General features: G+C 66.6%; 57 protein-coding genes and 1 tRNA gene (1 of these 58 running past the window's edge). 29 read left to right on the top strand and 29 right to left on the bottom strand.

Features of this window, described 5'->3' with window-relative positions; all coding sequences use genetic code 11:
• The first annotated feature begins 45 nt into the window (after positions 1-45).
• From SMN802W_RS18665 to SMN802W_RS0100570, 5 genes are read left to right on the top strand one after another with little or no spacing between them, the layout of a single operon-like run.
• On the top strand, positions 46-993 hold the full coding sequence (locus SMN802W_RS18665) for a hypothetical protein (protein ID WP_026325591.1): 948 nt from the start codon (positions 46-48) through the stop codon (positions 991-993).
• Positions 994-1013: 20 nt separating this feature from the next.
• Entirely contained in the window at positions 1014-2192 is a 1179-nt protein-coding gene (gene coaBC, locus SMN802W_RS0100555; protein ID WP_026325592.1) for a bifunctional phosphopantothenoylcysteine decarboxylase/phosphopantothenate--cysteine ligase CoaBC, read from the top strand.
• Positions 2182-2631 (top strand): dUTP diphosphatase, encoded by a 450-nt coding sequence (dut, locus tag SMN802W_RS0100560; RefSeq protein ID WP_019514931.1) that lies wholly within the window; start codon positions 2182-2184, stop codon positions 2629-2631. Before coaBC ends, dut begins: the two co-directional genes overlap by 11 nt.
• Positions 2631-2990, top strand: a complete 360-nt coding sequence (locus tag SMN802W_RS0100565; protein WP_019514932.1) for a hypothetical protein — start codon at positions 2631-2633, stop codon at positions 2988-2990. The genes dut and SMN802W_RS0100565 overlap by 1 nt, the downstream gene beginning before the upstream one ends.
• On the top strand, positions 2981-3760 hold the full coding sequence (locus tag SMN802W_RS0100570) for a HesA/MoeB/ThiF family protein (RefSeq protein ID WP_019514933.1): 780 nt from the start codon (positions 2981-2983) through the stop codon (positions 3758-3760). Before SMN802W_RS0100565 ends, SMN802W_RS0100570 begins: the two co-directional genes overlap by 10 nt.
• A 4-nt stretch (positions 3761-3764) precedes the next feature.
• On the opposite strand, the gene galU is transcribed toward SMN802W_RS0100570, so the two are convergent.
• Positions 3765-4634: a UTP--glucose-1-phosphate uridylyltransferase GalU gene (galU, locus tag SMN802W_RS0100575; protein ID WP_019514934.1), complete on the bottom strand. Its 870-nt coding sequence runs from the start codon at positions 4632-4634 to the stop codon at positions 3765-3767.
• A gap of 196 nt (positions 4635-4830) precedes the next feature.
• Between galU and SMN802W_RS0100580 the strand changes: the two genes are divergently transcribed.
• Positions 4831-5544, top strand: a complete 714-nt coding sequence (locus tag SMN802W_RS0100580) for a metallophosphoesterase (RefSeq protein WP_019514935.1) — start codon at positions 4831-4833, stop codon at positions 5542-5544.
• Positions 5545-5650: 106 nt separating this feature from the next.
• Positions 5651-5890, top strand: coding sequence for a hypothetical protein (locus tag SMN802W_RS0100585; RefSeq protein ID WP_026325595.1), 240 nt, complete (start codon positions 5651-5653; stop codon positions 5888-5890).
• Between the two features lie 238 nt (positions 5891-6128).
• On the opposite strand, the gene SMN802W_RS0100590 is transcribed toward SMN802W_RS0100585, so the two are convergent.
• The 3 genes from SMN802W_RS0100590 to SMN802W_RS0100600 all read right to left on the bottom strand — a co-directional run bounded on the left by SMN802W_RS0100590 (position 6129) and on the right by SMN802W_RS0100600 (position 7915).
• A complete protein-coding gene (locus tag SMN802W_RS0100590) occupies positions 6129-6668 on the bottom strand; it encodes an FKBP-type peptidyl-prolyl cis-trans isomerase (protein ID WP_019514937.1) in 540 nt (179 codons plus the stop codon).
• Positions 6669-6771: 103 nt separating this feature from the next.
• Complete coding sequence (rpsU, locus tag SMN802W_RS0100595; RefSeq protein WP_007404630.1) at positions 6772-6978, bottom strand: 30S ribosomal protein S21; 207 nt, start codon at positions 6976-6978, stop codon at positions 6772-6774.
• A 112-nt stretch (positions 6979-7090) separates the two neighbouring features.
• Positions 7091-7915, bottom strand: a complete 825-nt coding sequence (locus SMN802W_RS0100600; RefSeq protein WP_019514938.1) for a carbon-nitrogen hydrolase family protein — start codon at positions 7913-7915, stop codon at positions 7091-7093.
• 105 nt (positions 7916-8020) lie between these two features.
• Here SMN802W_RS0100600 and cysS point away from each other — a divergent pair, with 105 nt between their 5' ends.
• From cysS to SMN802W_RS0100670, 12 genes are all read left to right on the top strand, one after another.
• Positions 8021-9448 (top strand): cysteine--tRNA ligase, encoded by a 1428-nt coding sequence (gene cysS / locus SMN802W_RS0100605; RefSeq protein ID WP_019514939.1) that lies wholly within the window; start codon positions 8021-8023, stop codon positions 9446-9448.
• Positions 9445-10383 (top strand): D-2-hydroxyacid dehydrogenase, encoded by a 939-nt coding sequence (locus tag SMN802W_RS0100610; protein WP_019514940.1) that lies wholly within the window; start codon positions 9445-9447, stop codon positions 10381-10383. Before cysS ends, SMN802W_RS0100610 begins: the two co-directional genes overlap by 4 nt.
• Before the next feature lie 683 nt (positions 10384-11066).
• A complete protein-coding gene (locus SMN802W_RS0100625; RefSeq protein ID WP_026325596.1) occupies positions 11067-12437 on the top strand; it encodes a class II 3-deoxy-7-phosphoheptulonate synthase in 1371 nt (456 codons plus the stop codon).
• Between the two features lie 103 nt (positions 12438-12540).
• A tRNA-Glu gene (locus tag SMN802W_RS0100630) sits at positions 12541-12615 on the top strand.
• A gap of 94 nt (positions 12616-12709) precedes the next feature.
• Positions 12710-13414: a response regulator transcription factor gene (locus SMN802W_RS0100635; RefSeq protein WP_019514944.1), complete on the top strand. Its 705-nt coding sequence runs from the start codon at positions 12710-12712 to the stop codon at positions 13412-13414.
• On the top strand, positions 13383-14954 hold the full coding sequence (locus tag SMN802W_RS0100640) for an ATP-binding protein (RefSeq protein WP_026325597.1): 1572 nt from the start codon (positions 13383-13385) through the stop codon (positions 14952-14954). The genes SMN802W_RS0100635 and SMN802W_RS0100640 overlap by 32 nt, the downstream gene beginning before the upstream one ends.
• Positions 14951-15391: an HPr kinase/phosphorylase gene (locus SMN802W_RS0100645; RefSeq protein WP_026325598.1), complete on the top strand. Its 441-nt coding sequence runs from the start codon at positions 14951-14953 to the stop codon at positions 15389-15391. Before SMN802W_RS0100640 ends, SMN802W_RS0100645 begins: the two co-directional genes overlap by 4 nt.
• Positions 15392-15393: 2 nt before the next feature.
• Positions 15394-16293, top strand: a complete 900-nt coding sequence (gene rapZ / locus SMN802W_RS0100650; RefSeq protein WP_037522766.1) for an RNase adapter RapZ — start codon at positions 15394-15396, stop codon at positions 16291-16293.
• 17 nt (positions 16294-16310) lie between these two features.
• Entirely contained in the window at positions 16311-16718 is a 408-nt protein-coding gene (locus SMN802W_RS0100655; protein WP_026325599.1) for a PTS sugar transporter subunit IIA, read from the top strand.
• Positions 16715-16984 carry an HPr family phosphocarrier protein gene (locus SMN802W_RS0100660; RefSeq protein ID WP_019514949.1) on the top strand — a complete coding sequence of 90 codons (270 nt, stop codon included), beginning with the start codon at positions 16715-16717 and terminating at the stop codon, positions 16982-16984. The genes SMN802W_RS0100655 and SMN802W_RS0100660 overlap by 4 nt, the downstream gene beginning before the upstream one ends.
• A gap of 20 nt (positions 16985-17004) precedes the next feature.
• On the top strand, positions 17005-17802 hold the full coding sequence (locus tag SMN802W_RS0100665) for a TrmH family RNA methyltransferase (RefSeq protein ID WP_026325600.1): 798 nt from the start codon (positions 17005-17007) through the stop codon (positions 17800-17802).
• Between the two features lie 51 nt (positions 17803-17853).
• Entirely contained in the window at positions 17854-18777 is a 924-nt protein-coding gene (locus tag SMN802W_RS0100670) for an arginase family protein (RefSeq protein ID WP_019514951.1), read from the top strand.
• A 3-nt stretch (positions 18778-18780) separates the two neighbouring features.
• On the opposite strand, the gene rmuC is transcribed toward SMN802W_RS0100670, so the two are convergent.
• The 3 genes from rmuC to recR form a co-directional block, all read right to left on the bottom strand.
• Complete coding sequence (gene rmuC / locus SMN802W_RS0100675) at positions 18781-20199, bottom strand: DNA recombination protein RmuC (protein WP_019514952.1); 1419 nt, start codon at positions 20197-20199, stop codon at positions 18781-18783.
• A gap of 181 nt (positions 20200-20380) precedes the next feature.
• Positions 20381-20938, bottom strand: coding sequence for a peptide deformylase (def, locus tag SMN802W_RS0100680; RefSeq protein WP_019514953.1), 558 nt, complete (start codon positions 20936-20938; stop codon positions 20381-20383).
• A gap of 46 nt (positions 20939-20984) precedes the next feature.
• Positions 20985-21581 carry a recombination mediator RecR gene (gene recR, locus SMN802W_RS0100685; RefSeq protein ID WP_019514954.1) on the bottom strand — a complete coding sequence of 199 codons (597 nt, stop codon included), beginning with the start codon at positions 21579-21581 and terminating at the stop codon, positions 20985-20987.
• A gap of 81 nt (positions 21582-21662) precedes the next feature.
• Here recR and fmt point away from each other — a divergent pair, with 81 nt between their 5' ends.
• Positions 21663-22577 carry a methionyl-tRNA formyltransferase gene (gene fmt, locus SMN802W_RS0100690; protein ID WP_019514955.1) on the top strand — a complete coding sequence of 305 codons (915 nt, stop codon included), beginning with the start codon at positions 21663-21665 and terminating at the stop codon, positions 22575-22577.
• Complete coding sequence (truA, locus tag SMN802W_RS0100695) at positions 22574-23311, top strand: tRNA pseudouridine(38-40) synthase TruA (protein WP_019514956.1); 738 nt, start codon at positions 22574-22576, stop codon at positions 23309-23311. Before fmt ends, truA begins: the two co-directional genes overlap by 4 nt.
• On the opposite strand, the gene SMN802W_RS0100700 is transcribed toward truA, so the two are convergent.
• From SMN802W_RS0100700 to dapA, 11 genes are all read right to left on the bottom strand, one after another.
• The gene (locus tag SMN802W_RS0100700; RefSeq protein WP_019514957.1) at positions 23305-24477 is read right to left on the bottom strand and encodes a class I SAM-dependent RNA methyltransferase; all 1173 of its coding nucleotides are present in this window, start codon (positions 24475-24477) and stop codon (positions 23305-23307) included. The genes truA and SMN802W_RS0100700 overlap by 7 nt on opposite strands.
• Before the next feature lie 31 nt (positions 24478-24508).
• Positions 24509-25891, bottom strand: a complete 1383-nt coding sequence (locus tag SMN802W_RS0100705; RefSeq protein ID WP_019514958.1) for a bifunctional ADP-dependent NAD(P)H-hydrate dehydratase/NAD(P)H-hydrate epimerase — start codon at positions 25889-25891, stop codon at positions 24509-24511.
• A complete protein-coding gene (locus SMN802W_RS0100710; protein WP_019514959.1) occupies positions 25888-26292 on the bottom strand; it encodes a hypothetical protein in 405 nt (134 codons plus the stop codon). The genes SMN802W_RS0100705 and SMN802W_RS0100710 overlap by 4 nt, the downstream gene beginning before the upstream one ends.
• On the bottom strand, positions 26279-28000 hold the full coding sequence (ilvD, locus tag SMN802W_RS0100715; protein ID WP_026325601.1) for a dihydroxy-acid dehydratase: 1722 nt from the start codon (positions 27998-28000) through the stop codon (positions 26279-26281). Before ilvD ends, SMN802W_RS0100710 begins: the two co-directional genes overlap by 14 nt.
• 86 nt (positions 28001-28086) lie before the next feature.
• Positions 28087-28434: a response regulator gene (locus SMN802W_RS0100720; RefSeq protein ID WP_019514961.1), complete on the bottom strand. Its 348-nt coding sequence runs from the start codon at positions 28432-28434 to the stop codon at positions 28087-28089.
• 63 nt (positions 28435-28497) lie between these two features.
• Positions 28498-30867 carry a hybrid sensor histidine kinase/response regulator gene (locus SMN802W_RS0100725; protein WP_019514962.1) on the bottom strand — a complete coding sequence of 790 codons (2370 nt, stop codon included), beginning with the start codon at positions 30865-30867 and terminating at the stop codon, positions 28498-28500.
• 13 nt (positions 30868-30880) lie between these two features.
• Complete coding sequence (locus SMN802W_RS0100730; protein WP_019514963.1) at positions 30881-32932, bottom strand: M13 family metallopeptidase; 2052 nt, start codon at positions 32930-32932, stop codon at positions 30881-30883.
• A gap of 73 nt (positions 32933-33005) precedes the next feature.
• Entirely contained in the window at positions 33006-33554 is a 549-nt protein-coding gene (locus SMN802W_RS0100735; RefSeq protein ID WP_019514964.1) for a DUF2062 domain-containing protein, read from the bottom strand.
• Positions 33554-34036, bottom strand: coding sequence for an SsrA-binding protein SmpB (smpB, locus tag SMN802W_RS0100740; protein WP_019514965.1), 483 nt, complete (start codon positions 34034-34036; stop codon positions 33554-33556). Before smpB ends, SMN802W_RS0100735 begins: the two co-directional genes overlap by 1 nt.
• A 101-nt stretch (positions 34037-34137) precedes the next feature.
• Positions 34138-34440 carry a hypothetical protein gene (locus SMN802W_RS16100; RefSeq protein WP_156818666.1) on the bottom strand — a complete coding sequence of 101 codons (303 nt, stop codon included), beginning with the start codon at positions 34438-34440 and terminating at the stop codon, positions 34138-34140.
• Positions 34441-34495: 55 nt separating this feature from the next.
• A complete protein-coding gene (dapA, locus tag SMN802W_RS0100750; RefSeq protein WP_019514967.1) occupies positions 34496-35377 on the bottom strand; it encodes a 4-hydroxy-tetrahydrodipicolinate synthase in 882 nt (293 codons plus the stop codon).
• 88 nt (positions 35378-35465) lie between these two features.
• Here dapA and SMN802W_RS0100755 point away from each other — a divergent pair, with 88 nt between their 5' ends.
• The 5 genes from SMN802W_RS0100755 to SMN802W_RS0100775 all read left to right on the top strand — a co-directional run bounded on the left by SMN802W_RS0100755 (position 35466) and on the right by SMN802W_RS0100775 (position 40746).
• Complete coding sequence (locus tag SMN802W_RS0100755; RefSeq protein WP_019514968.1) at positions 35466-37451, top strand: transglycosylase SLT domain-containing protein; 1986 nt, start codon at positions 35466-35468, stop codon at positions 37449-37451.
• A 32-nt stretch (positions 37452-37483) separates the two neighbouring features.
• Positions 37484-37966, top strand: coding sequence for a transcription elongation factor GreB (gene greB / locus SMN802W_RS0100760; protein ID WP_019514969.1), 483 nt, complete (start codon positions 37484-37486; stop codon positions 37964-37966).
• A gap of 49 nt (positions 37967-38015) precedes the next feature.
• Complete coding sequence (locus SMN802W_RS0100765; RefSeq protein WP_026325603.1) at positions 38016-38243, top strand: hypothetical protein; 228 nt, start codon at positions 38016-38018, stop codon at positions 38241-38243.
• A 74-nt stretch (positions 38244-38317) separates the two neighbouring features.
• A complete protein-coding gene (locus tag SMN802W_RS0100770) occupies positions 38318-39112 on the top strand; it encodes an NYN domain-containing protein (protein ID WP_019514971.1) in 795 nt (264 codons plus the stop codon).
• Positions 39112-40746, top strand: a complete 1635-nt coding sequence (locus tag SMN802W_RS0100775) for a M28 family peptidase (protein ID WP_019514972.1) — start codon at positions 39112-39114, stop codon at positions 40744-40746. Before SMN802W_RS0100770 ends, SMN802W_RS0100775 begins: the two co-directional genes overlap by 1 nt.
• Before the next feature lie 6 nt (positions 40747-40752).
• Here SMN802W_RS0100775 and SMN802W_RS0100780 read toward each other — a convergent pair whose 3' ends face one another.
• The 11 genes from SMN802W_RS0100780 to SMN802W_RS0100830 all read right to left on the bottom strand — a co-directional run bounded on the left by SMN802W_RS0100780 (position 40753) and on the right by SMN802W_RS0100830 (position 53416).
• On the bottom strand, positions 40753-41139 hold the full coding sequence (locus tag SMN802W_RS0100780) for an Hpt domain-containing protein (protein ID WP_019514973.1): 387 nt from the start codon (positions 41137-41139) through the stop codon (positions 40753-40755).
• Entirely contained in the window at positions 41136-41771 is a 636-nt protein-coding gene (locus SMN802W_RS0100785; RefSeq protein WP_019514974.1) for a LuxR C-terminal-related transcriptional regulator, read from the bottom strand. The genes SMN802W_RS0100780 and SMN802W_RS0100785 overlap by 4 nt, the downstream gene beginning before the upstream one ends.
• Before the next feature lie 111 nt (positions 41772-41882).
• Positions 41883-42167 carry a hypothetical protein gene (locus tag SMN802W_RS0100790; protein WP_019514975.1) on the bottom strand — a complete coding sequence of 95 codons (285 nt, stop codon included), beginning with the start codon at positions 42165-42167 and terminating at the stop codon, positions 41883-41885.
• Between the two features lie 103 nt (positions 42168-42270).
• Positions 42271-45720, bottom strand: a complete 3450-nt coding sequence (locus tag SMN802W_RS17445) for a PAS domain S-box protein (protein WP_019514976.1) — start codon at positions 45718-45720, stop codon at positions 42271-42273.
• Positions 45721-45773: 53 nt separating this feature from the next.
• Complete coding sequence (locus SMN802W_RS0100800) at positions 45774-46409, bottom strand: glutathione S-transferase family protein (protein ID WP_019514977.1); 636 nt, start codon at positions 46407-46409, stop codon at positions 45774-45776.
• The gene (locus tag SMN802W_RS0100805) at positions 46406-47251 is read right to left on the bottom strand and encodes a class I SAM-dependent methyltransferase (protein WP_026325605.1); all 846 of its coding nucleotides are present in this window, start codon (positions 47249-47251) and stop codon (positions 46406-46408) included. Before SMN802W_RS0100805 ends, SMN802W_RS0100800 begins: the two co-directional genes overlap by 4 nt.
• Positions 47252-47380: 129 nt before the next feature.
• On the bottom strand, positions 47381-48454 hold the full coding sequence (gene recA / locus SMN802W_RS0100810; protein ID WP_019514979.1) for a recombinase RecA: 1074 nt from the start codon (positions 48452-48454) through the stop codon (positions 47381-47383).
• 102 nt (positions 48455-48556) lie between these two features.
• A complete protein-coding gene (locus tag SMN802W_RS0100815; RefSeq protein ID WP_019514980.1) occupies positions 48557-49261 on the bottom strand; it encodes an enoyl-CoA hydratase/isomerase family protein in 705 nt (234 codons plus the stop codon).
• Positions 49258-50097, bottom strand: a complete 840-nt coding sequence (locus SMN802W_RS0100820) for a 4-(cytidine 5'-diphospho)-2-C-methyl-D-erythritol kinase (RefSeq protein ID WP_019514981.1) — start codon at positions 50095-50097, stop codon at positions 49258-49260. Before SMN802W_RS0100820 ends, SMN802W_RS0100815 begins: the two co-directional genes overlap by 4 nt.
• A 12-nt stretch (positions 50098-50109) precedes the next feature.
• Positions 50110-51720: a tetratricopeptide repeat protein gene (locus SMN802W_RS16110; RefSeq protein ID WP_238560079.1), complete on the bottom strand. Its 1611-nt coding sequence runs from the start codon at positions 51718-51720 to the stop codon at positions 50110-50112.
• Between the two features lie 52 nt (positions 51721-51772).
• On the bottom strand, positions 51773-53416 hold the full coding sequence (locus SMN802W_RS0100830) for an electron transfer flavoprotein-ubiquinone oxidoreductase (RefSeq protein ID WP_019514983.1): 1644 nt from the start codon (positions 53414-53416) through the stop codon (positions 51773-51775).
• 149 nt (positions 53417-53565) lie between these two features.
• On the opposite strand from SMN802W_RS0100830, the gene SMN802W_RS0100835 reads away from it, so the two are divergent.
• The 3 genes in view from SMN802W_RS0100835 to moaB are tightly spaced (at most 8 nt apart) and all read left to right on the top strand, a layout consistent with a single transcriptional unit that may run on beyond the window.
• A complete protein-coding gene (locus tag SMN802W_RS0100835; protein WP_019514984.1) occupies positions 53566-54333 on the top strand; it encodes a uracil-DNA glycosylase family protein in 768 nt (255 codons plus the stop codon).
• Between the two features lie 8 nt (positions 54334-54341).
• Positions 54342-56126, top strand: coding sequence for a transglycosylase SLT domain-containing protein (locus SMN802W_RS0100840; protein WP_019514985.1), 1785 nt, complete (start codon positions 54342-54344; stop codon positions 56124-56126).
• 4 nt (positions 56127-56130) lie between these two features.
• Positions 56131-56518, top strand: the 5' portion of a protein-coding gene (moaB, locus tag SMN802W_RS0100845) for a molybdenum cofactor biosynthesis protein B (RefSeq protein WP_019514986.1). 140 nt of this gene lie beyond the right edge of the window; the window shows 388 of its 528 coding nt (coding positions 1-388); its start codon is at positions 56131-56133; its stop codon lies off the right edge, out of view.

Consider the following 56518-nt stretch of genomic DNA (forward strand, 5'->3'; position numbering starts at 1 on the left):
CGGCTGGCCGGCATACGTCGTACGACGGCACGAGTGATGTTGGGCGTGCTTACCCTGCTCGTGATCGGCGCAGCATTGCTGACCGGTCCGGCGCTCGTTCTCGGCGATCAGGACCATGTCTCGACCGTTGCGGCGATGCGCGACGGCAGCAACTATTACGCCCTGATCAGCGGAATCGTGCCGTCGGGTGCGTTCGCCGGCCGGCTTGTTCCGCTGCCGACGCTGGCGGTCGTGCAGAGCGCCGCAGGGATGCTCGGCACGACGATCCTGCTGTGCGCCATTCTCGCATCGATCCTGCTGATCGGCTTCGAACGGCTTGGCGAGCTATTCGTCGACGTGCGCGGACGGGCAATCGGCATGCTGCTGCTGCTTGCCGGTGTGGCAGCAGCGGCGTTTCTCGCCATCATCGAACCACAGGCGGGCTGGAGCGCGCTGCTCGCCGGTTGGTCGCTACTGCTGCGCCGTCGCAGTCGCTGGATCGAGGCAGCGGCGCTCGGCGCGGCGGCAATGACGATCGACCCGGCTGCTCTGGTCGTCGTCATCGTCATGGTATCCATAGCACTGCGCGACCATGAGGCGCGGGAGGCGGTGGCATGGCTGCTCGCTGCGGCGCTCGGCATCGTCACGTTCCTCATCCATCGCTCGGCGTTGTCGCGGCTGGGGATCGGCGAGGTCGGCATCGGTCCGGCTGTTCCCCCGATCGACGTCGTGGCCGCCGCGCTGCTACCCGGCCTGCCGGCGTGGCTCGGCGCAGCGACCTGGATGCTCGCGCTCATCGGCTGGTGCGTGACGCGGAGCGCGCTTGCCGAGCGCGTGGCCGCGATCACCGTCGCTGGCACCCTGCTCGCCTTCGTGCCGGGCATGCCGTCGGCGGCGACGCTGACGATCGCCGTGCTTCCCCTCGGCCTCGTCTTCGCGGTAGACGGTGTCGCATCGCTGATCCGTCAGGCGACCAGCCGGCGGCGGATCACGATCACGCGCGTGGCGCGTTGAACACCGGAAGGACGACAGGTGTGAGCCGGATATTGCTGATCGTCGGCGGCGGCATCGCGGCCTACAAGGCGTGCGAGGTCGTCCGTACCTTGCGCAAGCGCGGTCACTCCGTCCGCTGCGTCATGACGGACGCAGCCGCGCATTTCGTCACGCCGATGACGCTGGCGGCCCTGTCGGAGGACAAGGTCTACACGACGCTGTGGGACCTGAAGGATGAGGCCGAGATGGGCCACATCCAGCTCAGCCGCGAGGCCGACCTTGTCGTGGTCGCGCCTGCCTCCGCCGACCTGATCGCGCGAATGGCGGCTGGGCTTGCCAACGATCTGGCGACAACACTGCTGCTCGCGACCGACAAGCCCGTGCTCGTCGCACCAGCGATGAACGTCCGCATGTGGCATCACGCAGCGACGCAGCGCAACGTCGCGCAGCTTCGCACCGATGGCATCAGCGTCATGGCACCCGATGAAGGCGCGATGGCGTGCGGCGAGTGGGGCGCGGGCCGCCTGCCCGAGCCCGACGCGATCGTCGCCGCGATCGAGGCGACGCTCGCGCCGGCGTCCGATCGGCCTCTCGCCGGCAAGCGCGTGATCGTGACCGCGGGGCCGACGCATGAACCGATCGATCCCGTGCGCTACATCGCGAACCGGTCCTCGGGCAAACAGGGCTTCGCCATCGCGGAGGCGCTGGCGACGTTCGGCGCCGAGGTGCGGCTGATCGCTGGGCCGGTCATGCTTCCAACGCCCGCCGGGGTGACCCGCATCGATGTCGCGACCGCGCGCGAGATGGCGCAGGCGGTCGACGCCGCCCTCCCCGCCGACGCGGCGGTGATGGTCGCCGCGGTCGCCGACTGGCGCGTGGATGCTGCTTCCGGCCACAAGATCAAGAAAGGCACTGCGCAGCCAGCGCTCACCTTGGTCGAGAACCCGGACATCCTTGCAACACTCGGTCACGACGAGCGACGCCCGCGGCTGCTGATCGGCTTCGCTGCCGAGACGGAGAACGTGATCGATCATGCCACCGCCAAGCGGGTGCGCAAGAATGCCGACTGGATCGTCGCTAACGACGTGTCGGGCGATGTCATGGGTGGCGACGCCAACACCGTGCACCTCGTCACTGCCGATGGCGTCGAAAGCTGGACCCGATTGCCGAAGCACGAGGTTGCGCTCCGGCTTGCACGAAGGATTGCCGATGCCCTTTGATCCGATACGCATCGCGGTGCAGCGCCTGCCAAATGGCGTGGGCCTGCCCCTTCCTGCCTATACGACGGCCGGAGCCGCGGGAATGGACGTTGTGGCAGCCGAGGACGTTCTGCTCGATCCCGGCCACCGTGCCGCGGTCGCGACCGGCTTTGCGCTTGCGATCCCAAACGGTTATGAGGTGCAGGTGCGCCCACGGTCCGGCCTTGCTTTCAAACACGGCATCACGTGCCTGAACACGCCGGGCACGATCGACAGCGACTATCGCGGCGAAGTGAAGGTGATCCTCGCCAATCTCGGCCAGGAACCCTTTGCGGTCCACCGTGGCGAACGCATCGCTCAGCTCGTCCCAGCGGCCGTACAACGCGCCGAGCTAGCGCTGGTCGACTCGCTTGACGAGACGGTGCGCGGCGCCGGCGGGTTCGGTTCGACCGGCTGCTGATGTTGCTGGCGCTCGCCTTGCAGGTCGTGGCTACGATCGCTAGCCCGCCGACCGACTGGCGGACGCTGCCGCCGCTGCGCGCACCAACGAGCGAGGCTGCCGAACTCGTGTCCGATTACGTCCGCGATGAAGTGCGTGCCGGCCGCTGCGCCGCGCCGCAGCCGGGCGCATTGTCGATCGACTTGGCGGTCTACGTCGCCGATAACGGACGCGTGCGCCGGATCGTGCCGCGCGCGATCAACTGCCCGACCGTTGAGCAATATGCCTCCGGCGTTGCGCTGCGCAGCCTGCGTGGGCAGGTGGAGCCACCCGAGGTGGTCGGCTGGCACCGGATGACGATTTCCTTCGCGTGGCGGTAACGCTCTCTTCCGACGAGATTGCCCGTTATGCCCGTCACATCATCCTTCCGGAGATTGGCGGGTTTGGCCAATTGCGGCTGAGGCAATCGCATGTCGCGGTCATCGGAGCCGGCGGGATCGGGTCGCCGGCGCTGCAATATCTCGCCGGCGCCGGGTTCGGGCACATCACCGTTATCGACGACGACCACGTCGACGCCTCGAACCTTCACCGGCAGACGCTCTTTTCCGGCGACGAAGTAGGCGCTGCAAAGGCGGAGTGCGCAGTTGCCGCGCTTCACCGCATCAACCCGCACGTAGCAGCCCGCGCCGTGGTCGAGCGGATCGACATGGACAACGCTGCGCGGCTGCTGGAGGGCGCCGATGTGGTCATCGACGGCAGCGACAACTTCCTGACCAGGCTCGCGGTGGCCGACGCCTGCCTCGCGCAGCGCATTCCGCTGGTTTCGTCGGCAGTCAGCCGCTTCGAGGGACAGGTTGCGGTTTTTCGCGGCTGGGAGAGCGACAAGCCATGCTACCGATGCTTCGTCGGCAACGATCCGGCGCGAGACGGGCTTACCTGTGCCGAGGAAGGCGTGCTTGGCCCGGTGACCGGGGTGCTCGGCAGCATGGCTGCGCTGGAGGCGATCCGGGCGGTCGCGCCGTTCGGAGACGACACGGCAGGCACGCTGCTGCTGGTCGACCTGCTCGCGCTGCGGTTCCGGACCTTGCGTCTGCCAAAGGATCCGGGATGCCCCTCATGCAGCGGCGGCGCGAGCAGTCGCGCCGCCTGACGCGTCAACCGAGCAAGTCCTTCGCGAACGCACGCACCGCCGGCCCGATATCGTCGCGTGCCAGCGCCAGCGCGAGGTTGGCTTGGATGAAGCCCTCCTTACCGCCGCAATCGTGCCGTTCGCCATCGAAGGTGAAGCCGTGAAACGGCTGACGGCCGATCAGCTGCGCCATCGCATCGGTCAGCTGGATCTCGCCGCCCGCGCCGGTCTCCTTGGCGTCGAGGATGCGCATCACCTCGGGCTGTAGGATGTAGCGCCCCGGGATCATCAGGTTCGACGGTGAGGCGCCTTTCGCAGGCTTCTCGACCAGCCCGGTCACTTCGGTCAGCCGGCCATCGACCTTACCCGGCGAGATGATGCCGTACTTGCCCGTCTCTTCATCGGCGACCTCGAGCGCGCCGATGACGTTGCCGCCAACCCGGTTGTACGCCTCGACCATCTGCGCGGTGAAATTGGGGCTTCCGACCATCAGCTCGTCGGGCAACAGCACCGCGAACGGCTCGTCGCCGACGATCTCACGCGCACACCACACCGCATGGCCAAGACCCAGCGGTTCCTGCTGGCGGACGTAGACGGGCGAGCCGGGCTGCTGGCGAATGTGTTCGATCAGCGACAGGCTCTTGCCACGCTCGCGCATCGTCGTCTCGAGCTCGTAGGAGATGTCGAAATGATCCTCCAGCGCCGACTTGCCGCGACCGGTGACGAAGATGATCTGCTCGATCCCCGCCTCCAGCGCTTCCTCGACCGCGTACTGGATCAGCGGCTTGTCGACGACGGTCAGCATCTCCTTCGGCATCGCCTTGGTCGCCGGCAGGAAGCGCGTGCCCAGCCCCGCCACGGGGAATACCGCCTTGCGCACCTTCTTGATGGTCATCCGTGTCCCCATCGAAAATCTGATCGGCGGGCTCTAACGACCGCGACCATGTGGGGCAAATCGCATATCTTCCAACAAGTAGGGAACAATGCGCGGGCTTGATGATGGTCGAGTGACCGACTAACTGCCGCCATCAATCATCATGCTTCGCAAACTCCTTCGCAGTGGCCGCAAGTCGGCCGCTAAGCCCTGTCCCATGATCCCGTCCGGTGAGCGCGTCTATGCGATCGGCGATGTGCACGGTTGCGTGGGGCAATTGCAGCAGCTTTTGTCGTTGATCGAGGCCGACAACGCCCAGCGGGGAGCTGCCACCACGACGATCATCCTGCTTGGCGATTTGGTCGATCGCGGACCGGCATCGGCTCAGGTCATCGAGCATCTGATGGCGCTTCATTCCCGCGTGCTCAACGTGCGCTTCCTCACCGGAAACCATGAAGAAGTGTTCCTTCACGCGATCGATGGCGACGAGCAGGCGCTACGCATGTTCTGCCGTATCGGCGGTCGTGAGACGATCATGAGCTATGGCCTGAGCGGACCCGATTACGAACGGCTCGACTACACCGAGCTTGCGGAGCGGTTGCCGAACATCGTGCCCGCGACGCACGTCGCCTTTTTGCGGTCGTTCGAAGACCTGATCACCATCGGCGATTATGCCTTCGTTCACGCCGGGATCAGGCCCACCGTTGCGCTGGCAGAGCAGAAGACCTCGGACCTGCGCTGGATCCGCGGCTCGTTCCTCGATCATGGCGGCGCGTACGAAAAGATGATCGTGCATGGTCACACGATCGTGCCCGATGTCGAGCGGAAGGCCGGCCGCATCGGCATCGACACCGGTGCATATGCTGGCGGACCGCTGACCGCGCTGGCGCTTGAAGGCGAGGAGAGCTGGGTGCTCCAGGCTCACGCCTAGTCGGTTCATACCATGCGCCGGCTAGAAATGTCACATCTCCTGTCGCAGGGGTTGATTTCGACGGATGAGCGCTATATCGGCCAGCTTGAAGCAAAGGGAGTTTCACATGCGTTTTGCTAAGTACATGCTCGCCGCCGCTGCAGCGTCGGTTTCGGTTGCTCCGGCGATGGCCGCTCCGGTGAACCCGGCGAGCAGCCTGTCGGTGTCGCGCGCTGCTTCGCCGTCGGCGAAGAAGAACGAGCTCGCCGGTGGCGGCGTGATCATCGCGATCATCGCGGCTGCTGCCGTGATTGCGGGCATCGTGGTCGTGTCGACCGACGGCGACGACCGTCCCGACAGCAACTAAGTTCAGCGAAAGCTGACAAAAGGTAGCGGCCTTCGGGCCGCTATTTTTTTGCCTGCCGTTTTCCCGCCCCTGCCCGCTTCCGTAAAGCAGGACCTCCGCTTGTGGCGCCGTGCTACTAGCCGAAACAACGCACCCCACCGCACCGCACCGCATCTGCAATGGCGATCGAACATACAGAAAGGGCGAGCTCGACCGTGTCGAACCCGCCCTATTCAATTCAAGCCGATGTCAGGCTCGATCAGCGACCTTGTGGAGGCGCACCCGGCACCACACCGCTCGGCATTCCGCCCTGCTGCTGCATCATCATCTGCTGCATGGCGCGGATCTGTTCCTCGGACATGAAGTCGACGAGTTCGACGTCGAACTGCAGCGTCGAGTTCGCGGGAATGGGCCCCTTGTCCTCGGCACCGTAGGCAAGCTCGGGCTTGATCCAGAAGCGGTACTTCGCGCCCTTGCTCATCAGCTTCAGCCCCTCGGTGAAACCGGGAATCATGCGCGCGACCGGCAGCGCGGTCGGCTGGTCGGCCTTGTCGAAGACAGTGCCGTTCATCAACCGACCTTCGTATCGCACCAGCGCCACATCGGCGTCGGTCGGATGCGGGCCGGTGCCCTGCTTGATGACCTTGTAGCGCAAGCCGGTGGCGGTTGTCTCGATGCCGGTCGATCCCGCCTGCGCCAGTGCAACACCCGCGATCAGCGCGAAGGCGAGACCAAGCCACAGCCACAACACATAAGCGCGCTTGACCGGTGCGATCGGAACGGCGGTGACGGTCGACATGGATCAGAACACCTGCATTTGGCGCGGCCGCACCCGACCGCCATCACCCGTAGAAGTCACAAAAGCCGCACCCACACGCTCGCGCGAGGTGCGACCCCGACGCTTACCGTGCGCCGTCGCGCTCGGCGCGCTTGCGCTCCAGCTTGCGTGCACGACGGACGGCTGCGGCGCGCTCTCGCGCGCGCTTCTCCGACGGCTTCTCGTAGTGACGGCGCAGCTTCATCTCGCGGTACACGCCCTCGCGCTGCAGCTTCTTCTTGAGCGCGCGAAGGGCCTGATCGACGTTGTTGTCGCGAACGATGATCTGCATAAAACCAATGAACTCCGGGAAAACAGCTACAGCGGCGGCAGGCAGGCCTGCGCCGAACGCGCCGCGTCTACCAGCTAGGTGGCGGCTTCGCAAGGCGCGAAGAACACGCAGGTTATTCGACGTGCCGCACCGGCCCGATCGAACGACGATGCGTGAGCGACGGCACGCGCGCCTGCACCTGCGCGATCGCGTCGAGGTCAAGATCGATATAACCGATGCCGGCTCGCTCACCCATGTCGAGCAACACCTCACCCCAGGGATCGACGACGAGCGAGTGGCCGTATGTCTGGCGCCCGTCCGCATGCTCACCGGTCTGCGCCGCGGCGATCACGAAGGCGCCGGCCTCGATCGCCCGCGCGCGCAGCAGCACGTGCCAATGCGCCGCCCCGGTCGGGCGGGTAAACGCGGCAGGCACTGAGAGAACATGCGCACCGGCATCGCTCAGTGCACGGTAAAGATCGGGAAAGCGCAGATCGTAGCAGATCGTAAGCCCAAGCAGACCAAGCGGACTGTCCACCGTGACCGCCTCGTTGCCAGCGGCGTACGTCGCCGATTCCCGCCACGTCTCGCCGGTCGGCAGATCGACGTCGAACAGATGCATCTTGTCATAGCGCGCGCAAACGCTGCCACGTGCATCGATAAGGAAGCCGCGGTTGGCGAGCAGTCCGTCAGCGCGTCGCAGCGCGAGTGAGCCCAGATGTACCCAGATGCCGGCCGATCGCGCCGCTTCACAAACGGTGGCGAGGACCGGGTCGTCCGCCTCGGAATATATATTGCCCGCCGCTCTCGCGCGATCGCGATCGAGCAAGCCCGACATTTCGGGCGTGAACAGCATGACCGCACCTTCCCTGCTCGCTTCCTCGATCGCGGCGACCAGTGCAGCGGCATTCGCGACAGGATCGATCCCGGTGGTGAGTTGTGCGAGCGCGATCTTCATGGCCCTCGTCTGCCACGGATCGTGCACGGTGGCTCGCACTTTCGCTAGCGGCGCGGGTATCGTCAGCGGGTTGGCGTGCCGGTGTGCGTGCGCTTAAAGGGCGGCATGATCGGCACGCCCCTCACCCTCTATAATAGCCTCACGCGCGCGACCGCGCCCTTCGTGCCGATCGATCCCGGCAACGTCCGCGTCTATTCCTGCGGGCCGACCGTCTATCATTACGCCCATGTCGGCAATTTGCGCGCCTACGTGTTCACCGACACGCTGTCGCGCGTGCTGACGTGGAAGGGCTGGCCGCTGACGCACGTCATCAACATCACCGATGTGGGACACCTGACCTCCGACGCCGATGTAGGCGACGACAAGATGGAGGCCGCCGCACGCGCGAGCGGACGCGACATTTGGGAGATTTCGCGCCATTACGCCGACGCGTTCAAACGCAACCTGGCCGACCTCAACATCCGCACACCGACCCGCTTTCCGCTGGCGACCGACCACGTGGCGGAGATGATTGAATGGGGTCAGGCGATCGAGGCGAAGCACTGCTACCTCCTGGATGACGGACTGTATTTCGATGTGACAACGGTGCCGGACTATGGCGCGCTCGCAGGCGCGGCGGACGACGCGGCGGCGGGACGGATTGAGGCGGTGGCAGGCAAGCGCCACCCGCAAGACTTCGCGATCTGGCGCACGACGCCGCCCGGCGAGACACGCCAGATGGAGTGGGACTCGCCCTGGGGGCGCGGCGCTCCGGGCTGGCACCTCGAATGCTCGGTCATGAGCCGCAAATATCTCGGCGCGTCGTTCGACATCCACACTGGCGGGATCGATCACCGCGAGATCCATCACCCGAATGAGATCGCGCAGAACCAAGCCTATTGCGGCTGCGCCGACACGGGTGCGACCTTCTGGATGCACAACAACTTCCTGGTCGATCGCACGGGAAAGATGAGCAAATCCTCCGGCGAGACGCTGACGCTCGATGTGCTCGTCGCGCGCGGATTCCACCCGCTTTCCTACCGCCTGATGTGCCTGCAGGCGCATTACCGGTCGGAGCTTGAGTTCTCCTGGGAGAACCTCGCCGCCGCGCAGGTCCGTTTGAAGCGGCTGGTCCACACGGTTGGCGCGCTGCGTGATCGGTCCATGCCGGGCGGCGCGCCCGTCGCGACCTACGTCGAACAACTCGACGCCGCGGTGTCGGACGACCTGAATACCGCGCGCGCGTTGCCGGTACTCGATGCGATGCTGGCGGACAAAAAGCGGTCGCCGTCCGATCGCCTGGCCACGCTGGTCGAGTTCGACGCCGTGCTCGGGCTCGACCTGCTCGACCTGACGCGGGCGTCGCTCCGGGTTTGCCCGGCCACCGCCTCGATCACCGCCGATGAGGTCGAGGCGCGCTTGGTCGAACGTCGCGAGGCACGCGCCGCCAGGGACTTCCCGCGCTCCGACGCGATCCGTGACGAACTTGCGACCGCGGGTGTCGAGGTGATGGATGGCGATCCGCTCGGGTGGGACTGGAAGGTGACGCTATGAAGGCCGTTCTCCCCGCGATCGCGCGTCCGCTGCTGGAACAGCATCTTCCGGCCGATATCGAGACCGCCTGGTTCACCTCGCCCGACGAGGCGAAAGCGATGATCGCCGATGCGGACATCGCCTGGGTCGACATGCAGCCGACCGAGCATGTCGCCGATGCGATCCGCGCCTCCGGTCCGGCACTCAAATGGGTGTCGACGATCTACGCCGGCCTCGACGCCTTCCCGCTTGATCTGTTGCGATCGCGCGGTGTGACGCTGACCAACGGCGCCGGGATCAACGCGGTCGCGGTCGCCGAATATGCCGTGCTCGGCGTGCTCGCGGCCGCGAAGCGCTTCGACGAAGTGGTTCGCGCGCAGGACCGCTGTGAATGGCCGAAGGACGCGCCGGGCAAGATCGAGCTGGCCGATACGACGGCACTGATCATCGGCATGGGTGCGATCGGCCGCCTGATCGCCGCGCGATTGCAGGCGTTCGGGGTCGCGGTCACGGGCGTCACGCGCTCGGGTCGCGACAATAGCCTCACGCCCGACGCGTGGCGTGCGCGCCTCGGCGAGTTCGACTGGGTCATCCTCGCCGCGCCCTCGACCGACGACACAAGGTCCATGATCGGCGCGGGCGAATTGGACGCGATGAAGCGGACCGCTTGGCTCATCAACATCGCGCGCGGCGACATGATCGACGACGATGCGCTGCTGGTCGCCCTGAACGAACGTCGCATCGGCGGCGCATTCCTTGATCCGACCAACCCCGAACCGTTACCGGCCGATCACCCGCTGTGGCACGCGCCCAATTGCATGATCACCATGCACCTGTCGGGCCGCAGCCAGACCAAGATGTTTCAGCGTGCTGCGGCCTTGTTCCTCGATAACCTCGCCGCGTACCGCGCCGGTGGGGCGATGAAGAACGTGGCCGATCTGGACGCGGGTTATTGAGCTGCGCGCTCGGCGGGGCGCAAACCGGAAACGATATGTCACCTTTCACGATTGCCGCCAGGCATTTTCCTTCCTACGGTCACCCCGCTTTGAACCGGGAGTTTGGAGTTGGAAGCTAGATTGATGTTCGCTTACGGACTGATCGCAACGATCGCGATCGTCGTAAGCATTACGGGGTTCATTTGGTCGCGGAAGCACAAGGCGCGAAAGCGTCGCTTGCGTGGCATCAAATCGTATACGCCGGTGAGTGCACGCACGACCACGCGCTAACAAGCGTGGACCGATCTTCGCACGTGACGGCCACGCTCATGTGCCGAAGCGATCGTCGCAAAGCGACTGCTTGCGCCTGACCAACTTCTAGCACGGCCAACGCTCGCCATCGTTGCGCCAGCGCGAATGCTGCTCAGCAAGCATTCAGCAAGTCACGGCCATCGATGCATCGCCGGGAAAATAGGCGATCGATCATGCGGCGTGGCGCGCAATGGACGTTGTTGTGGATCTTCTGCCTGTGCGGCTGGGCGCTCGCGCTTGCTTACATCATCTATGACGTTCGCGGCGGCGCCTTGGACCTGTTCTGAGCCAGCGATCGAACACCAGCGTGGTCAACTGCAAGGTTTCCTTCGTTGCGCCGAACGCGTAACGAACGCACGGATTATTGCTCTTGTATCATGATGGAATTGACCATGGCCGCGAACTGGGCCCCTGATAGCTGGACCCGTCACGAGGCGCGACAGCTCCCCGTCTATCCGGATGCCGCACGGTTGCGCGACGCGACGGATCGCCTGTCGAACTTCCCGCCGCTCGTCTTTGCTGGCGAGGCGCGCAACCTGACGGCCGACCTCGCGCGGGTCGCGGACGGCAAGGCGTTCCTGCTTCAAGGCGGTGATTGCGCGGAAAGCTTTGCGGAGTTCCACCCCAACAACATCCGCGACACCTTCCGCGTCATCCTGCAGATGGCCGTGGTCATGACCTTTGCCAGCAAGCTGCCGGTCGTGAAGCTCGGCCGCATGGCGGGCCAGTTCGCCAAGCCACGCTCCGCCCCGAACGAGGTCATCGACGGCGTCGAACTGCCGAGCTACCGCGGCGACAACGTCAACGACATCGCCTTCACGTCCGCGTCGCGCGTGCCCGACCCTGAGCGGATGGTGCGCGCCTATGCGCAGTCGGCGGCGACGCTCAACCTCCTGCGCGCCTTTGCGCAGGGCGGCTATGCGAACCTGCACCAGGTGCATCGCTGGACGCACGATTTCATGGGCCGCAGTCCATGGGCGAAGAAATATGCCGAGACGGCCGATCGCATCGGCGAGGCGCTCGACTTCATGGAAGCCTGCGGGATCAGCCCCGATACGGTGCCGCAACTGTCGCAAACGACCTTCTACACTAGCCACGAAGCGTTGCTGCTGCCGTTCGAGCAGGCGATGACGCGACAGGATTCGCTGACCGGCGACTGGTACGACACCTCGGCGCATTTCCTGTGGATAGGCGATCGGACCCGTTTCGAGGGTTCGGCGCACGTCGAATTCCTGCGTGGGATCGGCAATCCGATCGGGATCAAGTGCGGGCCGAGCCTTGAGCCCGACGCGCTTCTACGCATGCTGGACACGCTCAACCCCGCGCGTGCGCCCGGCCGCATGACGCTGATCACGCGCTACGGGCATGACAAGATCGAGGCGCATCTGCCGCGCCTCGTCCGCGCCGTGACGCGCGAGGGACATCCGGTCATCTGGTCGTGCGATCCGATGCACGGAAACGTCGTCAAGGCAGCCAACGGCTACAAGACGCGCCCGTTCGACCGCATCCTGGCCGAGGTTCGCGGCTTCTTCGCGGTGCACCGCGCAGAGGGGACGCATGCAGGGGGCATCCATGCCGAGATGACCGGGCAGAACGTCACCGAATGCACCGGCGGCGCGATCGACGTCACCGAACAGAGCCTCGCCGATCGCTACCACACCCACTGCGATCCGCGCCTGAACGCCGGACAAAGCCTCGAACTGGCGTTTCTTCTCGCTGAAATGCTCAACACCGAAATGGCGGAGCGGCGCAAGGCTGCCTGAGCTTGGCAGCGGAGGTGAGATACCCATCTCCGCTGCCGCAGGGCGAAAAGGATGCTTGACGGAGCGTATGGTCGTTCGTATCAGCGCGCCTCGCACCGCATACGGCCCCTTCGTCTAGCGGTTAGGACGTCGCCCTCTCACGGCGAAAACACGAGTTCGATTCTCGTAGGGGTCACCAGCGATCACATCGCCAGTGCGGCATCTCTACGTCGACATGACTGCCTTGTCGTTGTGGATTGAGCCCTTCGGTCGTTTGGACTAGCGAACGCATCATGAGTGCAACGATCGCCTTGGTCGATGACGATCGCAACATCCTGACCTCGGTTTCGATCGCGCTACAGGCCGAAGGCTTTTTGACGCGCCTCTATCCTGATGGCGAGGCGGCGCTGAAGGCATTGATCGACAATCCGCCCGACCTCGCCATTCTCGACATCAAGATGCCCCGCATGGACGGGCTCGAATTGCTGCGCCGGCTGCGTGAGAAGCAGAAGACGCCGGTCATCTTTCTCACCAGCAAGGACGACGAGCTTGATGAGGCGCTGGGGCTTGCACTCGGCGCGGACGATTACATCGCCAAGCCGTTCAGCCAACGGCTGCTGATTGCCCGCATCCGGGCGATCCTGCGACGTACCGAATTGTCCCGTGCGCATGATCCCGATCAGGCGGACGCAAGCGGGCCGATCGAGCGTGGACGGCTGATCATGGATCCGGCGCGGCACCGCGTGTCGTGGAACGGGACACCGGTCACGTTGACCGTGACCGAGTTCCTGATCCTTGAAACGCTGGCGCAGCGCCCCGGCATCGTGAAGACGCGCAACCAGTTGATGGATGCGGCCTATCAGGACGACATCTACGTCGACGATCGCACGATCGATTCGCATATCAAGCGCGTTCGCCGAAAATTCCGCGAAGTCGATAGCGATTTCGACTCGATTGAGACCTTGTATGGTGCCGGCTACCGCTTCTCGGAAGAGTGATCCCCGCAATCCCGCGACGCGGTGGTCCGATCAGGTATCGTTGACGCCGCGCATCCTCGCGGTGAACGTTTTTGCGCTGCTGCTGCTTGGCGGCGGGTTCTTCTACCTCGACTCGTTTCGGACGCGCATTCTTGACGGCCGTGTCATGCAGGTGCGCCGCGAAGCCGGACTGATGGCGGAAGCACTGGCTGCGGCACCCAAGAAGGCGCGTCCGGCCTTGCTGGCGCGCCTCGCCCATGACACGGACGCGCGGCTTCAATTGCTCGACACCGCCGACGAGGTGCTGCTCGACAGCGAGCAGCTCGGCGGCCCGACCTTTACGCTAATTGATCCGCGAACCGACGGGCTCAGTCAGCGGGCTGCTCGCTGGCTGGATGCCGGCATCGACTTCATCGTCCGCGCGCCCTCCTCACCAACCTACGATCCGGCCCGCTACCGCGTCCCGCCCGACCCCGATATGGCGCGTCGCACCCTGGCGCTGTCCGCAACGGTTTGGCGCGCGCCCGATCGCACGCCGGTGATCACCGCCGCCGCGGCGCTGCCCGATCGGTCGGTGCTCCTGTCGACCATCAACGCGCGCGATATCACCGAACGCGTTCGTGTCGAACGCTATCGCCTCAGCCTTGTTGTCTTGTTCGCGCTCCTCATCTCGGTCGCGTTATCGCTGTTCCTCGCGCGCACCATCGTCGACCCGCTGCGGCGGCTGGCGCGGGCCGCAGTACGCGTTCGCCTGGGTCGCGCACGCGAGGTCGTTGTCCCGAGATTGCCCGATCGGCGTGACGAGATCGGGATGCTCGCCCGCGCCTTGTCGGACATGAGCCTGGCGCTGCGTGCGCGGATCGACGCGACCGAGGCGTTCGCCGCGGATGTGACGCATGAAATGAAAAACCCGCTCGCGTCGTTGCGCAGCGCCGTCGACGTGCTGGCCCGCGTCGACGATCATGACGCGCAGGCGCGATTGCTCGCGATCGTCGCCGACGACGTGCAACGGCTCGACCGGTTGATCAGCGACATCTCGGAGGCCTCGCGCCTCGACGCGCAATTGAGCCGGGCAAAATTCGAGCGGATCGATCTCGTGTCGATGATCGAAGGCCTGCTCGCGCAACGGGCACAGCGCGGGTCGACCCGCGGTATCCGCCTCCACCTCGATCTTATGCCCGATGCGCATGCGCCCGTGATGGCCGAAGGCGGACGGCTCGAACGGGTGTTCGACAACCTCCTCGACAATGCCCTGTCCTTCTCGCCCGATCGCGGCATTGTATCGACGGCGATCCGCCGGGTCGGCGGGGAAATCGAGGTGCGAGTCGAGGATGAGGGCCCAGGGGTCCCCGAGGAAGCGCGTGAAGCGATCTTCCGCCGCTTCCACTCGGTCCGTCCGAGCGAGGAGGCGTTTGGCAAGCACTCGGGCTTGGGGCTCGCGATCGCACGCACGATCGTTGAAGGACATCAGGGAAGCATCGCGGTGGAGAGCCGCGAAGATCGGCTGAGCGGCGCGCGCTTCGTGGTGCGACTGCCCGTCGCGGATGAGGAAGCGGCGTGAGCGAACGTGGATCGACCGCGTGCGTTCACGCAACGGTCGTAATGATCGATGGTCGAGGTGTCATGCTGGTCGGCCCGTCCGGCGCGGGGAAGTCAGACCTCGCGCTACGCCTGATCGATCGTGGCGCGGTGCTGGTCAGCGATGATTATACCGATCTATCGAGTGCGTCCGGCACCCTGACCGCCTCTCCGCCAGCGAACATTGCCGGGCGGATAGAGATTCGCGGGCTTGGCATCGTCGAACAGGCGTTTGCCGCCTCCACCACGATCGAAATGGTGGTAAGCCTCGACCATGAGGTCGATCGCATGCCAGAGCCGCAATGGCGCACTATCGCAGGGGTACGAGTGCGCGAGATCGTGATCGACCCGCATAGGCATTCCGCACCGATCAAGGTCGAACACGCGCTTCGCCGCATCCGCGAGGGTCACGACCTGTGACGATGCAGGTCCTGCTGGTCGTCGGCATGTCCGGCGCGGGCAAGTCGACGGTCCTCAAGACGCTGGAGGACATCGGCTGGGAGACGGTCGACAATCTGCCGCTGACGTTGCTGATGCGCTTTCTACACGGCACGCAGCCGGAGGCTGGCGGAGAAAACCGGCCGCTCGCGCTCGGCTTCGGAACGCGCACCCGCGACTTCGATCCTGATGCGTTCATCACGCAGGTGGCGGCGCTGCGCGAGCGCGCCGATCTCGATATTGGACTGCTGTTCCTTGATTGTTCGAGTGACGAGCTCGCCCGGCGCTATGCAGAGACACGACGGCGGCATCCGATGGCGGAGGATCGACCGGTCCGCGACGGCATCATCGCGGAGCGCGGGCTGCTCGCACCGCTGCGCCGCTGGGCAAACCGGCTGATCGACACCAGCGATCTGAAGGCGAACGCATTGGCGCAACAGGTGCGTTCGCTCTTCGGCCGCCGGGCGGAAGCGGCGACGACATTGACGATCGAGTCGTTCGGCTTCTCGCGCGGAGTGCCGCATGCGGCCGATCTGATGTTCGACATGCGCTTCCTGCGCAATCCGCATTGGGAGCCGAGCCTTCGTCCCCGAACGGGACGCGACCCGGCAGTCGCGGCCTATATCGCCGACGATCCGGCCTATGAGGAGGCGGTCAGCCGGATCGAGGACCTGCTGCTGCTGCTGCTCCCGCGCTACCGGGCGGAGGGAAAGCCCTATGTTACCGTCGCGTTCGGGTGTACCGGGGGCAAACATCGATCGGTGCATGTGACGGAGCGAGTGGCAGCGCGGTTGCGCGACGCCGGCTTTTCGCCCACCATCCTGCACCGCGATCTGGCGGTGGCACCGCAGGACACGCTTGAGGGGCGACCGCAGGGTCAATGAACGGTAAGTCAATGCAGATCATCGGGCTGGTGCTCGTGACCCATGGCCGCCTGGCCGATGAATTCGTTACCGCGATGGAGCACGTGGTCGGCCCGCAACGGCAGATCCAAACCGTCGCGATCGGCCCCGACGACGACATGGAAGCGCGGCGCGCCGACATCGCGCAGGCGATCGCCGAGGTCGACGGCGGACGCGGCGTCATCGTCCTGACCGATCTGTTCGGCGGCACGCCGTCCAATCTCGCGATATCGTTGATGGAGCGTGGCCGGATCGAAGTGATCGCGGGCATCAACCTGCCGATGCTGATCCGGCTCGAGTCGGCACGTAAGGCGATGTCGGTCGTCGCCGCCGTTGCCGCCGCGCGCGAAGCCGGTCGCAAGTACATCTCGGTCGCCTCCGAAGTGCTCGGCGAGGCAGCGGCATGAGCGCCTCGCGCACGGTCGAGATCACCAATCGGCGGGGACTCCACGCGCGGGCCAGCGCGAAGTTCGTGACGCTCGCTGCCGGGCAGCCGACCAGCGTCGAGGTGACGCGTGGCGGATCGACCGTGACCGGGACGTCGATCATGGGATTGATGATGCTTGGCGCAGCAAAGGGCGACACGATCACGATCAGCGCCGACGGCGCGGATGCCGAAACCGTGGTGGCGACGATGTGTGCGCTCGTGGAGGACAAGTTCGGCGAGGAGTGATCCCGCCGAATGCCCTGACGATGCCCCGTACGATCACCGCCTACTCCAACCCCCTAATCAAGCAGGTCCGCGACCTGCGCGACAAGCGTCATCGCCGCGAACAGGGCCTGTTCCTGGCGGAGGGGTTGCGCATCCTTACCGAGGCGCGTGAGACCGGCCGTGTTCCACGCTACCTGTTCTTTGCCGCTGCGTCTGCCGGTCACCCGCTTGTTCGCGCATTGATCGCTGCGGTCGAGGCCGCGAACGGCGAGGCGATCGAGACGACGCCAGACATCCTGTCCAAATTGTCGGGCAAAGACAATCCGCAGGCGGTCGTTGGCGTCTTTGCCGCCTTCGAGACAGCATTGGACGATCTCGATCGCGCCGCCGCGCCGATCTGGCTGGTGGCGGAACGGCTGCGCGATCCGGGCAACCTCGGCACGATCCTGCGCACCGGCGATGCGGTGGGTGCAGGCGGGTTGATCCTGATCGGCGAATGCGTCGACCCGTTCTCAGTCGAGGCGGTGCGCGCCAGCATGGGCGCGCTGTTCACGGTGCCGATCGTACGTACCGAGTGGACGCCGTTCATCAAGTGGCTACGTGACGGCGCCGGACAGCTGGTCGGCCTCAGTCTCCAGACCGAGCACGATTACCGCAGCGCAAACTATGCCGCACCCACGTTCTTGCTAACCGGCAACGAGGCGCAAGGATTGCCGGACGAGTTCGAAGCCGCGTGCGACCTGCTGGTCAAGCTGCCGATGCTGGGCAAGGCCGACAGCCTGAACGCGGCGGTCGCCACCGCGGTAATGGCGTATGAGGTGCTCGCGCGTCATCGCTGAACCGCACCGCAGCGACGGCAACGAAGCGGCCGCCTGGCAGTTTGCATCCGCGTGACCACCAGCTTTCCCACATTCCTTCGCCTTCCCGCCGCCACACTCGACGACCTGCCCGACACCCCTCTCGTGGTGCTGGGAGCGGCGGAGGCGACGCCGTACGATCCGGCACGACGCAGCCACTCGGCCGATGCTCCCAGCGTGATCCGAGCGGCGTCGCAGCAATTCGCGGGTCAGGTGTTCCAGCACGATTTCGATCTCGGCGCGACGTTGCTGGCGAAGGATGAACGCCGCTCGACGATCGGTGTCGATGTCGGTGACGTTATAACCAAGGTGCAGGACGCCGCAGGCAATCGTCACCGCATCGCCGCGGCGGTTGAGCAGGTACTTGCCGCCGGCGCACTGCCGATCGTGCTTGGCGGCGACGATTCGGTGCCGATCCCGGTTATCGCCGCCTATGACAGCTTCGGGCCGGTAACCGTCGTGCAGATCGATGCGCATGTCGACTGGGGCGACACGATCCAGGGCGAGGATAACGGCTATGGCTCGCCGATGCGACGGGTGTCAGAGATGCCGTGGGTGACCGGCATGGTGCAGGTCGGTATCCGCGGCCTTGGCAGCGGTGAGGCGTGGCAGCACGACGACGCACGCGAGTTCGGCGACCAGATCGTCACCGCGCGCGAGTGGCACCGTCGCGGCGTTGACGGGGTGCTGGCGGAGCGGCCGGCAGGCGAGCGCTACGTCATCTCGATCGACTGCGACGGGATCGATCCGGCCGTGTTTCCGGCCGTGGCGATGCCGACGCCGGGCGGGCTCACTTACGAAGACTGCCTCGACCTGCTCCACGGACTCGCCGCGCGCGGCACGATCGTGGGCCTGATCCTCGCCGAATACGTCCCCGACCGCGACGATCCGCACCGCTTGTGTGCGCAGATCGCGGCGCGGCTGGTGACGGTCGCGCTGGGTCTGATGCGGCGCTGACGCTTACTGGGCCGCGGAGTCGTAGCTGAGCTTGGTAAGCGGGCGCACCGCCTGCTCGCCGACGGGCAGCGTCTCGATCGACTTGGTGCCGGTGTCGATGTTGAGCGCCTCGAACCGCCGCGCGCTGGTCAGCACTTGGCTCTCCAGACTGCCGACGAACGAATTATACGCACCCATCGCGGTGTCGAGGTTCTTGCCCAGCTTGGCGACGTGCCCGCCCATCACCGCCAGGCGGCTGTAGAGCTCCTTGCCAAGTGTCGCGATCTCCTGCGCCTGCGCAGCCAGCTTTTCCTGTCGCCACACCGCCGACACGGTGCGCGCGATCGCGATCAGGTTGGTCGGTGTCGCCAGCAACACCTTGCGGTCGAAGGCATCGTCCCAAAGCTTCGGATCATGCTCGAGCGCTGCTCCCAGGAAATGCTCGCCGGGCACGAACATGATGACATAGTCGGGCGCGTCGTCGAACTGGCTCCAATAGGCCTTGTTGCCGAGCGACGTGATGTGGTTGCGCATCGACAAAGCGTGCGCGGCCAGGCCGAGCTGACGCTCGTTCTCGTCGACCGCGCCGAACGCGTCCTGGTACGCGTTCAGTGACACCTTGGCGTCGATGATCAGCGATTTGCCGCCGGGAATGCGGACGATCGCATCGGGGCGCAGCCGCGCGCCATCGTCGAGTACGACGCTCACTTCCATTTGGAAGTCGGTGTGTTCGGCCAGGCCACACGACTCGAGCACGTTGCGCAATTGCTGCTCACCCCAGCGCCCGCGCGCCTTGGGCGCATTACGCAACGCGTTGACGAGTTTCGCCGCCTCACCCGAGACGCGCTCCTGCCCCACGCGCATCGCCTCGATCTGGCCATGCAAGTGACCGAAGGCATCACGACGCTCGGCCTCGATCCGCTGAACTCCTTCCTCGTAGCGCAGCAGACGATCGTTGACGGGTTGCAGCAGCGCCCTGATCCCCTGACCCGTAGCTTCCTCGCTCTGGCGCAGCCGCGCCTCGGCGCGTTCGAGAAACTGCTTCTGCGCGTCCCCCAGCGCCGATTGTGCGACTTCCTTGAAGCGCAGGCTCATCTCGTCGGCGGCGAGTTTCAGATCGGCAATCCGCTGCTCCGCGGCGCGCCCTTCCGCCTCCAGCCGCGACACGTGGAGCCGCGCGGCCTCGCGCTCGTCGCGGGCAAGCGACAGGTCGTGGCGCAATTGCTCGGCGGCGCGTGCGCGCTCCTCGGCGCCTGCCAGATCGGCGATCGCGCGGCGGAACTGCTCGGCCTGCGCGTCGCGCTCGGCGCGGGCGGCATCGCGCTCGGTACGGACCTGATCGCGCTCCGCCATCGCGCCGCTCGTCCCCTGCCGCGACAGGAACCAGCCGAGCGCCACGCCGACGACCAGAGCAACGAGGGCGATCAGCAGTATCTCGGCCATGCGGCACTCCGGTGGAAAGTCACAAAGGTCACAGCACTACGCAGGTGCGCACACGGGCGTATGCGCGCGAACGCGCGCGAACGCGCGCGAACGCGCCGCGCGAGGGGGAACATAGATCGAACGTTTGTCGTAGGAAAGCGCGAATGTACCGGCGGGTTCTGCCACCGACTCGCGGTGGCGCTCAGCCGTTGCGGCGCATCTTTTCCAGCTTCTTCATCAACATGCCGCGCTTCAATCGCGAGATATGGTCGGTGAACAGCACGCCGTTCAGGTGATCGATCTCATGCTGCATGCACGTCGCCATCAACCCCTCGAACTCCTGCTCGCGCGGCTGTCCGTCGGTGTCGAGCCAGCGAACTTGGCAACGCGCGGGGCGGGTCACCTCGGCATATTGCTCTGGGATCGAGAGGCAACCCTCGTTGTAGGTCGAGGTTTCCTGGCTGACCGACACCAGCTCGGGATTGATGAAGGCATGCGGGTTGCGCGTGCCGCCGGCGTCGGCCTCTGCAGCATCCTGAGCCGCCTCGCCCTCACCCTCGGGTCGCTCCTGTAGATCGATCACGACGATCCGCTGCAGGATACCGACTTGGCTTGCGGCCAGACCGATGCCACGCGCGTCGTACATCGTGTCGAACATGTCGGCGACGATGCCGCGAACCTCGTCGGTTACTTGGCCAACGGGCTCGCAGACTTTGCGCAACACGGGATCAGGAACTTCGACGATCGGGAGAATGGCCATGGCAAGCGCAGCTAGGTCCCGCCGCGGAATGCGTCAAGCAAGCGGGTCAGGCGACCGGGCGTCGCGCGCGGAGCGCCTGCGCCAGCGTACCCTCATCGAGGTAGTCGAGCTCACCGCCAACCGGCAATCCATGCGCAAGCTGGGTAAGACGGACAGGGTAGCGCTCCAAGCGGTCGGCGACGTAATGTGCGGTCGTCTGCCCCTCCAGCGTCGCGTTCATCGCCAGGACAACCTCGTCAATCTCCCCCTTGGCAACGCGAGCGACCAGCGGCTCGATCGCCAGATCCTCCGGTCGCACGCCTTCAAGCGCCGACAGCCGGCCGCCAAGCACGTGGAACCGACCCGGGAACAATCGCGATCGTTCCAGCGCCCAGAGATCGCTCACATCCTCCACCACGCACAGCGAGCGCGGGTCGCGGCGCGGGTCGGCGCAGATCGCGCACGGATCGCTGGTGTCGACGTTGCCGCAGGTCGAGCAGGTCGATAGCCGCTCTTCCACCGCCGCCAGCGCGGAGCGGAGTGGCACCAGCGCGCCCTCACGCTTCTTGACTAGATGCAGCACCGCGCGCCTCGCAGAGCGTGGACCGAAGCCGGGCAGACGGGCAAGCGCCTGCGTCAGCGCCTCGATCTCGGGGGATGCCATGCGCGTTATATGGCGACAAGGGCACACGAGCGCCAGCGTGCGGGGTGACGCGGGCGGCGCATTGTGGAAAAGGCCGCGGCTATGCGGATCGTCTTCATGGGAACCCCCGACTTTGCGGTGCCGACGCTCGACGCGCTGGTCGATGCGGGTCACGAGATCGTCGCGGCGTACAGCCAGCCGCCGCGCCCCGGTGGCCGGCGCGGGCGTGAGCTGGTCGCCTCGCCGGTGCAACGCCGCGCGGAAGCACTAGGCATCGAGGTGCGCACGCCCGTGTCGCTGAAGAGCATGCACGAACAGGCGTCGTTCGCATCGCTCAACGCCGATGCGGCCGTAGTCGCGGCCTATGGGCTGATCCTGCCGCAGGCGGTGCTGGATGCGCCGCGTCTCGGCTGCCTCAACGTCCATGGCTCGCTGCTGCCGCGCTGGCGCGGCGCGGCGCCGGTACAGCGCGCGATCATGGCCGGCGATGCGGAGACAGGCGTCGGCATCATGCAGATGGAGGCGGGGCTGGACACCGGACCGGTGCGGCTGGAGGGGCGCACGGCGGTGGCCAGCAAGACCGCGGGCGAACTCACCGCCGAGCTGGCGCAGCTCGGCGCCCGGTTGATGATCGAGGTGCTCGCCGACATGGACGCGCACCCGCCGGTGGCGCAGCGCTATGAGGGCGTCACCTACGCCGCGAAAATCAGCAAGGCCGAGGCGAAGATCGACTGGACGCGGAGCGCGCGCGAGATCGAGCGGATCGTGCGTGGGCTCAACCCTGCGCCCGGCGCGTGGTTTGAGGTCGCGGGCGAGCGGGTAAAGGTGCTGGCTGCTGAAGTGTTGCCCTTCACCTTTCCCGGCGGCGAGGGCGTGACGGTCGACGCCGCGCTGGCGATCGGTTGTGGCGATGGCGCGCTGCGCCCCACCCTCGTTCAGCGCGCGGGCCGCGGTGTTACCAGCGCGGAGGAAATGCTGCGTGGCTTTCCGATCCGGTCGGGCACGACGCTCGGGTGAGACGCTTCGCGCTGACGATCGAGTTTGACGGGCGGCCTTTCATGGGATGGCAGCGCCAGCCGCACGGGGCCAGCGTGCAGGGGGTGATCGAGGAGGCGCTCCACACCATCACCGGTGAGGCCGCGACCGTCCACGCCGCCGGGCGGACCGACGCAGGCGTACACGGGCTCGCGATGCGCGCGCACGTCGACATAACGAAAGCGATCACGCCGTTCCGGCTGATGGAGGCGCTCAACGCGCGGCTCCGCCCACATCCGATCGCGGTGCTGGCGTGCGAGGAGGTTGCGGACGACTGGCACGCGCGCTTCTCGTGCGTGGGGCGTTCCTACGAATATCGCATCGTCAACCGCCGTGCGCCGCTGACGTTCGAGCGCGGCCTCGCATGGCAGGTGCCGCAGCCGCTCGATGCGGAGGCGATGCAAGTGGGCGCGCAGGTCCTGGTCGGTCGTCATGACTTCACCACCTTCCGCTCGGTCCACTGCCAGTCGGCCAGCCCGGTGAAGACGCTGGCAAGACTCGAGGTGCGCCGAACCGGCGACTTGGTGATGGTGGAGGCGGCGGCGCGGTCATTCCTCCACCATCAGGTGCGATCGATGGTCGGCTGCCTGGTGCTGGTCGGGCTCGGCCGCTGGAGCGTCGAGCGGCTGCGCGAGGCACTGCTGGCGACGGATCGAGCGCAGCTCGGCCTCAACGCACCGCCCGACGGGCTGTTCTTCGTCGCCGCCGATTATTGACGCGAGAAGCGCGCCGCCAACTCGGTGTGGGTTGACCAGCGGAACTGGCCCACCGGCACGATCCAGTCGAGCCGATAGCCGCCTTCGCACATGATCTTCGCGTCGCGCGCGAAGCTGCTGGGATTGCAGGAGACATAAGCGATCACCGGCACGTGCGCGGCCGCCAGCGCGTCGATCTGCTCGCGCGCGCCGGCCCGCGGCGGATCGAGCACGACCGCATCGAAGCGATCGAGCTCGGCGGTGGTCAGCGGGCGACGGTACAGGTCGCGGTGCTCGGTGAAGAGGAACCGTTGCGCACGGTCCGCAGCTGCCTTCAACGACAGGATCGCGTCGCGGCCACCCTCGGCGGCGTAGACGCGGCCGGGTAGCGACAAGGCGAACGTGCCGAGCCCGGCGAACAGGTCGGCAGTGATGCGCGGGCTGCCGATCGCCCCCAGCACGGCCGATACCAGGGTCGCTTCGCCCTCGCGCGTCGCCTGAAGGAAAGCGGCCGGTGGCAGTGGCACGGGCGTGCCGCCAAGCGTGATCGTGACCGCATCGGGCTCCCAATGCGTTTCGGGGCCGAGCCCGTCATCGAACGCGATCCGCGCTATTTGATGCGCCTGCGCGAAGTCGGCGATCGCATCGGCGTGCGCGAGCCCAGACGGCGTCACCCCGGTGACGAGCAGGTCGACGCCTTGATCGGCGAGCGTCAGGTGAAGGTCAAGCCGGCGCTTGGGCTTGAACACCGGCAGCAGGCGCTTGAGCGGACGCAGCAGCGCGAACAACTCGGGCGCGAGCACGTGGCATTCGTGCAGGTCGACGAGCTGATGGCTCTTCTCGGCCGTGAACCCCAACCTGCCGGCAGGTTCATAGTGTAGCGTCGCACGGCGGCGGGTACGCGGCGGCGAGAGGTGCGGCGGCCGGATCTCAGCGGACAATCCTTGCGCCTGAAGCGCGCCGGCGATGCGATCGACGAGGAAGGCGGACCAGCTAGCGTCGTCAAGGTGCTGAAGCTGGCAGCCGCCGCAGTGTGGGAAGTGCCGACACGGCGGCACCTGGTGATGCTCGCCCGGTATGATGGTGCCGTCGGGCGCGATCTGGTCGCCGGGCGCGGCGAATGCGACGTGGCGACCGTCCTCGGCGACGCCTTCGCCGCGCGCTGCGACGCGTGTGATGATGGTCATCGCGTGCCCTTAGGACGGATCGTGGCAGGCGTCACGCGCAGGCGGCGCGCGCCTCTGACAGGGCGTGCGCCAAATCGTCGGCGATGAACGATGCGCCGCATCGGCGTGCGGCATCGCCGTGACGCCAGACACCCGCCGCTGCTGCGTCAAGCGCGTCGACAGTGGTAGCGAGGCAGGCTGCGATCGCACCCGCGAGCACGTCACCGCTGCCTGCGATCGACAGCCAGTTGCTCGCAGCCGGGGCAAGTCGCACGCGATTATCGGGTGCGGCAATGACGGTATCGGCACCCTTGAACACGACCACCGCGCCGGACCTGTGCGCAGCGGCATGCGTGCGATCGATCTTGCTGCCCTCGCCCGGCCCGAACAGGGCGTCGAACTCGCCCGCGTGCGGGGTGAGGATCATCGTTCCCCCGCGTGCGTGCAGCTGCTCTGGCGTGACGAGATGAAGAGCATCGCCGTCGACCACCAGCGGATGATCCGTTTTCAACGCGCGGCTGACCAGCGCGCGCATATCGTCGTCGCGGCCGAGACCAGGTCCCACCACCAGCGCGCCCATTCGCGGATCGGCCATAGCCTCGTCGCTCAGCCGGCGACGAACGAGCGCGTGCGGAGCCGCGGGGATCGACGCACCGAGCAATGCGACATAGCCTGCGCCAGCATGCATCGCCGCCGCCGCGGCAAGCTCGGACGCGCCGGCCATGCGGCCGCGAACGACGCCAACCATGCCGCGGTTGAACTTGTGCGATTGTGGCCCCGGTCGGGGCAATGTCGGTGGCAAAAGCACCCGTACGGCATCGGACGCCTGAACGCCGATGTCGAGCCACCGCACCGTACCGCAATGCGACGCCGCAGGCTGAAGCAGATGCGCGGGCTTGAGCGCGCCGAGTGCGAGCGTGACGTCATAGACAATGGTGCAACCAAGCAGTGCGCCGCTGTCGCTGTCGATGCCGCTCGGCAGATCAATCGCGATCGTAAGCGCCGCCGCCGCGGCGAGTCGGTGCACGTCCCCAGCGACGGTTGCGTCCAGTGCGCGGTTGAGCCCAAGGCCAAACAGCGCGTCGACCAACACGGGCGCAGACTGCGCCTGATCGAGTGACGCGACCGATCCCGACCAGTTCGCACGCGCCCGTTGCGCCACCTCACCGCGCGGAGTTCCAAGTGCGGCCACACGTACCTTGTAACCGGCATCAGCCAGCGTCGCCGCGATCACATAGCCGTCGCCGCCATTGTTGCCCGGACCGCACAGCACCAGCACCTCCGCACCTGCGGAAAGCCGGCGTATCGCCGCCGCACACGCACGACCGGCGCGCTGCATCATCGACCATGCGTCTTCGCCGGCGGCGAACGCCCGCGCTTCCGCCGCGCGCATCTCCGCGGCAGTCAGCACCGCGGCACCGGCGATCGGCTTCACTGCCGCTTCAGATCGGTGGGCTTCACCGTCACGGGCAAGCGGTAGACGTCATCGCCGAGCCGGACCTCGATCTCGTTGGTGCCGACGAGAGTCACCTGCGCCGGCTCAGCGCCATCGGCGGCGACGACGCCATGCCCGTCCTTGGTCACGAGCAAGCGCCGGAAGCCACCATCGGGGTGACGCACCGTCAGCAGTAGGCCGCGATCGCTCTCCTGCCGCTCGACGCTGCACACACGCGACAGCGTGGCCGCCGCACCGACCGCGCAGTTGATGAGGCCATTGTCAGCCGCTTCCTGATCCTGCGTCGCCTCCACATTCGCCAACACCTGCGTGTTCGCGGTCTGCTCGGGCGAGCAGGCTGCCGCACAGACGGCGAGCAGGAGCGCGCTAGATATCCGCATAGACATGCGTCTCCGCCGCGGCGCCGGGATGGGTAACAGCGCCCTTGTAGGCGGGGCCGACGTTTTGAGCATAGCGCCACAATGCGCCCGAGCCATAGTCGTTGCGTCGCGCCTGCCATCCTGCACGCCTCGCGGCGAGCACGTCGTCGGCGACATGAAGGTCGATCGTTCCGGCCTCCGCATCGATGCGGATCGTGTCGCCATTCTCAACCAGCGCGATCGGACCACCCTCGGCCGCCTCCGGCCCGACATGACCAATGCAGAAGCCGCGCGTGCCGCCAGAGAAACGACCATCGGTGATGAGCGCCACCTTCTCGCCAAGACCAAGGCCGTAGAGCGCAGCCGTCGTCGACAGCATCTCACGCATGCCGGGGCCGCCCTTCGGTCCCTCGTAGCGGATGATGACGACCTCACCTTCGTTGATCGAGCGCGCCTCGACTGCGGCAAAGGCATCCTCCTCGCAGTCGAAGCAACGCGCCGGCCCCTCGAACTGCAACCGGTGCATGCCCGCGACCTTCACAATCGCACCATCGGGCGCCAGGCTGCCGCGCAGACCAACGACGCCGCCGCTCGGCGTAATCGGGGTGCGCGCGTCGTAGATCACCTTCTGGTCGGGGTTCCACGTCACCTGATCGATGTTCTCGGCGAGCGTCCGGCCGGTGACGGTCAGGCAGTCGCCGTGGAGCAAGCCCTCCGCCAGCAGAGTCTTCATCAGCATGTAGACGCCGCCTGCCTCGTACATGTCTTTCGCCACATACTTGCCGCCGGGCTTCAGGTCGGCGACGTAAGGCGTGGTCTTGAAGATCTCGGCGACGTCAAACAGGTCGAACGCGATACCCGCCTCGTGCGCCATCGCGGGCAGATGCAATGCGCCGTTGGTCGAGCCGCCGGTCGCGGCGACGATGCGCGCGGCGTTGACAAAGGCCTCTCGCGTGCAGATGTCGCGCGGGCGGATGTTGGCGGCGAGCAGCTCCATCACCTGGGCGCCGGCCGCGACCGCAATCTGCTCACGCGAGGTATAAGGTGCGGGCACCATGTTGCTGTTCGGCAACGACAAACCGATCGCCTCGCCGACGCAGGCCATCGTGTTGGCAGTGTACTGCCCGCCGCACGCCCCATGTCCCGGACAGGCGACCTTCTCCAGCGCGTGCACCTCGCCGATCGGACAGGTTCCCGCGGCGTAGCGGCCGACGACCTCGAACACGTCGACGACGGTGACGTCGCGGTCCTCGAACCGGCCGGGCAGGATCGACCCACCATAGACGAAGATCGACGGCACGTTGAGCCGGAGCATCGCCATCATCATTCCAGGCAGCGACTTGTCGCATCCGGCGAAGCCGACCAGCGCGTCGTAGCAATGCCCGCGTACCGATAGCTCGACCGAATCGGCGATCACCTCGCGGCTGACGAGGCTGGATTTCATGCCCTGGTGCCCCATCGCGATCCCGTCGGTGACGGTGATGGTGTTGAAACGCCGCGGCATGCCGCCGCCCTGCTCCACCCCGCGGCGTGCGGCATCGGCTTGCGCGTCGAGCGTGGTGTTGCACGGCGCGCTGTCATTCCCTGCGGAAGCGAGCGCCACAAACGGGAGTGCGATCTCCTCCTCGCTCAATCCCATGGCGTAATAATAGCTGCGGTGCGGCGCGCGTTCGGGACCGACCGAGACGTGGCGGCTCGGCAGGCGGTTCTTGTCGAAACGAGTGGTCATGCCGCGCGCTATGCTGCGCGTGCGCAAGCTATGGCAAGCCTTGAAGCTTTAGAATGACAGAAAAGTTCGCTTCAGGACCAACCAACTTAGCCTAGCTTCGCCAGCGCCTGCTCCACGCCTTCCATCGTATACGGCTTAGGCAGCATCGGACGATCACGATATTCAGGCGCGATGTCCTCACCGCCGCCGCCGCTTGCGAAGACGAAGGGGATGTTCTTCGCCGTCAGCGCATCGGCGATCGCGAAGCTCTTCTCACCGCCGCGCAGGTTGACGTCGAGGATCGCGGCATCGAGCGCGCCCTCCTCCACCATCGGCAGCGCCGCCGCGACGCTGTCGGCGGTCCCGGCATGCTGGCGGTCGAGTGCGTCGAGGAAGTCCTCTAGCATCATCGCGATCAATGGTTCGTCTTCGACCAGGAGCACGCGCATCGTCATCGCATGAAGCCATAACGTACGTTCGGGTGAGTGCAACCGTTGCGCCTATAGCCTTGATCCGGATCAACCACTCGCGAGCGCGTCGCGCGCCGCCTCGGCAAGCTGCTGCACCGAGAAGGGTTTGGGCAGGAAGGCGACATGGTCCAGGTCGATCGAGCGGCGCAGCTGCTCCTCGGCATAGCCCGACATGAACAGGATCGGGATGTCGGGATAGCGCTGCCGCACCGCCCGCGCGAGCGTCGGGCCGTCCATGACCGGCATCATGACATCCGACACGATCAGGCTCGGCCGCTCGGCGCTTTCCAGCAGTTCCAGCGCCGCCTCTCCGTGTTCGGCGGCGAGCACGTGATAGCCTTGTCGCGCCAGCGCACGCTCGGCGATCGCGCGGACCATATCCTCGTCTTCCACCAGCAGGATCGTGCCGGTGCCCCAGGTGTCAGCGGGCTTCGTGCGCGTGATCGCACGCGGTGCTGCGCTTTCCTCGCCGGCGGCATGGACCGGAAAGTAGATCGTGAAGGTTGCGCCGCGCCCCGGCGGCGAGTCGGCGAAGATGTAGCCGCCAGATTGCTTGACGATGCCGTACACGGTTGAGAGACCGAGGCCGGTGCCCTTCCCCACCTCCTTGGTGGTAAAGAACGGCTCAAAGATCTTCGGCAGCACTTCGGGTGGGATGCCGGTGCCGGTGTCAGCGATCTCCAGCGCGGTATAGTCGCCGAGCGGCATGATATCGGTGCCGCGCTGGCGAAGTTCGGCGATCGTCGCGGCGCGCGTCTGGATCGTGACGCGGCCGCCCGCCCCCTTGGCGAGCATCGCGTCGCGGGCATTCACCGCCAGGTTGACGACAACCTGCTCTAATTGACCGGGATCGGCCCGCACGGCGCCCAGGTCGCGACCGTGCTTGACCTCAAGCACCACCGTCTCACCGAGCAGTCGGCGCAGCAGCGTCGATACTTCCGAGACCACGTCGGGCAATTGCAGGATCTGCGGACGGAGCGTCTGCTGGCGCGAAAAGGCGAGAAGCTGGCGCGTCAGGCTCGCTGCGCGATTCGAATTGGCGCGGATTTGCTGGATATCATCATAATCGCTGTCACCGGGCGAGTGGCGCATCAGCATCAGGTCGCAGTGGCCGATGATCGCAGTCAGGATGTTGTTGAAGTCGTGCGCGACGCCGCCGGCCAGCTGACCGACCGCCTGCATTTTGGTCGCCTGTGCGACCTCGCGTTTCAATCGGTTCTCCTCGCCATTGTCCTTGAACGACAACAGCACCGAGGCCCCGCCGAAGCCGCGCGTCGCGGCGATCGACAGCGCGACCGTTTCCTCAGGATGCCCCTTCAACCGGATCGCCAGATCGGCCGATTGCGCGCCCCCGGTCGTGAAGCGGCGCACCGCGTCGGCAACAGCCGCCTTGTCCTCGCGCACGACGAGGTCGCCAGGATAGAGCGGCGGCGCAGCGGGTTCTGCCCCCGCCATGCGCGCGAAAGCCGCGTTCATCGCGAGGAAGCGGCCGTCGCGATCGATCAGCGCCAGCCCGAACGGGATCACCGACAGCAACGTCTCGACATCGTGCGGGTCGCCGATCGCGGCGGCATCGTTCGTGTCGTCGAGCAATGCGACCAGCAATGGCGATTGCTGACCGCTACCGAGCGCGACTTGGAGCAACCGCAGCGCGCCCGCATCGTCGTCGCGTGCGAAGCGGACGGCGTGTCGCGCGTCGCCTGTAAGCAGGTTTGCTAGATCCTGCCCTTCTATCGGCGCGTTTGGCTGACCCAGCGCGCGGGCTCGCAACGCGCGATTGCCGGCCATGACCTTGCCGTCCGCACTCAGCAGCGCCGCCATGATGCCGGCCTGGCCGATCCGGTCGCCAAGCGCGCCGTCCAGTTCATCAGCGATACCGCCGAGCAGGTCGGAAGTGCGCTGTCCGATGAAGCGCCAGACGAGGTGATCGCCCGCGTGGCCGGACCGCGTCACCTCGACCGAAACCGCTGCGCCCCCAAGCGCGAGGCCGGACAGCGTCGCACGACCATCGCGCCACGCCTCGCGCCCCGTTGCAGTCAGTCGCGCGAGATCGATGTCAGGAAGGTCGAGCGCAGGCGGCGTCGGGTAGCCGCCGCATAATGCATCGTACGCTTCGTTCGCGCACATGAGGTGCCCGCTACGCCCGGTAACCGCGACCGCATCGGCATTTGCACCCGCCAGCGCCGCCGCGAGCGACCAGTCCGTCGCTTCCTCTGCGACCGGCGACTTGGCCACAGCCACGCGCGCGCCGATCGTCACCCCTGCAAGGACCATGGCAGCCGCTACAAAGGCACACGCGACGACGATGCTGCCGATCAACCACAGCACGACCCCGCCCGCTGCGGCGCCAGCGGCGAGTGCGATCAACAGCGCGGCGCGAGGGCCGCGCGGGATCGGTGCTAGCCTGAGATCGGGCATCGACGCGTGATCGTCACCAGACCTTCACGCGCGCGTCTTGCGCCAGATACAGCTTGTCGCCGGGCTTTGGCTGGAACGCGGGATACCACGGGTCCATGTTGCGGACGATGTCGGTACGCTGTTCCGACGGCGCGTGCGGGTCGGTCAGCAGCCGCTGACGCAGATTCGCCTCACGGTAGTTGCGCCGCCACACCTGTGCCCAGCCGAGATAGAAGCGCTGGTCGGCGGTGAAGCCGTTCAGCACCGGCGCGGGCTTGCCGCCAAGCGACGCGTGATAGGCGTCGTACGCCGCGGACAGGCCGGCGAGATCGGCCGAGTTCTCGCCCAGCGTCAGCGCTCCCTTCACGTGCATACCCGGCAGCGGTTCGTACGCATCATATTGCTTGACGAGCCGCTGGCTGAGCGCGTTGAAGCGCTGCACGTCAGCATCGGTCCACCACTGCGTCAACCGGCCGTGCACGTCGTATTTCGCGCCCTGATCGTCGAAGTGATGGCTCATCTCGTGGCCGATCACCGCGCCGATCCCGCCATAGTTGACCGCCGGATCGGCCTTGGGATCGAAAAACGGCGGCTGCAGGATCGCTGCGGGGAAGGTGATGGCGACCAGCCCGAAATCGGCCTGTGCGTTGACCGTCATCGGGGTCATGCCCCATTCCCAGCGATAGATCGGCTTGCCCAGCTTGGTCGCATTATAATCGTGACGCCATTGGTTCGCGCGCAGTTCGTTGCCGAACGCGTCAGCCGTCTTGATCTCCAGCGCCGAATAATCGCGCCATTTTGAGGGATAGCCGATCCGCGGGGTAAAGGCAGCGAGCTTCGCATGTGCCTTGACCTTGGTTTCGGGCGCCATCCAAGTCAGCATGTCGATACGGTGGTTCATCGCCTTAATGACGTTTTTGACCAGCTGGTCCGCCGCCGCCTTGGTTTGGGGCGGAAAATAGCGCGCGACATAGACCTTGCCGACCTCGTCGGCGAGCGCGCTGCTGGTGAAATCGACCGCGCGCTTCCAGCGCTCCTGCTGCTGCGGCGTCCCGCTCAGCACGGTGCCGTAGAAGGCGAAATTCTCCGCATCGAACGCCCGCGGCAGCACGTCGGCGAAGCCGTCCAGGCTGCGCACCAGCAACTGGTCGCGCAGCACCGCGATCGGTGCCGCACCGACCGCCTGCGCGATGCCGGCGATCGCGGTCGGCTGCGCGACGATCAGCGTGTCGGCCGCGGTCTTGTTCGCGCGCATGAAGGTCGCGAAGTCGAACCCGGGCGCGGATTGCTGCAGCTGCGCCAGCGTCATCTTGTTGTAGGTCTTGTCGGCGTCACGGCTGTCGACGCGCGTCCAGCTGACCTGCGCGATCCGCGTCTCAAACGCGACCAGCGCGGCAGCGCGCGCATCCGCATTCGGTTCCCCAGCCAGCGTCAGCAGCTTGGCGAGGTGCGCCTGATACGCGGCTTTGGCCTGGGCCAGCTTCGAATCGGTGCTGAGGTAATAATCACGGTCGGGCATGCCGAGCCCGGCCTGAGACAGGCTGACTGCATAGCTATCCGGATTCTTGTCGTCCTGTCCTACATAAACGCCAAATGGCGTGTCGACGCCGTTGCGGTTCGCTTCGGCCAAGAGCGCGGCATAGCCCGCTTTGTCGCTCGCCTTGATCTTCACGAGCCACGGCTGGATCGGTGCCATTCCGGCACGCTCGATCGCGGCGCTGTCGAGGTAGCTCGCATACGCACGGCCAATCTTCGATCCTCCATCTGCCCGCGCCGCCTCGAGCAGCCCGCGCGTCCGCTGGCGCGACAAATCGGCCAGAACGGAGAAAGCGCCGTAGTTCGCCTCGTCGGCCGGGATCGCGGTCGTCTTCGCCCAGGTGCCGTTCGCGAAGCCGTAGAAATCGTCGCCAGGCTTGACCGAGCGATCCATGCCGGCGGTGTCGAAGCCGAACGTGCCGTAGCGCGGACCGGTGCGCGGCGCCTCATCGGAGGCCGGCGCAGGCTGCTGCGCGGCCGATTGGGCGAACAGCGCCGCTGGGATCAGCGCGGCGGCAGAAAGTGCGGGAAACAGGATCGAACGACGCATGAACAATCACCCATACGAGGAATGATCGTTCCTTAGGCCGGCCCACGAAGTCGCGCCAGCCTGCGCGAGGCGATCAATCGCGCTGGTGCCGTGCCCGCCACTTGCGCGCGATCCACAATCGCCACCCAAGCGCAGCCAGACCATAGCCCAGCAACGCACAGACGGTAGTGATCAGCAGCAATCCCAGCACCAACGGCGACCCGGCGTTCCACAACCATTGCAGCCACCCCGTCGCTGCCTCCGCCACCGGTTCCGCCACCGCGGGTGCGTTGGTGCGCAGCAACCACGCGCCGATCTGATAGGCCGCGAACAGGATGAACGGCGTGGTCAGGGGGTTGGTGATGAAGGTCGTGAGGGCGGCGACCGGCACGTTGGCGCGGAACGGCAGCGCGATCAGCGCCGCGATCGCGATCTGTCCGACCGGAAACAGGATGCCCGCGACCATGCCGAGCGCGACGCCGCGCGGCACCGATCGCCGGGTAAAGCGCCACAATTCGGGTGCAAGCACGCGGTGCGCGACCGGACGCAGCACCCGGCTTTTCTCCATCGATTCGCGCGTCGGCAGGTTGCGCCTGCTCCACGCCGCGAACCGGTCCCACGTCGTCAGCGGGCGCGACGCCATCAGCCGTGGTCGCGCATGATGCGCCCGGCATCACGCTTCCACTCGCGCTCCTTGATGTGTTCGCGCTTGTCGTGCGCCTTTCTGCCCTTCGCCAACGCCAACTCCACCTTTGCGCGACCCTGTCCGTTGAAATAAACCGTCAGCGGGACGAGCGTCATGCCGTCGCGCGCGACCGCGCCGTGCAGCTTGTTTATCTCGCGCTCGTGAAGCAGGAGTTTACGCGGACGCTTCGCCTCGTGGTTGAAACGATTGCCGTGACTGAATTCGGGGACGTTGGAATTGACCAGCCAAACCTCGTCGCCGCGCACCTCGGCATAGCTTTCCGCGATAGACCCCTCGCCGAAGCGGAGCGACTTCACCTCGGTGCCGGTCAGGACGATGCCGGCCTCGTACACGGTATCGACCGCATAATCGAAGCGCGCACGGCGGTTCTCGGCAACGATCTTCTTCTTGTCGAAGGTGGCAGGCTTGGGACGCGACATGGCCGCGATGTAGGCACATGCGTGCGCGGCGGCAAAGGGCGATCGTTACCATTGGCCGCGTTCGCCACCCGCCCGGACCCGCGCAAGCGCCGGCAAATGGATCAGAACGGGCGCTTCAACCGCAGCATGACGCGGTTGCTGGTAAAGCCGCCGACACTTCCCTGCTCGGTGTCGGCCGACACAATGTTGTCGCCGATCTTCATCGCCGCCTTGGGCAGTGCCTGCGGATCGGAGGAATAGCGCTCGGGCGTGGCGCGCAGGCGGAACTCCTCCTGACTGCGCGCGCAGACGACGATCGACGTGTCGCCGGGCTCAGCCTTCGGACACTCACGCGGCAGCACCGATCTGGGCTTGGGGAGGATGGGACCGGACACCGTGGCCTGAAGGAACAAGGCCGCAATCATCACCGGATCATCCTCCATCGGGAAGGCTGCAGCATCGCTTCCTTCCCGCCCACCATCACAGCCCCGCGTGCGCCAGGCCTGCGTCTACCGCGTGGCGTGATGCCTCGCCGGGCCACGTCATCGGCAGCCTGAGACCGCGCGGGAAGTCGGGCCGCACCTTGTTCACCGCATATTTGACCGGCCCTGGCGACGCATCGGTGAACAAGGCGGTGTGGAGCGGGAACAGCCGGTCGTGCAGCATCCGTGCTGTTGCGTAATCACCGCTCGCGCACGCCGCCTGGAATTCGGCGCACAACCTGGGCGCGATGTTGGCACTGACCGAGATGCAACCGACGCCGCCGGTCGCGTTGAAGGCGAGCGCGAGGTCGTCGTTGCCAGACAATTGGCAGAAGCCGTCGCCAAGATTCTCGCGGTGCTGCGAGACGCGGGTAATGACGCCGGACGCGTCCTTCACGGCGACGAACACCTGCGGAAACGCCTCGACGATGCGCGCCAGCGTCTCGGGCAGTATGTCGGTCACCGTCCGCGCGGGCACGTTGTAGAGCACGATCGGCAAGGGAGCGTCCTGCCCCAGCGCCTCGAAGTGGCGGAAGATGCCCTCCTGACCCGGCCGGTTATAGTAAGGCGGCACCATCAGCGCGGCGTCGGCGCCGGCTTCCTTCGCGGCAATCAGGTTGGCGCGCGCGACCCGCGTGTCGTTCGATCCGGCGCCCGCGATCACCGGCACGCGCCCGCGCGCATGATCGACGCAGACGCGCACGATCGCGAATTGCTCTTCCTTGGTCAGCGTCGCCGCCTCTCCGGTCGTCCCGCACGGCACCAGCGCGGACGATCCTTCCGAAATCTGCCACTCGATGAAGTCGCGATAGACCTGCTCGGCGAAGGCGCCGTCGTCGTCGAACGGAGTGACCAGTGCGGGGATCGAACCTGTGAACATAAGACGGACGCTCTCTCCGGCACGATGAATATTCGAAGTCGTTCAGGACAGATACGGGTTGGATCGCTATCCTGTCCACCGATCTGGAATGGTGATGAAGGCGGGCGTGTTGATCGGTATCGTGGCGGGAGTTGGCGCGGCGCTGTTGCTGGCGCAGAGCCAGGTTGGTTCTGTGGGGCAATATCCGGCGAGCGTGCAGCCGAATGCGCAGGCGCAGGCCGCGGGGCTGGCGCAGGCGATCGCGCAGTGGAAAGTGCTGCAGCAGAGCGACTCGCTGCCGTTCGATACCTACGCCAATTTCCTGCTCGCGCATCCGGGCTGGCCGAACCAGACCGCCAACCGCCGCGCGGCGGAGAAACAGGCGGCAACCGGCTATGCTTCGCCCGCGAACGTCATCGCCTTTTGTCGCCGCTTTCCGCCGCTGACCGGCGGCGGCTGGGTGGCGTGTGCGCGTGCCTATCAGGCGAGCGGCTATCAGGCGGAAGCCTATGCCGCGGCAGGTGCGGCGTGGCGCAGCGGCAGCCTGTCGCCGACCGACGAGAGCGCCGTGTTGACCGGTTTTGCAGGAGCGCTGACCCCGGCCGACCATGACGCGCGCATGGATGCGCTGCTGTGGCAGGGGCAGACCGGCGCCGCGGCGCGGCAGATCGCGTTGACGAGCGCAGGCGCACGGCCGCTGTTTGAGGCGCGGCTCGCGTTCAGGACCGGCGGAGAGAACGCGTCCGCGCTCGCGTCCGCCAACGATGCCGCGGGCGCGGCGGACGCAGGGTACATCGCCGACAAGGCGGTGTGGCTGCGCAACAGCGGCGCCTCGCCCAGCGCGCGAAGCTGGCTGGCCCGGTCGCGGCAGGGATTGATCCGGCCGGGCAACGCCGAGAAATTCTACGAGGTGCTGCTAACCAATGCGCGCGGCGCGGCGGCGGACCGTCAATGGCAGACGGCGTACGACATCGCGCGGCAGGTCGACGATGCCTATCCGACCGGCACCGACATCTCGACCAAGCCGTACGGCGAGCGCGACGATTACACGAGCCTGGCATGGCTCGCCGGGCAAACTGCGCTCAAGCAGCTCAACCGTCCGGCCGACGCGGCCTTCCTGTTCCAGCGCTACGGCGAGGCGAGCCAGTCGCCGCAGACGCGCGCCAAGGGGTTCTACTGGGCGGCGCGTGCGGCCGAGGCCGCCGGCAAGCCCGAGGCACAGGGGCTGTTCGCGCGTGCGGGCGGTTACCGCGACCAATATTACGGGCAGCTGGCGCTCGAACATATGCGCCAGCCGCTGGTCGCGCCGCCAGCGGTGCCGCAGCAGGTGATCGATCCCGCCGTGCGCGCCGCCTTCTTCAATCAGGAGACGGTGCGTGCGGGCCAACTGCTGGGGCAGACCGGGCAGCGACAGGACCAGACCGCCTTCATCCGCCTGATCGCCGCCGATGCGACCAGCGACACCGACCATCTGCTCGCCGACGAATTGTCGCGGCAGCTCGGCCGCCCCGATCTGGCGGTGCTGGTCGGGCGCAGCGCGATGCAGAACGGGCTGACGCAATATAGCGCGGTCGCCTTCCCGACCGTGCCGGTGCCGGGTGGATACGAGAACCAGTGGACGATGATCCACGCGGTCAGCCGGCAGGAAAGTCAGTTCGACCGCGAGGCGCGCAGCCCCGTGGGGGCAAGCGGGCTGATGCAGTTGATGCCTGCCACCGCGCGCGAGCAGGCGGGCAAGCTCGGCCTCCCCTATGATGCGGCGCGGTTGACCGCCGACACGAGCTACAACGTCATGCTGGGGTCGAGTTACTTCCAGCGCATCTTCGGCCTCTACGGCAGCTACCCGCTCGCGATCGCGGCGTATAATGCGGGCCCGGGCAACGTGAACAAGTGGCTGCGCGCCAACGGCGACCCGCGCACCGGCGGCGTCGACATGGTCGACTGGGTCGAGGCGATCCCGTACAATGAAACGCGCAACTATGTGCAGCGCGTGCTGGAGAATGCGGTCGTCTACGATTTGATGTACCCGCAGCGCGGGAAGAGCCGCGGGCCGGCCAATCTCAGCTGGTATCTGGGCCGCAGTCGTACCGGGTGACGGCGCGGCATATCGTCGGCTAGTCGGGCGCGATGGATCGACCCAATTACATCACGCCCGCAGGCTACGCTGTGCTGCGCCGCGAGTATGAACAACTGTTCGCGACCGAGCGGCCCAAGCTGGTCGAGACGATCTCCTGGGCGGCAGGCAACGGCGACCGCAGCGAGAACGGCGACTATATTTACGGGCGCAAGCGGCTGCGCGAGATCGACCGGCGGCTCGGCTGGCTGTCGCGGCGGATGAAGGCGGCGAAGGTGGTCGATCCCGCCGCCGCGCCCGATCGCTCGCGCATCTTCTTCGGCGCGACCGCCCGGATCGTCGACGAGGACGATCATGAGCGCGAACTGACGCTGGTCGGCGACGATGAGGCGGACGCGGGCAAGGGGCTGGTCGGGTGGAACGCGCCGCTCGCCCGCGCGCTGCGCGGGGCGGCGGTCGGCGACGTGCGCCGCGTGACGCTACCGGTGGGCGAGCGCGAATATGAGGTGCTGGCCGTCTCCTATCCCGATCCGTGAGGAACGTGGGCGCTCGCCCGTCCGTTCGTGCAGGTGAAGGAGAATGATCATGACCGAACAGACTCGCACCGACAGCGCGCGCGATCACGACGACAAGGACCTGATCGAGGGCATGATCCCCGCCGGTGACGCGCAGACCGGCACCAGCGGCGGTGCGCTTGCTCGCGACGTAGGATCGCAGGCCGACATGAAGACGGTGACTGATCCCGATGGCACCACGCGCGCGACCAAGCAGGACGACATCGACGCAGGCGTCGCCTACGACAGCGATCGCTGAGAACGACAAACTCGCGCGTCAAACCACGACGCGCGGGTTGACCTCGTCGCCCCCGCGGTCGACACCGCTCATCGATGCCGACCGATGACACCCCCACCCGCAACATCGCGCTGCTGATCGACGCCGATAATGCGTCGTGGCACGCGCTTGATCCTGTGCTAACCGTGCTGGCGGAGCTCGGCACCGTCAACATCCGGCGCGTCTATGGTAATTGGTCCAAGCCAGGGCTGAAAGGCTGGCGCGACATGAGCGTTCGCCACGGCATCGAACCGCAACAGCAGTTCGACCTGACCAAGGGCAAGAACGCGACCGACATGAAGATGACGATCGACGCGATGGACCTGCTGTTCCGCGGCCGCGTGCAGGGCTTCGGGATCATGTCGTCGGACAGCGACTTTATGCCGCTCGCCACCCGCATCCGGCAGGACGGCCTGCCCGTCTACGGCTTCGGCACCGCCAAGACGCCGCAGGGATTCCGTCAGGCGTGCAGCCGCTTCATCGACGTGGCCGCGCTGGAACAGGCGAATGGCGCTGAGGCAGCGCCGGCCACTGCCGCGGAGCCGATCGCCGATACGCCGCTTAGCGATGCGCTGCCGCCATCGATCGGCGCGAAGCCTGTTGCGGCGAAGAAGGCCAAGCCGCCGGTCGATCAGGAACTGCTCAAGCTGCTGATCGACGCCTATGACGCGTCGAAGCGCGACGAGAAGGGTTATGTCAGCCTGTCGGCGATGGGACAGCTCGCCGCCAATCGTTCGTCGTTCGACGTGCGCAATTACGGGTTCAAGCGACTGTCCGACCTGGTCGAGTCGGTGCCCAATTTCCAGATCGAGCGGCGTGACGGCCGCGCCCTCGTCAGAAGGCTTCGTTGATGCGTTCCTTGTTGCTTGCCGGTGTCACCTCGGCGCTGCTGTCGACTGCCGCTCCCGCTGCCGCGCAGACCGATCCGGCGCGCCTATCGGAAACGGTGAAGACGCTAGCCTCCGACCGCTTCGGTGGCCGCGCTCCGGGCACGGCGGGCGAGAAGGTCACGGTCGACTGGCTGGTGGCGCAGTTCAAGTCGCTGGGGCTGGAGCCCGGCGGCGAGAACGGCGCGTGGACGCAGGCGGTGCCGATGATCCACACGCAGATCGGCAGCGGCGCCGCAATGCGGGCGGGCAAGACCGTGCTGACGCAGGGCAAGGAGATCGCGGTCACCACCGTTCGCGCCGCGCCCAGCATCGCGATCCGCAACGCGCCGATGGTCTTCGTCGGCTACGGTGTGTCGGCGCCCGAGGCGAAGTGGGACGACTTTAAGGGACAGGATCTGCGCGGCAAGGTCGCGGTGTTCCTGGTCAACGATCCCGATTTTGAGGCACAGGCGGGCGAGGACGCGAAGGGTCGCTTCGGCGACCGGCGCATGACCTATTACGGGCGCTGGACCTACAAGTTCGAGGAGGCTGCACGACGCGGCGCGGCGGCGGCGCTGATCATCCACGATACCGGCGGCGCGGGTTATCCGTGGTCGACGGTAAATGCCTCGAACGGCGAGAATTACGACATCGTCCGCGCCGCGAACGACCCGCGCGTGCCGTTGCAGGGCTGGATCGAGCATGACGCCGCCGACCGCCTGTTCAAGGAAGCGGGGCTCGACTTGTCCGCGTTGCGCGTTCAGGCGCGATCGGCATCGTTCCGGCCGATCGACATGAAGACCGGCTTTTCCGCCGAAGCAAAGGTCGCGGTCGAGCGTATCCAGAGCGCCAACGTGCTGGCGAAGATCCCCGGCAGCAAGCGTCCGCGCGAAAGCGTGATGTTCGGCGCGCACTGGGACGCCTACGGTGAAGGTCCGGCCGATGCCAGCGGCGCGACGCTGCGCCCGGGCGCCAACGACGACGCGCTCGGCATCGCCGGGATCATCGAGCTGGCGCGCCAGTTCAAGGCAATGCCGGCGCCCGAGCGGACGCTGGTGTTCGCCGCCTGGACCGGTGAGGAGCGCGGGCTGCTGGGTTCCGAATATTATGCGACGCATCCGGTCTACCCGCTCGGCCTGACGGCGGCGAACCTCACGCTCGACATCCTGCAAACCGCCGGGCCGGCGCGTGACGTGATCCTGGTCGGCAAGGGGCAAAGCTCGCTGGATGATCTGCTCGCGCGCGCGGCGGCGGGACAGGGGCGCACGATCACGCCGGAGACGTTCAGCGAGCGCGGGCTGTTCTACCGCGCCGATCACTTCTCGGTTGTGCGACGCGGCGTGCCGTCGCTGCTGCTGATGGCGCTGGGCGGCGCACCCGACCTGGCGGACGGCGGCGCGGTAGCGGGGCAGAAGTGGCTCGACGCGTACATGGCGTGCTACCACAAGACGTGCGATCGCTGGTCGGCCGACTGGAACCTCGTCGGCGCGGCGCAGGACGTCGACCTGTTCCGCGACATGGGCGAACGACTGAGCCATGCCGGCGTGTGGCCGACGTGGAGCGCCGGGTCCGAGTTCGCCGCCACCCGTGCGCAGAGTGCGAACGAGCGTCGCTAGGCTCGATCAGGCGTCGTCGCGCAGCACCGCCTGCGTCGTTTCGAGCTCGCCCAACGTGTCGAGTGCACAGGCCGGCAGCTCCTGCGCGAGAGCGACGATCGCGTCGTCGCCGGCATGTTCGACCTGGTCGGCAAGCAAGGCGATGCGACGCGCGCCGATGCTGAGCGCCGCGCCCTTCAGGAAATGCGCCGCCGCACGCGCATTGGCGAGGTCGCCCTGACGCGCGAGGTGGAGCACCATCGACGGCCGTGTTTCCAGCTCCCTGATGAAGGTGCGGATCAACTGAAGCACCTGCGCGCCCGGCAGGAACTCGGCATAATCGCGCAACTGCGCCGGATCGATCAGCGGCGCGCTGCCGAGGTCGATTGCGGCGGGATCGATGATGACGGTCACGACTGTGCTCGCTGTAACATGAGGATGGCCTGCGTCCGGTTGGGCACCGACAGCTTCTTCAGGATGGCCTTGACGTGCGCCTTCACCGTAATCTCCGACAGTCCCAGATCGAACGCGATCTGCTTGTTGAGGCGTCCGCTTTCCATCGCGGTCAGGACGCGCGACTGGGCGGTCGTGAGTGAAGACAGCCGCGCGAAGTCGCTGTCGACCGGCAACGCCGTATCCGCCAGCGCGAACGAGAACCACGTCTGGCCCGCCATCACCGCGCGCATCGCTTCCACCATCACCGAGATCGGCGTCGCTTTGGACAGATAACCGTGCGCTCCGGTCACCGCGACCTGCTGCTCGATGTCCGGGTTGAGCGCGCCGCTGATCACCAGCAGGCGCAGGTGCGGGAAGCGTTCGAGCAGCGCAGGGACGCCAAGCACCGATCGATTGTCGGGCAGCGCCAGATCGAGCGTCATCAGCGTCGCCCCGGCGGCATGCTCACGCGCCTCCGCCAGCGACGCCGCCTCGATCACGGTCAGGTCGGGAGCCGCGACACCCAGCGCCATCGCCGTCGCCTGCCGGCACATCGGATGATCGTCGACGACGATCGCCGAGGTCTGAGTTGAAGCGGTGGCGGCGGACATGGTAGCTGGCTCCGATTGGGTCGCTTGCCGTTCGGCAATGCGATCATCCGGCGCTTAGCGCGACAATGGTAACCGAAGCGGTAACGACGTTGAACAGCGCGTGCGTGACGCTCAGTTGATGCTGGCGATCAGCGCGCTCAGCTGACGACGCCCGAGATCGTTGACCGAAATGTTAGTGCGCGATGCCGCCGCCTTTTGGCCGACGGTGCGCAGCAGCGTCGCCTGGTAGCTGGCGCAGTTCGCGCTCTCGGCGGTGCGCAGGCAGACGGTGCTGCCGTCCATCGCGGTGCGGGTGATGACCGCGCGCGAGGGCAAGGCGCGGCCGGTGTCGGCCTGCGCGCTGCCGGCCAGCGTGGCGGCGATGGCAGCGGCGGCGATCAGGGTCTGGCGGATCATGGTTCGGCTCCGTGGTATCTGGTGGCGGGGGCGACTGACGCCCTCTCGATGATCCGCTTTTGCCGTGATCGGCGGGCGCGCGATATTACCCCTTGGGGTCAAATCAGGCAGCGCGGGTAAGCGCACTCAATCCCCGGGCGAGCACGTCGGGCAGGTCGTCGCCGACACAGCCCGCGACGGCCTGCTCGACCCCAGCCGCCGCATCGGCGAGAGGCGAGGTGCCGCTCGCCGCCAGCGTGCGCAGGTGCGCCGTGATCTCGATCAGCGTCGCCTCCTCGAACGCACCGCGGCGGATCAGCGTCGACAGCAGTTCCAGCACGTGGCGGCAGTCAGGCGTCGTCGCCCTGCCCCAGCGGTCGAGCACCTGCTGCAGATCGGCGAGCCGCAGCGGCTTGGCGAGATGCGCCTGCATCCCCGCCGCGAGGCACAGGTCGATATCGTCGGCGTAGGCATTGGCGGTCAGCGCGACGATCGGCAGCGTCGCTGCGGTGTGGCCCGCTGCGCGCAGGCGACGCGTCGCCTCCAGCCCGTCGACCTCGGGCATCTGCATGTCCATCAGCACGAGCGCGAAGGGGTCGTTCTCCGCCTGCGCCTGCTCGACCGCCGCCACGGCGGCGGCACCATCGGCAGCGACGACACAGCGCGCGCCCAGCCGCTTCAGCATTGCGGAGGCGAGCATCTGGTTAATCTCGTGATCCTCCGCCAGCAGAACGCGGATGTCGGGTGAGGCGGTCGGTGCGGGTAAGGCAACCGGCATGGCGGCTGGCGTGACAATACCCGCGGCCGCGATGAGCGGCACGCGCAGGAAGAAGCGGCTACCCTCGCCCGGCGCACTCTCCAGGCGTAGCGATCCATGCATCAACCGCGCGAGCTGCGCGCCGATCGCGAGCCCGAGCCCTGATCCCCCAAACCGCCGCGCGGTCGAGGCGTCGGACTGCATGAACTTGTCGAAGATCGCGGCGTGGCGCGCGGGCTCGATGCCGATGCCGGTGTCACGCACCTCAATCTCGAGCCACTCGCCCGCCGCGTCGCGCAGCACGTCCGCGCGCAACGCGACCGATCCTCGCGCCGTGAACTTGACGGCGTTGCCGAGCAGGTTGAGCACGATCTGGCGCAGGCGCAGACCATCGCCCTGGATACGCGGCGGCACCGCGTCGGCGATCTCGCAGGTGAGCGTCAGCGCCTTCTGCTCGGCCAGCGGCGCCATCAGCTTGGTGCAGCCACGCAACGCATGGCGCAGGTCGACCGGCTCAGCCGCGATCTGCATCTGCCCGGCATCGATCTTCGACAGATCTAGGATGTCGTTGAGCAGCCGCATCATCGCACGACCCGAATCGGCGATCACCTGCACGCGGGCGCGCTGCTCGGGCTCGAGAGCGCCGTCGAGCAGCAGCTCGGTCGCGCCGATCACGCCGTTCATCGGCGTGCGAATCTCATGGCTCATGTTGGCGAGGAAGGTCGACTTCGCCGCGCCCGCGATCTCCGCCGCATCGCGTGCCGCGGCGAGTTGCAGTTCCAGTTCCTTGCGCGCAGTGACGTCGCGGATCGAGACGATGATCTCCTGCGCGACGCCGCTCGACGGGTTGCGGACGAGCCCGCAATTCGCCTCGAGCCAGCGCCACGTGCCCGGACGGTCGACCGGTTCGGAACGGTAGCTGACCACCATCTTGTCGATGATGCCGCGCGCAAGATCCTGGTAGGCGCCGCGGACGATCGCATCGTCTTCGGGATGGAAGCGTGACAGCATCGACGCGCCCAGCAGCTGCTCGGGCGGTGCGCCGATCACGTCGCGCACCGAGGGCGAGGCATAGAGGCAGGTACCATCGAGCGTCAGGCGGAACACCGCATCCGTCGCATTGCTGGCGAGGAGGCGCAGCTGGGTCTCGCTGTCCGCCAGCGCAGCGGCGGCGAAGGTGCGTTCGCTGATGTCGATCGTGACGCCGATATGGCCCACGGGACAGGCGAACAGGTCGCGCTCGACCGCGCTCATCGCGTCGGCCCAGATCTGCGTCCCGTCGGCATGAACGAAGCGGAACTCGCCGCGGAAGTTGCCGCTCGTCGCCGCGGTCGCCTGCCAATCGGCGAAGACCTTCGCACGGTCATCGGGGTGGACCGCGCTTGCCCAGCCATCGCCGGCCGCTTCGTCAGGGGTCAGGCCCGCAAGCACGTACCAGGCGCGGTTCGCGTAGGTCAGCCCGCCCGCCGCATCGGTGCGGAAGATGCCGACGGGCGCCAGATCGGCCAGCGTCTGGAAACGGTGCTCGCTCTCCTTCAGCGCCTGCTCGAACGCGAGCCGATCGGTCACGTCATTGAGCGAGCCGACGGTCGATTCGGGTGCGCCGCCAGCGTCGAACAGCATGCGCGCGCTCACATCGACGTGCCGGATCGCACCATCGCGTCGGATGATCCGCAGGCGCCCGACCTGTCCCTCCAGCGTGCGCGCGAGAAAGCGCCGCTGCATATCGGCGAGGATCGGCAGGTCGGCGGGGTGGATGACGTCGCGAATTGGCGTGCCGAGCGCCTCGGCGACGGGTACGCCTGTCAGCCGCTGCCACGCCGGGTTGAGGAACGACCAGCGCCCGTCGGTATCGACGCGGTACAGCACCTCCTGCATGTTCGCGAGCATCGCCTGTGCATTGTCGTTGCGAACACGAAGGTCGTTCTGCGTGCGCTCAAGCCGGCGCAAAATCGCGGCCACGGGCAGGCCCAGGCAGAAGTTTGCGGCCAGGAAAAGCTGCAACACCAGCATGCGTTCATGGGCGCCGCCGCGCACGAGCGTGATCGGCCCAAGGTCGAAATAGGTGGCAACGGAGGCGACCAGCGCCAGGACAACGACGGTGACCGCCGCACCCAGCCGACCGAGCCGCAGCGCCGCCAGCATCACGACGGGTCCGGTCAGGAAAAGCAGCGGGTACCGCGACTGCGAGAAGAGCAGCACCGCGAGCGTGAATGATATGATGGTGAAGGTCGCGATCTCGCGACGGCGCGCTTGCATGTCATCACGCTTGCCGACCAACGTGTCGTGAACGACGCAAACGATCGGAGTTAGTAAGATCAAGCCGAGCGCGTGTGCGCCTGCCCAGGTAAAACCGGTCGCTAGCGCAAAGGCAACGCCGCTCGACCAGAATGCCACGATCATCAACGACGACAAGGCAAACGGCGCGGCGATCGACAGCACGGTGAAACGGCCGAGTTGGCGCAGGCTGTTGAGCCCCGACGCCCGCCCGACGCGCTGCATGCCAAGCGTGACGATCAGCACTTCGGCCATGTTGATACTGGTTCGCACCACGACCTGCGTCGCAGACAGACCTGCGCTGAGCAGTCCGGCAGTGAGCAGCGTGGCGACGCTCAGCCCCAGCAGTCGGCCCCTCATCTTCGTCGACTGCAGAAACACCCCGACAAGCAGCGCATTGGGGAGCCAGACGATCGCGACGGGCGACTGGCTGCGCGCCAGTGCGAGACACAGCCATGCGACGACGCCGAATATGGCAGCAACGGCAAGATCGGCTGCAAGCGCGCGGGACAGCCGAAACGGGTGCCGGATGGATGACATGCCATCCGGCCTAGCCGGTGCTGGTTAACACCCTGCTAACACACTCTATTCATTCACGCATAAGCGTACGGGCCGCCCTCCTCGAGCGCCTTCTGATAGGCAGGACGGGCGTGGATCTTCTCCAGCCAGGCAATCGTGTTGGGGCGGCTCTTGTCCAGCCCGGCACGGCTGCGCGCGGCTTCGAGTGGAAAGCTCATCATGATGTCTGCCGCAGTCATCTGGTCGCCCGCGAACCACGGCTGGTCCGCCAGCGACTGTTCAACGAAATCGAGATGGACATCGATCATCGGCTGGATGCGTCTGGTTGCAGCCTTTCCCATCAGCGGGATGCGGCCGAGCACCAGCTTCAGCAATAGTGGCGGCATCAACGAACCCTCGGCATAATGCAGCCAGAAACGATAGGCGAGCGCCTGGTCGCGCTTCGCCGGTGCGCCCAATCTGCCATCGGCTTTGTCGACCAGATATTCGACGATCGCGCCGGTCTCGGCGACGACGCAACCATTGTCGTCGTTATCCTCGATCACCGGCGACTTTCCGAGCGGATGCACCCGGCGCAGTTCCGGTGGCGCGAGCATCGTCTTCTTGTTGCGTTCATACCGCTTCACCTCGTGCGGCAAGCCGAGCTCTTCCAGCATCCACAGGACGCGCTGCGAGCGGGAGTTTTCTAGATGGTGGACGATGATGGTCATGCGGGCTTCCCTTCGGCGTGCGCGGTCCAGATCCAGGCGGATGCCGGCATGGCGACACATCCTGAGCGTGCATAACGCGCGAGCCGCATTCCGATCCGATCGAACAACGCAGCACGCTGTTCTCCACCAACCGACCGGATAGCCGCTGCAGCGGGCCCGATCCGACCGAAGAAGCCGATCGCGTCAGCGATCGCAGCCGCATCGTTCCTCCCTTCGCCTGCGACATAGCTGAACGCGATCGGCGTTGCTGTCGCGACGCGCCAGCCGGCCCGCGCCATCATCTCCGAAACATAGGCCGGATCACCGAAGGCGAACGGCCCAGGTGCATAGCCGCGCGGTGGAGGCGGTGTTACACCGATCGCTTCGTCGAGTTCGGCCGCCCAGACATTATCCCGCCGCGAGCCGAAGCAGGAGAAAACCAGCGGCGCACCAGGCGAGACATCACGACGTAGATCGGCAAAGGCGGTCGCGGGATCGGCAAAGAACATGACACCGTGGCGTGAGAAGATCAGCGCTGGCGCGGGCTCTTGTCGCCCCACCTCCAACACGTCGCCGGCGACGAAGCGGAGGTTCGACAGCCTGTATCGCTCGCGTGCGATCGCGATCATCGGTTCGGACAGGTCTACGCCAAGCACCGACGCGGCAGGCCGCGCATTCGCCACCTCGGCGGCAGTGCTGCCGACGCCGCAACCGAGATCAAGGAATAGTCCGTGATCGGGTGCAACCGACAGGATCGCGCGGGTGAGGTGCGGCGCGAGATCGGTGAAGCTGCGCTCGGTTCGCGGCCACTCTCGCGCCCAACCATCACCGACCTTCCCGCACCAGTCACTCGCGTTGGTCACGCTCATTCTCCGGTTGGTCGCTCATCGGTCACTGCTTGCGGTGCCTGACCACGCCGCCGTTCGCGAAAACAACAACGGCCCGCCATTACTGGCGAGCCGTGCATGAACAATCGAAAGCAGCGACCTTGATCAGATATCGTCGTCTTCGGAGGGTCCGGCCATCATCTCTTCAGACACCGCATCGGTGCGGGCGCGGATCGCCTTTTCCAGCCGATCGGCCATCTCCTTGTTCTCGCGCAGGAAATTCTTGGCGTTCTCACGCCCCTGCCCGATCCTGACGCTGTCGTAGGAGAACCACGCGCCGGACTTCTCGACCAGTCCGGCCTTGACGCCGAGATCGAGGATCTCACCGATCTTCGAAATGCCCTCGCCGTACATGATGTCGAACTCGACCTGCTTGAACGGCGGCGCGACCTTGTTCTTCACCACCTTCACGCGCGTTGCATTGCCGGTCACCTCGTCACGATCCTTGATCGCGCCGGTGCGGCGAATATCGAGGCGGACCGAGGCGTAGAATTTCAGCGCATTGCCGCCCGTGGTGGTTTCCGGGTTGCCGTACATGACGCCGATCTTCATGCGCAGCTGGTTGATGAAGATCACCATACAGCGCGAGCGGCTGATCGAGCCGGTCAGCTTGCGCAAGCTCTGCGACATCAACCGCGCCTGCAGGCCGACATGGCTGTCGCCCATCTCGCCCTCGATCTCGGCGCGCGGAACGAGCGCGGCGACCGAGTCGACCACCAGCACGTCGATCGCGTTGGAGCGGACCAGCGTATCGGTGATCTCCAGCGCCTGCTCGCCCGTATCGGGCTGCGACACGATCAGTTCGTCGATGTTGACGCCCAGCTTCTTCGCATAAACGGGATCGAGCGCGTGCTCGGCGTCGACGAATGCGGCGGTGCCGCCGTTCTTTTGCGCCTCGGCGATGACGTGAAGCGCGAGTGTCGTCTTGCCCGAGCTTTCGGGGCCGTACACCTCGATCACCCGTCCACGCGGCAGGCCACCAACGCCAAGCGCGATGTCGAGCCCGAGCGACCCGGTCGAGATCGCCTCCACCTGCATCGCTTCCTTTTGCCCGAGCTTCATCGCCGAGCCCTTGCCGAACGCGCGGTCAATCTGCGCGAGCGCGGCGTCGAGCGCCTTTTGACGGTCGTTAGTCGCGGTTGCCATGCCGGTATCGATCACCTGAAGTTTTGCGGCCATTGCCGTTCCCTTTCGCTAAAGCACCCGCGCGTCACGTCAACGCGTTCATGCATCCGTACACACTTTGTTCCTTAGGAACAAGTAGGGAACGATATGGCACAATCAAGCCGTTCGGTATCGGGCAACGCGCTCTGCGAAGCGCGTTGAAGCGAAGGAGTCCTCGAAGCTCTGGTCGTGGTCGTTCAGCAACGGGTCGCAGATCATCCGCTTCAATAGCCGAAGCGCTTCTCCGTCGTTGTCGGCGATCTGCTCGGCGACGTGGCGCGCGTCGGCGTTCAGGTCGACCAAGCCGACGCGACATGCCTCGGCCGCGTCGATCGTCTCCGCCGTGAACAGCAGCCGGGCGGCCTGCGCCTTGCCGACACGCGCCGCTAGCCTGGCCACATCAGGCGCCGGATAGCCGATCCCAAGCCTGGCTGGCGGGATCGCGAAACGCGCCGCGGGCGTAGCGACGATCATGTCGCACGCGAGTGCCAGCGCAACGCCGGCGCCATGGCAACCGCCCTGAACGGCAGCGATCGTCGGCATCGGCAATGCGGCGATCGCCTCGATCCCGTCGCGCATCGCCATGCGGAACGCGCCACGTGCGCCAACATCGTCGGCGAGGCGCGAGAGATCGCGCAGGTCGGCGCCAGCGCAGAAGATGCCCGGCACATCGGAGGCGAGCAGCACGACCTTTGCCTCCATCGGCACCCGTGCGACGATCGAGGCCAGGTCGAGCCACGTCGCAGTGGGCAGCGCGTTGCGCGCGCCGGCGCGATCGAGCGCAATCCGGGCGACCGTGCCCTCAATGGTCAGGCGGATCATTGCACGAAGGTCGCCAGCTGCCACCATCCCGGTGCCGCTTCCCTGATGCGCCGCGCCGCTTCGTCACGCGCGGCGAACGAGCCGAACAACGCGAAACACGTCGCACCGGAGCCGGACATGCGGGCGAGCCTGACGCCAGGCTGGCCGGCCAGCGCCGTCAACACCTCCGCGATCACCGGCGCGATTTGTTCGGCGGGTGGTTGCAGATCGTTGCGACCCGCTAGTGCGCGCTCAAGCGTGTCGCCGCGCGCGAGCGCACCACGATCCTCTTCGTCCCAGCGCGCGAACACCGCTGCGGTCGAGACTTCCACGCCCGGGTTGACCAGTAGCGCCGGCATGTCGCCGAGCCCCTCGATCCCGGCAAGCGCGTCGCCCTTCCCGTGTCCGAGCGCTGCCTGTCCAAGGAGACAGGCAGGGACATCGGCCCCCAACGTAGCGGCAAGCGCGAACAGACGTTCGTCGGTCACCGACATGCCGTGCAGCCGCGCGAGTGCGCGCAACGTCGCAGCCGCATCGGCCGACCCACCGCCGATGCCGGATGCAACCGGCAGGTGCTTGTCGAGCGTGATCGCATGCGCCGCATCGATGCCGAAGCTGGTGCAAAAGGCGCGCTCGGCACGAGTGACGAGATTGTCCACGCCGTTGCTCAACCCGCCGGCGAATGGTCCCGTGATCGTCAACGCGGCCGGGCCGCGCTCGACGGTGACCACGTCCCCGTCGCGCGCGAAGGCGAACAACGTTTCGAGGTCGTGGTAGCCGTCGTCGCGGCGGCGACGGACGTGGAGCGCCAGGTTAAGTTTGGCCGGTGCCGGCTCGACGATCACCTGCTCCGACACGGCCGTTCCTTTTCATAACCCGTTGGCGATCTTGCCCGACAGCCGCTGCGCGATGTTGGGCGTCTCCGCCGTAGCGCGGGCGGCGGTCCAGGCATAGCGCGCCTCGTAACGGCGCCCGACTCGCCAATAGATGTCGCCGAGATGCTCGCCAATCTCTGCGTTGTTCGGGTCGGCCGCGACGGCGCGTTGGACGAGCGGCAACGCGCGCGGAACATCACCGCGGCGGAACAACGCCCAGCCGAGCGAGTCGGTGATCGCCGCATCGGTCGGCTCAGCCCTCGCCGCACGCTCCAACATCGCCTGCGCCTCCGGCATCCGCTCACCATGCTCGATCAGCGCATAGCCGAGGTAATTGAGAACCAGCGGCTGATCGGGCGCACGCGCATAGGCCTGTTCAAGCGCGCCGCGTGCCGCCGGCCAATCGCCGCCGCGATCAAGCGCGGCACCATATTGCAGCCAGTCGGTCCAGTCTGCCCCGGCGCGCTCGGCCAAGCGGCGGTAGAGCGGCGCAGCGTCACCGGGCCGATCGAGCCGCAGGTACAGGTCGGCGAGCCGTTGGACATCGGCCGGGTCGGCGGCGCGCGCTGCGGCGAGTGGCTGGGCAAGACGCAAGGCTTCCTGCGTCCGGCCGGCATCGGCAAGAATCTGTACACGTCCCGCCATCGCCTGCGTCGCGTGGATGCCGCGTGCATCGACCTGGTCGAGCACCGCGAGTGCGCGGTCAGTCGCGCCGTCCTTCGACAAGGCGCCTGCGAGCAACAATCGCGCGCGGTCGTCGCCGGGATCGGCGCGCAGCGCGGACTGAACGAGCGTATAGCTGAGACCGGTCGGGTTGCCGAGCGCGAGGTCTGACGCGACGCGGGTCAGCAGCCATGAAAGGCCGAAGGCGAGACCCGGCTCGATCCGCGCGCGCGGCCGCTCGCGCAAGGCGACCACTGGCGGCGCGTCGCCGATGAGCAGGGCACGCGCGAGGTTGCGGTCACCGCGCGCGATCAGCAGCCGTGCGGCGGCGATGCGGGTATCGGTACTCGACTGATCGTTGCCGAGCAGCGGACGCAGCGCCGCCACGCCCTCCTCGCTGCGGCCCTGCGCGAGCAGAAGCAGCGCGCGCGTTTCCGAGACGAAGCGGCGGGCCACCGCGTCGCCGGGCTGGACGGCGAGCGCGGCCGTGGGATCGCCCTTCCACTCGAGCGCCGCCCAAGCATGCAGCGGTGCCGACAGGATCTTAAGCGGCGTCGCTTCTAGCGCCGTCAGCGCGCGATCGGCCGCGGCGCGATCATTGGCGCGCGCGGCTGCGGCGAGTGCAAGCAGCGGCGCGTCGCTCGGCAGCACGCCCTTGCGGGCCAGCACCGCGGCGGCGCGGTCCGCAAGCGCGTAATCGCCCGCGCGGACTGCCTCACGATAGGCGTGGATTGCGACGACCGGGTCGTTGGATGACGCGCCCAGCGCAGCATCATAGTCGCTCGCGGCCAGAGCGACCTGCCCGTCCGCATCGGCCACTCTGGCGCGCAGATAGGCTGCGACCTCGGGTTCGGCAACGCTTCTGTCAGCGCGATCGACGGCGGCGGTGTCGGCGACGTTGGTCTGCGCCAACGCTGGCGTACCGAGAAGCAATCCCGTCAAGAACAAGAGGCTCGCCGTCGCAGGATGGCGGCGGCGAGCGGATCGGGCAAAGTCACATGTTCGGGTAATTGGGTCCACCACCGCCTTCGGGCACGACCCAGTTGATGTTCTGCGTCGGGTCCTTGATGTCGCACGTCTTACAGTGGACGCAGTTCTGCGCGTTGATCACCAGACGGGGATCGTACGTGTCTTCGCCCACGATCTCGTAAACGCCCGCCGGGCAATAACGCTGCGCCGGCTCGTCGTAGAGCGGCAGATTGTGCGCGACCGGCACCGACGCGTCCTTGAGCGTCAGGTGGACGGGCTGATCCTCCTCGTGGTTGGTGTTCGACAGGAATACGGAGGACAACTTGTCGAAGGTCAGCACGCCGTCGGGCTTCGGGTATTCGACCTTCTTCACCATGTCCTTGCGCCACAAGGTTTCGTTGTCCGGATGATGGTGCAGCGTGAACGGCATCTTGAGCCCGAGATATTCGGACCACATCGTGATGCCGGCGAGACCCGAGCCCATGAAGTCGCCGAACTTCTTTACCAGCGGCACGACGTTGCGGACGATCGACAACTCCTTCTTGACCCAGCTATGCTCGAACGCCTCTGGATAGGCGGTCAGCTCGTCGCCCGAGCGCTGCGACAGGATCGCCTCGACCGCGGCCTCCGCCGCCATCGTGCCCGACTTCATCGCGGTATGCGTGCCCTTGATCCGCGGCACGTTGAGGAAGCCTGCGCTATCCCCGATCAGCGCGCCGCCGGGGAAGACGAGCTTGGGGATCGATTGCAAGCCGCCGTCCGAAATCGCGCGCGCGCCGTAGCTGACGCGCTTTCCACCCTTCAGAAGTGCTGCGACCTCGGGATGCGTCTTCCACTTCTGCATCTCCTGGAACGGCGACACATAAGGGTTGGTGTAGTTGAGCCAGGTGACGAAGCCGATTGAGACCTGCCCGTTCGCCTGATGATAGATCCAGCCGCCGCCGTTCGAACCATCGGTTTCGCTCAGCGGCCAGCCCTGCGTATGGATGACCTTGCCCGGCGTGTGAAGCTCAGGGTCGATGTCCCATAGTTCCTTGACGCCCAGACCATAGACCTGCGGATCGCAATTGGCGCGCAGGTCGAAAATGCGCATCAGTTCCTTTGACAGGTGACCGCGGCATCCTTCAGAAAAGAAGGTGTATTTCGCGTGCAGCTCCAGTCCCGGCTGGTAGTCGCCCTTGTGCGTGCCGTCCCGCGCGACGCCCATGTCGCCGGTCGCGACGCCCTTAACGCTGCCGTCTTCGTTGAATAGCACCTCGGCGGCGGCAAAGCCGGGAAAAATTTCCACGCCGAGTTCCTCGGCCTTGCCCGCGAGCCAGCGGCAAAGGTTCGCCAGGCTGCCGGTATAAGTGCCCTTGTTGTGGAGGAACGGCGGGGTCCACAGGTGCGGCAGGTTGACCTTCTTGTTCTTGGTCAGCACCCAATGGATGTTCTCGGTCACGGGCACTTCGGCCAGCGGGCAGCCGTCCTCGCGCCAATCGGGTAGGAATTCGTCGAGCGTGCGCGGATCGATCACCGCGCCCGACAGGATGTGCGCGCCCACTTCCGAGCCCTTTTCGAGCACGCAGACCGAGATGTCGGCTTCCTTTTCGGCGGCGAGTTGTTTGATGCGGATCGCCGCCGACAGCCCGGCTGGGCCGGCGCCGACGATCACCACGTCGTACGGCATCGATTCGCGATCGCTCACTTCACACTCTCCTCTGGCCGCCCCGCTGGCGCGGGCACGCACTCCTCATCGCACCGCAGCACCATCCTGGCCATGCTGCGGTGCCAGCAACTTGACCTTCGCGTCAACCACGCATCCTATGCGCAGCAAGCATGGGGGCAGATCAGCACATCGACTGGGCCAGTGAGAACTGGACCGACTATGCGGCGAGCGCGCTTGAGTGGTGGCGCGACGCCGGGGTCGACGTGGTGGTGGGTGACGAACCCGTCAACTGGTTGAACCGGAACAATTTTGCCGCACCCGACGACGTCTCGCCACCGCCGGCCGAGCGGGTCAGCCACGCGTCACCGGCGATAATTGCATCCGGAGCGCTCCCGGTGACGCTGGCCGACTTCGTGACATGGCGCGCAGGAAAGGACGCGCCCGACGCAGCATGGTCGGGCGAGCCGATCGGGACGACCGGGCCGGCCGACGCGGCGCTGATGGTGCTGGTCGATTGCCCTGAGCGTGATGATCGCGACCAGTTGCTTGGCGGAGCGACAGGCAGGCTGTTCGACAACATGCTGCACGCGATAGGGCTGACGCGCAACGCGGTGCTGCTCGCCTCCGTCTGCGTTCGTCGGCCGACGATCGGTCGCGTGCCGCGCGACCTGGAGCAGCGGCTCGGCGAGGTGACGCGCCACCATCTGTCGCTCGCGGCGCCCAAGCACCTGCTCGTGCTTGGTGATGCGGCGACCCGTGCCGTTCTGGCGACGAACGTCGCAGGCGCGCGCGAGCGTTTGCATGCCTTTAACCATAAGGATGGCACCAGCACGCGTGTCGTTGCGAGCCATCACCCCCGCGTCCTGCTGGACCGGCCGGCGTGCAAGGCGGAAGCGTGGAAGGATCTGATCTTGCTGAACGAGGGACTTCAGAAGTGAGAACGGGGTTGAAGCGCGCGTTGGCCGGCGCGGCCTATGGTTTGTGCGCGCTGGTATCGCCTGCCTTGGCCGCGGCTGCACCGCCCGCCCGTACCGCCGGCATCCCGCAGCAACTGACGCCCGAACAGCGCAACGGCTACCGTGCCGTGTTCGCCGCGATCAACGACAGCCGCTGGAGCGACGCGCAAATCGCGCTCGACAGCATGGCGCAAGGTCCGCTCCACGCCTATGCGCGCGCCGAGCTCTACACGGCGAAGGGCAGCCCCAAGGTCGAAGCCGACGCGCTGCTCAAGCTCATCAATGAAGCGCCCGAACTGCCGCAGGCCGACCAGCTCGAGCGGATCGCGAAGCTTCGCGGCGTCACCGAGCTGCCGCCGCTTCCCGTGCAGCAGCGGCTGATCTGGAACGATGGCGCTCCTATCCGCGCCCGCGCGAAGGCGACCAGGAGCGACCTGATCGCCGCCGATTTGGCGACCAGGATGCAGCCGTTCATCAAGGCCGATCTGGGCACCGAGGCCGAGGCGCTGCTCGACCAAACGCAAGGGCTCTCGCCCGAGGCGCAGACCGAGTGGCAGGCGCGCATCGCGTGGATCTACTTCCTCCAGGGTCTCGACACCCAGGCGCGCGCGCTGGCGGCGAAGGCGGAGAGCGGCGCGGGCGACTGGACGATCCAGGCACGCTGGACCGGCGCGCTCGCGGCGTGGCGACAAAAGGATTGCAGCGCGACGAGCCCCGCGTTCGAGAATGTCGCCGCGCGCGCGCCCGACACCGACCTGCGCGCGACCGCACTTTACTGGGCTGCACGAGCCGACATGATGTGCGGCCGCCCCGACAAAGTTGAGGCGCGGCTGAAACAGGCATCGCAGTTCGGTGAGACCTTCTACGGCCTGCTCGCGCGACAGGCGCTGGGGATCGATCTTGCCAAGTCACGCCCGCAGCGGGTGACCGACGACTGGGCCGCGCTCGAACGCCGCCCTAATGTCCGCGTCGCCGCGGCGCTGGTCGAGATCGGTGAGGATGACGAGGCCGACACCGTTCTGCGTCAGCAGGCGCGGATCGGCTCCCCGGCTGAATTCGCCAGCCTGACGCGGCTGGCCGAGCAGCTCGATCTCGCCTCAACGACCGTATGGCTGGCGCACAACATGCCGCAAGGAGTCACAGCGCTCGCCGAGGCGCGTTATCCACAGCCAAGCTGGACGCCCGACAGCGGCTGGCGCATCGACAAGGCGCTGGTCTACGCGCACGCGCTGCAGGAATCGGGGTTCCGCACCAGGGTAAAAAGCCCGGCCGGCGCCTACGGCCTGATGCAGATCATGCCTGCGGCCGCGACCGACTATATGCGCGAACGCGGCACCACAGTTGATCAGGCTGCGCTGACCCGCCCCTCGACCAACATTGACATCGGCCAGCGCCACATCGAGCGGCTGCGCGACATGGGCATGACCGGCGGACTGCTCCCGAAGGTGATCGCGGCGTATAACGCCGGGCCGCAGCACGTCGGTGAGTGGAACGGCATCGTCCGCGACGGCGGTGACCCGCTGCTCTACATCGAGAGCATCCCTTATTGGGAGACGCGCGGCTATGTCGTGACGGTGCTGCGCAATTATTGGATGTACGAGGCGCAGGGCGGCAAGGCGGCGTCGCCGAGCCGGTCCGCGCTGGCGCAGGGCATGTGGCCGCGCTTCCCCGGCTTGCCGGGCGCGACGGCAGTGCGGATGAACGCGCAGGCGCCCGCCACCGCGATCGCGATCAACGCCACGGTCGGTCCCGCCTCCTCGACCCGCGCCGACTAACCCGGTGGCGATCGACGAAACGCGCACCTTCCTTCCGGTGCGGATCGCGGTGCTGACGGTTTCCGATACACGCGGGCTTGCCGAAGATCGTTCGGGTGACACGTTAGTGGCGCGGGCAGAGGCAGCGGGGCATGTCCTTGCCGACCGTGTGATCCTGCGCGACGACGCCGACGCGATCGTCGCGCAGCTGAACCGTTGGATCGATGACACACAGGTCGATTGCGTCATCACCACGGGCGGCACTGGGGTGACCGGGCGCGACGTGACGCCCGAAGCGGTCGAGCACGTCGCGGACAAGATGATTCCCGGTTTCGGCGAACTGTTCCGCTGGCTGTCATACCAGTCGATCGGCACGTCGACCGTGCAGAGCCGCGCCTGCGCCTGCGTCGCGC

Source organism: Sphingomonas sp. Mn802worker (genome assembly GCF_000382485.1).
In the GTDB taxonomy this organism is placed as follows: Bacteria; Pseudomonadota; Alphaproteobacteria; order Sphingomonadales; family Sphingomonadaceae; genus Sphingomonas.

Coding starts and splice junctions, on each gene's coding strand:
- SMN802W_RS0100720 (WP_019514961.1), bottom strand. CDS start 28,434: ATGACGATGCGCGTGCTCCTGGTCGAAGACGAACCATTGATCGCGATG.
- SMN802W_RS0100580 (WP_019514935.1), top strand. CDS start 4,831: ATGATCCCGTCCGGTGAGCGCGTCTATGCGATCGGCGATGTGCACGGT.
- SMN802W_RS0100765 (WP_026325603.1), top strand. CDS start 38,016: ATGACCGAACAGACTCGCACCGACAGCGCGCGCGATCACGACGACAAG.
- SMN802W_RS0100830 (WP_019514983.1), bottom strand. CDS start 53,416: ATGCCGTACGACGTGGTGATCGTCGGCGCCGGCCCAGCCGGGCTGTCG.
- rapZ (WP_037522766.1), top strand. CDS start 15,394: ATGCAGGTCCTGCTGGTCGTCGGCATGTCCGGCGCGGGCAAGTCGACG.
- SMN802W_RS0100660 (WP_019514949.1), top strand. CDS start 16,715: ATGAGCGCCTCGCGCACGGTCGAGATCACCAATCGGCGGGGACTCCAC.
- SMN802W_RS0100815 (WP_019514980.1), bottom strand. CDS start 49,261: ATGATCCGCCTGACCATTGAGGGCACGGTCGCCCGGATTGCGCTCGAT.
- SMN802W_RS0100755 (WP_019514968.1), top strand. CDS start 35,466: ATGGTGATGAAGGCGGGCGTGTTGATCGGTATCGTGGCGGGAGTTGGC.
- SMN802W_RS0100640 (WP_026325597.1), top strand. CDS start 13,383: ATGGTGCCGGCTACCGCTTCTCGGAAGAGTGATCCCCGCAATCCCGCG.
- SMN802W_RS0100800 (WP_019514977.1), bottom strand. CDS start 46,409: ATGACCATCATCGTCCACCATCTAGAAAACTCCCGCTCGCAGCGCGTC.
- SMN802W_RS0100635 (WP_019514944.1), top strand. CDS start 12,710: ATGAGTGCAACGATCGCCTTGGTCGATGACGATCGCAACATCCTGACC.
- rmuC (WP_019514952.1), bottom strand. CDS start 20,199: ATGGCCGAGATACTGCTGATCGCCCTCGTTGCTCTGGTCGTCGGCGTG.
- recA (WP_019514979.1), bottom strand. CDS start 48,454: ATGGCCGCAAAACTTCAGGTGATCGATACCGGCATGGCAACCGCGACT.
- dut (WP_019514931.1), top strand. CDS start 2,182: ATGCCCTTTGATCCGATACGCATCGCGGTGCAGCGCCTGCCAAATGGC.
- SMN802W_RS0100770 (WP_019514971.1), top strand. CDS start 38,318: ATGCCGACCGATGACACCCCCACCCGCAACATCGCGCTGCTGATCGAC.
- SMN802W_RS0100730 (WP_019514963.1), bottom strand. CDS start 32,932: ATGCGTCGTTCGATCCTGTTTCCCGCACTTTCTGCCGCCGCGCTGATC.
- recR (WP_019514954.1), bottom strand. CDS start 21,581: ATGGCATCCCCCGAGATCGAGGCGCTGACGCAGGCGCTTGCCCGTCTG.
- greB (WP_019514969.1), top strand. CDS start 37,484: ATGGATCGACCCAATTACATCACGCCCGCAGGCTACGCTGTGCTGCGC.
- SMN802W_RS0100835 (WP_019514984.1), top strand. CDS start 53,566: ATGGGGGCAGATCAGCACATCGACTGGGCCAGTGAGAACTGGACCGAC.
- SMN802W_RS17445 (WP_019514976.1), bottom strand. CDS start 45,720: ATGTCATCCATCCGGCACCCGTTTCGGCTGTCCCGCGCGCTTGCAGCC.
- smpB (WP_019514965.1), bottom strand. CDS start 34,036: ATGTCGCGTCCCAAGCCTGCCACCTTCGACAAGAAGAAGATCGTTGCC.
- SMN802W_RS0100725 (WP_019514962.1), bottom strand. CDS start 30,867: ATGCCCGATCTCAGGCTAGCACCGATCCCGCGCGGCCCTCGCGCCGCG.
- SMN802W_RS0100785 (WP_019514974.1), bottom strand. CDS start 41,771: ATGTCCGCCGCCACCGCTTCAACTCAGACCTCGGCGATCGTCGTCGAC.
- SMN802W_RS0100585 (WP_026325595.1), top strand. CDS start 5,651: ATGCGTTTTGCTAAGTACATGCTCGCCGCCGCTGCAGCGTCGGTTTCG.
- SMN802W_RS0100610 (WP_019514940.1), top strand. CDS start 9,445: ATGAAGGCCGTTCTCCCCGCGATCGCGCGTCCGCTGCTGGAACAGCAT.
- SMN802W_RS0100600 (WP_019514938.1), bottom strand. CDS start 7,915: ATGAAGATCGCGCTCGCACAACTCACCACCGGGATCGATCCTGTCGCG.
- SMN802W_RS0100665 (WP_026325600.1), top strand. CDS start 17,005: ATGCCCCGTACGATCACCGCCTACTCCAACCCCCTAATCAAGCAGGTC.
- SMN802W_RS0100775 (WP_019514972.1), top strand. CDS start 39,112: ATGCGTTCCTTGTTGCTTGCCGGTGTCACCTCGGCGCTGCTGTCGACT.
- def (WP_019514953.1), bottom strand. CDS start 20,938: ATGGCCATTCTCCCGATCGTCGAAGTTCCTGATCCCGTGTTGCGCAAA.
- ilvD (WP_026325601.1), bottom strand. CDS start 28,000: ATGACCACTCGTTTCGACAAGAACCGCCTGCCGAGCCGCCACGTCTCG.
- fmt (WP_019514955.1), top strand. CDS start 21,663: ATGCGGATCGTCTTCATGGGAACCCCCGACTTTGCGGTGCCGACGCTC.
- SMN802W_RS0100590 (WP_019514937.1), bottom strand. CDS start 6,668: ATGTCGACCGTCACCGCCGTTCCGATCGCACCGGTCAAGCGCGCTTAT.
- SMN802W_RS0100710 (WP_019514959.1), bottom strand. CDS start 26,292: ATGCGGATATCTAGCGCGCTCCTGCTCGCCGTCTGTGCGGCAGCCTGC.
- rpsU (WP_007404630.1), bottom strand. CDS start 6,978: ATGCAGATCATCGTTCGCGACAACAACGTCGATCAGGCCCTTCGCGCG.
- SMN802W_RS0100625 (WP_026325596.1), top strand. CDS start 11,067: ATGGCCGCGAACTGGGCCCCTGATAGCTGGACCCGTCACGAGGCGCGA.
- cysS (WP_019514939.1), top strand. CDS start 8,021: ATGATCGGCACGCCCCTCACCCTCTATAATAGCCTCACGCGCGCGACC.
- SMN802W_RS0100735 (WP_019514964.1), bottom strand. CDS start 33,554: ATGGCGTCGCGCCCGCTGACGACGTGGGACCGGTTCGCGGCGTGGAGC.
- SMN802W_RS16100 (WP_156818666.1), bottom strand. CDS start 34,440: ATGATTGCGGCCTTGTTCCTTCAGGCCACGGTGTCCGGTCCCATCCTC.
- galU (WP_019514934.1), bottom strand. CDS start 4,634: ATGACCATCAAGAAGGTGCGCAAGGCGGTATTCCCCGTGGCGGGGCTG.
- dapA (WP_019514967.1), bottom strand. CDS start 35,377: ATGTTCACAGGTTCGATCCCCGCACTGGTCACTCCGTTCGACGACGAC.
- SMN802W_RS0100565 (WP_019514932.1), top strand. CDS start 2,631: ATGTTGCTGGCGCTCGCCTTGCAGGTCGTGGCTACGATCGCTAGCCCG.
- SMN802W_RS0100790 (WP_019514975.1), bottom strand. CDS start 42,167: ATGATCCGCCAGACCCTGATCGCCGCCGCTGCCATCGCCGCCACGCTG.
- SMN802W_RS0100700 (WP_019514957.1), bottom strand. CDS start 24,477: ATGACCATCATCACACGCGTCGCAGCGCGCGGCGAAGGCGTCGCCGAG.